Origin of the sequence: Streptomyces similanensis (genome assembly GCF_039543625.1) — a bacterium.
Taxonomy (GTDB): domain Bacteria; phylum Actinomycetota; class Actinomycetes; order Streptomycetales; family Streptomycetaceae; genus Streptomyces; species Streptomyces similanensis.
This window is the reverse complement of the sequence record NZ_BAABKC010000060.1, coordinates 1-50,130: the sequence shown is the minus strand read 5'-3', so window position 1 is coordinate 50,130 and position 50,130 is coordinate 1. Positions and strand designations below refer to the sequence as shown.

At 72.4% G+C, this 50,130-nt stretch carries 44 protein-coding genes and 3 pseudogenes; 35 read left to right on the top strand and 12 right to left on the bottom strand.

Annotation, left to right across the window (positions count from 1 at the left end):
• Positions 1-75: 75 nt before the first annotated feature.
• A complete protein-coding gene (locus ABEB07_RS21305; RefSeq protein WP_189510193.1) occupies positions 76-285 on the top strand; it encodes a hypothetical protein in 210 nt (69 codons plus the stop codon).
• On the opposite strand, the gene ABEB07_RS21300 is transcribed toward ABEB07_RS21305, so the two are convergent.
• The 5 genes from ABEB07_RS21300 to ABEB07_RS21280 all read right to left on the bottom strand — a co-directional run bounded on the left by ABEB07_RS21300 (position 271) and on the right by ABEB07_RS21280 (position 3,695).
• Positions 271-1,449 carry a caspase, EACC1-associated type gene (locus ABEB07_RS21300; RefSeq protein ID WP_345669825.1) on the bottom strand — a complete coding sequence of 393 codons (1,179 nt, stop codon included), beginning with the start codon at positions 1,447-1,449 and terminating at the stop codon, positions 271-273. The two genes, ABEB07_RS21305 and ABEB07_RS21300, sit on opposite strands and share 15 nt — an antisense overlap.
• Positions 1,446-1,805 carry an effector-associated constant component EACC1 gene (locus tag ABEB07_RS21295; protein ID WP_345669824.1) on the bottom strand — a complete coding sequence of 120 codons (360 nt, stop codon included), beginning with the start codon at positions 1,803-1,805 and terminating at the stop codon, positions 1,446-1,448. Before ABEB07_RS21295 ends, ABEB07_RS21300 begins: the two co-directional genes overlap by 4 nt.
• 139 nt (positions 1,806-1,944) lie before the next feature.
• Positions 1,945-2,577 (bottom strand): DUF6000 family protein, encoded by a 633-nt coding sequence (locus ABEB07_RS21290; RefSeq protein WP_345669823.1) that lies wholly within the window; start codon positions 2,575-2,577, stop codon positions 1,945-1,947.
• A 3-nt stretch (positions 2,578-2,580) separates the two neighbouring features.
• Positions 2,581-3,312, bottom strand: coding sequence for a HEAT repeat domain-containing protein (locus ABEB07_RS21285; RefSeq protein ID WP_345669822.1), 732 nt, complete (start codon positions 3,310-3,312; stop codon positions 2,581-2,583).
• Positions 3,309-3,695, bottom strand: coding sequence for a CPCC family cysteine-rich protein (locus ABEB07_RS21280; RefSeq protein ID WP_345669820.1), 387 nt, complete (start codon positions 3,693-3,695; stop codon positions 3,309-3,311). Before ABEB07_RS21280 ends, ABEB07_RS21285 begins: the two co-directional genes overlap by 4 nt.
• A 405-nt stretch (positions 3,696-4,100) precedes the next feature.
• On the opposite strand from ABEB07_RS21280, the gene ABEB07_RS21275 reads away from it, so the two are divergent.
• The 3 genes and pseudogenes from ABEB07_RS21275 to ABEB07_RS21265 all read left to right on the top strand — a co-directional run.
• A complete protein-coding gene (locus ABEB07_RS21275; RefSeq protein ID WP_053623546.1) occupies positions 4,101-4,382 on the top strand; it encodes a type II toxin-antitoxin system Phd/YefM family antitoxin in 282 nt (93 codons plus the stop codon).
• Complete coding sequence (locus ABEB07_RS21270) at positions 4,379-4,633, top strand: Txe/YoeB family addiction module toxin (RefSeq protein ID WP_009321768.1); 255 nt, start codon at positions 4,379-4,381, stop codon at positions 4,631-4,633. Before ABEB07_RS21275 ends, ABEB07_RS21270 begins: the two co-directional genes overlap by 4 nt.
• A 121-nt stretch (positions 4,634-4,754) precedes the next feature.
• Positions 4,755-5,012 (top strand): annotated as a pseudogene (locus ABEB07_RS21265) (ISAzo13 family transposase); the annotation flags it as partial.
• 3 nt (positions 5,013-5,015) lie between these two features.
• Here ABEB07_RS21265 and ABEB07_RS21260 read toward each other — a convergent pair.
• Together ABEB07_RS21260 and ABEB07_RS21255 are read right to left on the bottom strand one after the other, a co-directional pair.
• A complete protein-coding gene (locus ABEB07_RS21260; RefSeq protein ID WP_345669819.1) occupies positions 5,016-5,279 on the bottom strand; it encodes a type II toxin-antitoxin system RelE family toxin in 264 nt (87 codons plus the stop codon).
• Positions 5,272-5,541: a type II toxin-antitoxin system Phd/YefM family antitoxin gene (locus ABEB07_RS21255; protein WP_345669818.1), complete on the bottom strand. Its 270-nt coding sequence runs from the start codon at positions 5,539-5,541 to the stop codon at positions 5,272-5,274. The genes ABEB07_RS21260 and ABEB07_RS21255 overlap by 8 nt, the downstream gene beginning before the upstream one ends.
• Before the next feature lie 305 nt (positions 5,542-5,846).
• Between ABEB07_RS21255 and ABEB07_RS21250 the strand changes: the two genes are divergently transcribed.
• The 3 genes from ABEB07_RS21250 to ABEB07_RS21240 all read left to right on the top strand — a co-directional run bounded on the left by ABEB07_RS21250 (position 5,847) and on the right by ABEB07_RS21240 (position 11,761).
• A complete protein-coding gene (locus ABEB07_RS21250; RefSeq protein WP_425589047.1) occupies positions 5,847-8,042 on the top strand; it encodes a DEAD/DEAH box helicase in 2,196 nt (731 codons plus the stop codon).
• 180 nt (positions 8,043-8,222) lie between these two features.
• Positions 8,223-10,883, top strand: a complete 2,661-nt coding sequence (locus ABEB07_RS21245) for an AfsR/SARP family transcriptional regulator (RefSeq protein WP_345669815.1) — start codon at positions 8,223-8,225, stop codon at positions 10,881-10,883.
• A gap of 116 nt (positions 10,884-10,999) precedes the next feature.
• Positions 11,000-11,761, top strand: coding sequence for a DUF4232 domain-containing protein (locus ABEB07_RS21240; RefSeq protein ID WP_345669813.1), 762 nt, complete (start codon positions 11,000-11,002; stop codon positions 11,759-11,761).
• Positions 11,762-11,920: 159 nt separating this feature from the next.
• Here ABEB07_RS21240 and ABEB07_RS21235 read toward each other — a convergent pair whose 3' ends face one another.
• Positions 11,921-12,832, bottom strand: coding sequence for a LysR family transcriptional regulator (locus ABEB07_RS21235; protein WP_345669812.1), 912 nt, complete (start codon positions 12,830-12,832; stop codon positions 11,921-11,923).
• Between the two features lie 98 nt (positions 12,833-12,930).
• Here ABEB07_RS21235 and ABEB07_RS21230 point away from each other — a divergent pair, with 98 nt between their 5' ends.
• Positions 12,931-13,761: an oxidoreductase gene (locus ABEB07_RS21230; RefSeq protein ID WP_345669811.1), complete on the top strand. Its 831-nt coding sequence runs from the start codon at positions 12,931-12,933 to the stop codon at positions 13,759-13,761.
• A 39-nt stretch (positions 13,762-13,800) separates the two neighbouring features.
• Here ABEB07_RS21230 and ABEB07_RS21225 read toward each other — a convergent pair whose 3' ends face one another.
• Positions 13,801-14,907: a pyridoxal-phosphate dependent enzyme gene (locus ABEB07_RS21225; RefSeq protein WP_345669810.1), complete on the bottom strand. Its 1,107-nt coding sequence runs from the start codon at positions 14,905-14,907 to the stop codon at positions 13,801-13,803.
• A gap of 322 nt (positions 14,908-15,229) precedes the next feature.
• Here ABEB07_RS21225 and ABEB07_RS21220 point away from each other — a divergent pair, with 322 nt between their 5' ends.
• From ABEB07_RS21220 to ABEB07_RS21200, 5 genes are all read left to right on the top strand, one after another.
• Positions 15,230-15,982: a GntR family transcriptional regulator gene (locus tag ABEB07_RS21220; RefSeq protein ID WP_164589487.1), complete on the top strand. Its 753-nt coding sequence runs from the start codon at positions 15,230-15,232 to the stop codon at positions 15,980-15,982.
• A 402-nt stretch (positions 15,983-16,384) separates the two neighbouring features.
• Positions 16,385-16,576, top strand: coding sequence for an SPOR domain-containing protein (locus tag ABEB07_RS21215; RefSeq protein ID WP_176150357.1), 192 nt, complete (start codon positions 16,385-16,387; stop codon positions 16,574-16,576).
• A 90-nt stretch (positions 16,577-16,666) separates the two neighbouring features.
• Entirely contained in the window at positions 16,667-17,095 is a 429-nt protein-coding gene (locus ABEB07_RS21210; RefSeq protein ID WP_345669809.1) for a (deoxy)nucleoside triphosphate pyrophosphohydrolase, read from the top strand.
• Between the two features lie 167 nt (positions 17,096-17,262).
• A complete protein-coding gene (locus ABEB07_RS21205) occupies positions 17,263-17,709 on the top strand; it encodes an ATP-binding protein (RefSeq protein ID WP_176152107.1) in 447 nt (148 codons plus the stop codon).
• A 306-nt stretch (positions 17,710-18,015) separates the two neighbouring features.
• Positions 18,016-20,685 carry a SpoIIE family protein phosphatase gene (locus tag ABEB07_RS21200; RefSeq protein WP_345669808.1) on the top strand — a complete coding sequence of 890 codons (2,670 nt, stop codon included), beginning with the start codon at positions 18,016-18,018 and terminating at the stop codon, positions 20,683-20,685.
• A 526-nt stretch (positions 20,686-21,211) separates the two neighbouring features.
• Here ABEB07_RS21200 and ABEB07_RS21195 read toward each other — a convergent pair.
• On the bottom strand, positions 21,212-22,690 hold the full coding sequence (locus ABEB07_RS21195) for a hypothetical protein (protein WP_345669807.1): 1,479 nt from the start codon (positions 22,688-22,690) through the stop codon (positions 21,212-21,214).
• 527 nt (positions 22,691-23,217) lie between these two features.
• On the opposite strand from ABEB07_RS21195, the gene ABEB07_RS21190 reads away from it, so the two are divergent.
• From ABEB07_RS21190 to ABEB07_RS21180, 3 genes are all read left to right on the top strand, one after another.
• A complete protein-coding gene (locus ABEB07_RS21190; protein ID WP_345669806.1) occupies positions 23,218-24,408 on the top strand; it encodes a glycoside hydrolase family 18 protein in 1,191 nt (396 codons plus the stop codon).
• A gap of 62 nt (positions 24,409-24,470) precedes the next feature.
• A complete protein-coding gene (locus tag ABEB07_RS21185) occupies positions 24,471-24,800 on the top strand; it encodes a hypothetical protein (RefSeq protein WP_345669805.1) in 330 nt (109 codons plus the stop codon).
• A gap of 319 nt (positions 24,801-25,119) precedes the next feature.
• Positions 25,120-27,366: an ABC transporter family substrate-binding protein gene (locus ABEB07_RS21180; protein WP_345669804.1), complete on the top strand. Its 2,247-nt coding sequence runs from the start codon at positions 25,120-25,122 to the stop codon at positions 27,364-27,366.
• Positions 27,367-27,504: 138 nt separating this feature from the next.
• Here ABEB07_RS21180 and typA read toward each other — a convergent pair whose 3' ends face one another.
• Positions 27,505-29,412, bottom strand: coding sequence for a translational GTPase TypA (gene typA, locus ABEB07_RS21175; protein ID WP_164584568.1), 1,908 nt, complete (start codon positions 29,410-29,412; stop codon positions 27,505-27,507).
• Positions 29,413-30,206: 794 nt separating this feature from the next.
• Between typA and ABEB07_RS21170 the strand changes: the two genes are divergently transcribed.
• From ABEB07_RS21170 to ABEB07_RS21120, 11 genes are all read left to right on the top strand, one after another.
• A complete protein-coding gene (locus tag ABEB07_RS21170; protein WP_345669802.1) occupies positions 30,207-31,853 on the top strand; it encodes a peptide ABC transporter substrate-binding protein in 1,647 nt (548 codons plus the stop codon).
• Positions 31,854-32,040: 187 nt separating this feature from the next.
• Entirely contained in the window at positions 32,041-32,967 is a 927-nt protein-coding gene (locus ABEB07_RS21165; RefSeq protein WP_239146397.1) for an ABC transporter permease, read from the top strand.
• A gap of 33 nt (positions 32,968-33,000) precedes the next feature.
• On the top strand, positions 33,001-33,924 hold the full coding sequence (locus ABEB07_RS21160; RefSeq protein ID WP_176150364.1) for an ABC transporter permease: 924 nt from the start codon (positions 33,001-33,003) through the stop codon (positions 33,922-33,924).
• 51 nt (positions 33,925-33,975) lie between these two features.
• Positions 33,976-35,022, top strand: a complete 1,047-nt coding sequence (locus ABEB07_RS21155) for an ABC transporter ATP-binding protein (protein WP_345669801.1) — start codon at positions 33,976-33,978, stop codon at positions 35,020-35,022.
• The gene (locus ABEB07_RS21150; RefSeq protein WP_164584564.1) at positions 35,015-36,175 is read left to right on the top strand and encodes an ABC transporter ATP-binding protein; all 1,161 of its coding nucleotides are present in this window, start codon (positions 35,015-35,017) and stop codon (positions 36,173-36,175) included. Before ABEB07_RS21155 ends, ABEB07_RS21150 begins: the two co-directional genes overlap by 8 nt.
• 88 nt (positions 36,176-36,263) lie before the next feature.
• Complete coding sequence (locus tag ABEB07_RS21145; RefSeq protein ID WP_176150366.1) at positions 36,264-36,677, top strand: VOC family protein; 414 nt, start codon at positions 36,264-36,266, stop codon at positions 36,675-36,677.
• 137 nt (positions 36,678-36,814) lie between these two features.
• Entirely contained in the window at positions 36,815-38,437 is a 1,623-nt protein-coding gene (locus ABEB07_RS21140) for a peptide ABC transporter substrate-binding protein (RefSeq protein ID WP_345669800.1), read from the top strand.
• A 6-nt stretch (positions 38,438-38,443) separates the two neighbouring features.
• The gene (locus ABEB07_RS21135) at positions 38,444-39,367 is read left to right on the top strand and encodes an ABC transporter permease (protein ID WP_164584561.1); all 924 of its coding nucleotides are present in this window, start codon (positions 38,444-38,446) and stop codon (positions 39,365-39,367) included.
• Complete coding sequence (locus ABEB07_RS21130) at positions 39,360-40,346, top strand: ABC transporter permease (protein WP_345669799.1); 987 nt, start codon at positions 39,360-39,362, stop codon at positions 40,344-40,346. Before ABEB07_RS21135 ends, ABEB07_RS21130 begins: the two co-directional genes overlap by 8 nt.
• A 7-nt stretch (positions 40,347-40,353) precedes the next feature.
• Positions 40,354-41,328 (top strand): ABC transporter ATP-binding protein, encoded by a 975-nt coding sequence (locus tag ABEB07_RS21125; protein WP_345669798.1) that lies wholly within the window; start codon positions 40,354-40,356, stop codon positions 41,326-41,328.
• Positions 41,321-42,388 (top strand): ABC transporter ATP-binding protein, encoded by a 1,068-nt coding sequence (locus ABEB07_RS21120; protein ID WP_345669797.1) that lies wholly within the window; start codon positions 41,321-41,323, stop codon positions 42,386-42,388. The genes ABEB07_RS21125 and ABEB07_RS21120 overlap by 8 nt, the downstream gene beginning before the upstream one ends.
• Positions 42,389-42,529: 141 nt before the next feature.
• On the opposite strand, the gene ABEB07_RS21115 is transcribed toward ABEB07_RS21120, so the two are convergent.
• A complete protein-coding gene (locus tag ABEB07_RS21115) occupies positions 42,530-44,668 on the bottom strand; it encodes a S9 family peptidase (RefSeq protein WP_345669796.1) in 2,139 nt (712 codons plus the stop codon).
• Between the two features lie 185 nt (positions 44,669-44,853).
• On the opposite strand from ABEB07_RS21115, the gene ABEB07_RS21110 reads away from it, so the two are divergent.
• The 8 genes and pseudogenes from ABEB07_RS21110 to ABEB07_RS21075 all read left to right on the top strand — a co-directional run.
• On the top strand, positions 44,854-45,048 hold the full coding sequence (locus ABEB07_RS21110; RefSeq protein WP_164584556.1) for a hypothetical protein: 195 nt from the start codon (positions 44,854-44,856) through the stop codon (positions 45,046-45,048).
• A gap of 82 nt (positions 45,049-45,130) precedes the next feature.
• Positions 45,131-45,487: a hypothetical protein gene (locus ABEB07_RS21105; protein WP_345669794.1), complete on the top strand. Its 357-nt coding sequence runs from the start codon at positions 45,131-45,133 to the stop codon at positions 45,485-45,487.
• A 291-nt stretch (positions 45,488-45,778) separates the two neighbouring features.
• Positions 45,779-46,531 (top strand): helix-turn-helix domain-containing protein, encoded by a 753-nt coding sequence (locus tag ABEB07_RS21100; RefSeq protein ID WP_345669793.1) that lies wholly within the window; start codon positions 45,779-45,781, stop codon positions 46,529-46,531.
• A gap of 49 nt (positions 46,532-46,580) precedes the next feature.
• Positions 46,581-47,198 carry a Uma2 family endonuclease gene (locus tag ABEB07_RS21095; protein WP_345669792.1) on the top strand — a complete coding sequence of 206 codons (618 nt, stop codon included), beginning with the start codon at positions 46,581-46,583 and terminating at the stop codon, positions 47,196-47,198.
• Between the two features lie 6 nt (positions 47,199-47,204).
• A pseudogene (locus ABEB07_RS21090) lies at positions 47,205-47,495 on the top strand (hypothetical protein); the annotation flags it as partial.
• 49 nt (positions 47,496-47,544) lie between these two features.
• Positions 47,545-48,477: an N-acetyl-1-D-myo-inositol-2-amino-2-deoxy-alpha-D-glucopyranoside deacetylase gene (gene mshB / locus ABEB07_RS21085; RefSeq protein ID WP_345669791.1), complete on the top strand. Its 933-nt coding sequence runs from the start codon at positions 47,545-47,547 to the stop codon at positions 48,475-48,477.
• Positions 48,474-48,869, top strand: coding sequence for a DUF6113 family protein (locus tag ABEB07_RS21080; protein ID WP_164584551.1), 396 nt, complete (start codon positions 48,474-48,476; stop codon positions 48,867-48,869). The genes mshB and ABEB07_RS21080 overlap by 4 nt, the downstream gene beginning before the upstream one ends.
• A gap of 193 nt (positions 48,870-49,062) precedes the next feature.
• Positions 49,063-50,130: pseudogene (locus ABEB07_RS21075) on the top strand (hypothetical protein); the annotation flags it as partial.

The following is a 50,130-nucleotide window of genomic DNA, read 5'->3' as shown; positions in this document are numbered from 1 at the left end:
GGGCAACAGTCATGCCGGGCCCGGAGGCCAGCGGCCCCATTGCGGAACCGCGGAAAACATAACGGGGGGAGCGCGGTGGCGCAGAAGAGCGACAAGCCCTACTACCGGGCAGGGCACTGGGTGCGGCCGCCGGCCGCCAAGCAGGTGAAGAAGCCTGCGACGGGCCTTGTGATTGCGGCGGCGTTGCTGGCTATTGCTGCCTGGAACACGGTCTTCGGTGATGACAGCGAGGCACCTGTTCCGGCTCCGCAGCAGGCGTCTCCGACTGCCTCAGCTACTCCCTGAACGGTGATCTCGACTGCGACCGTTTCGCCGAGACAGTCTTCCGGTCAACCGCTGCAACGTAGTGGGCTTCTGGTGCTGGCGCGGGTGCGGGACGGTGTGCGGTGCGGCGTCGGTCGTCGTATCCGTTAGCAACCGCGTCCAGACGGCATACCACTCAGCGACCTGCTGATCCGGCACGCCACAGGCGGACAGAAACGCCGCTGTGGTGTGCCAGGTCTTGGGAAGGCTCTCGCGGTTCAAAAGCCGGCTGACGGTACCGGGTGAGATGCGTCCACCGGAACGTTGGCTAACCATCTGATGGGTGAGACCGCTCGTCACACGAACATCGGCCAACGACTTGAAGAAACCCCTGACAGTGCGGATTCCCGAGGGACTCGGCCAGGAGCGCGCTGTGGCTGGCTCCCCGTCGGCAGAAGGGGTGGTCGCGGTTGTGGGCAGGCAGGCCAGGTTGCGGCCGAGAGCGAGTCGGGCCCCGGTGTTCCTGTCTCTCGCCTGTGGGTCGGGGCGCCCCTTAGCCGCCAGCCTGATCCGCAAGTGCCGGTACAGCGCTCCAAAGTCGATCAGCTCAGGCCCATTGGGGATGCCCGTCTGAAGCGTGTCGAGGAGCTCGCCGGTGAACGCGGTGCAGGTCTCGTCCGGCGGGGCGAGAGCTTGGCGTGTTTCTGCAGCAGCGGCCAGCAGGAATGTTCCCTCCACGGCCGCCTGATCGGCCAGATCTGATGGGCCGCCCATCGTCCCGAGGGCCAGACCGCTGTAGCAGCAGTCGAGGACAACGACACATCGATCGGCCCGGCCGTTCAAGAGGGCCTGCCGTATCCACCGATAGGGCAGGCCGGTCTCTACGCGTCGCTGCTTGGACTGCGGCATGGCCAGATAGAGGTCCCCTTCGGGGTCGACCAGCCCATGACCGGCGAAGTAGATCAGCACGGTGTCGCGCGCTTGCTCGGCTGCGGCTCGCACTGCGGCCATCGTCATCTCTGCGGTCGTGGGGTTGGAGAGGATCGTGCAGTGCTCCTGCGGCAGGGTCCAAGAGGTGGGTCCGGTCAGCGCCTCGGCCAGAGCGGTCAGGTTGTTGGACACAGCCGGCAGCGACTCCAGGTGGTCGTAGTGGCTGGTGCCGATCAGCACGGCTCGGGTCGCGCCGGGGTCGGGCAACACGCTCATGTCCCAGGTGCCTCATCCTCGGTCGAGGTCTCAAGGGCACGAATGACACGTGCGATCTCGGCATCGCTGCCCTGGGTAAGAACGATCACGGTGTCACCCCGCCTGATCTCGATCCGCGGGTCCTGGGGCCTGGTTCGCTTCCAGGCGGCCAGTGCCACCACGAAGGAGGCAGCACTCCATCCGTTGTCAGTCACCAGTTGGATGACGTCCAGCAAACCGCCCATGTGCCCTGGCTCGGGAGGCTGCTCCTGGAGTGTCAAGGAGGACGACCTGCGGATCTCTCTGTCTGCCCCCAGCCACTGGTGCAGTGAACGCAGCTCGTCTGCCTCGGCCCCTACCCGCACGTCGATGCGCATGGTTCCCCCTGTCTCCGCGTGTCGGCGGTCTTCCGCATTGCCATCGTCGGGCAGAACCGGCTTTCTGGTGTGCGTTTGGCTTGTTCACGCCCTTACCTGGTGGGAACTAGGGGCCTGGATCGTGTGATTACGCCGCGACCTACAGGCGTCGCCAGCCGTTGGCGAACTCGCACTGGAGGTCTGTCGAGCGGCGCCGCTCGACGGGGGTGTATGCGGGGTGGTCGCGGAGGTGGGCCAGGGCATTGACCCACTGGTCCCAGAGACCGTCAGGCTGGGTGAAGCGGTCCGCATGGTGGGTGCCGAGGTGGGCGTCGAGGCGGAGGAGGGCGCCGAGGGCTGCGGGCTGGTCGTAGCGGAGGTCGGCGCGGGGGAGGTAATGGTCGAGGTAGGCGGTGAGGATCTCGGCGTCCGCGTGGGTGCCGAAGCGGGCCAGGGCGAAGCAGTAGGCGCTGCCGGAGAAACAGAACTCGCTGGCCAGGAGCAGGTCGCCGATGCGTTCGCGGAACGTGGCGCGTCGGCCTACGCCTATCAGCCAGGCGGCGGTAAGGCGTGAGCGCCACTCGTAGCCGAGGAGGGCTTCCAGCTCGGCATCGGTGATCGTGGCCGAGTCGTCGATGAGGTGATGGGCGAAACGTTCGGCGTGAGGCCACTCGGGCCGCAGGAACCGACCACTTTTCAGGACGAGGTAGCGCGCGTGGCCTGAGTCCTTCCTTGTCGCGTAGCGCTCGATGACGTAGCCGTAGCCGATCTCCTCGGGGTGCTGGGACGGCATCGGTCACCTCTCCGGGTACAGGTCGGTACGGTCGATCCAGGTGGGGGCGACGAAGATGTTGTCGCCGGCGGGGGCTTCGGAGGCTTCCAGTAGGGACCAGGTGCGGGATTCTTCGACCAGGTGCTGCCAGGGCGCGGTCCAGTCGAGTTCCCAGTCCAGGCCAGTGCCGGAGATGCCGTACGTGCCGCCGGCGTCCACGCGCCAGAACTGGGAGTAGAGGATCACCTGGGCATGGTCGGCGAGGTCGTTGATGATCTCGGTGAAGTGGGTTGAGGGCCAGCCAGGGGCGTCGTCCGCGGTGGCGGCTCGTAGGCGTGCGGTGAGCGGTGGGACGACGGGCGTGCGTGCGCCGAGTTCGGTCAGCGCCCAGCGGATGCCGACGGACTCGGTCCAGTCCGGTGGGGTCGCCCGTTCCAGGCAGGCGCGGTAGGCGCGGCGCAGGGGCTCGATGGCGCCGTCGATCTCCAGGCTCGCCAGGGCCATGGCCGCCCATTCGCGGACGGTCGGGTTGTCGCTGTCCAGCAGGCCGATGAGAGCGGGGCCGCAACAGGGATCGCCCACCTCCTCGAAGACCTCGATGGCGGTCAGCTGACCGAAGCCGCCGAGGGAAGGCAGGCCGTTGATGACGGCGGGTATGGCGTCGGCGCCGATCCAGATCAGCTCCGCACGGGCGTCGTAGGACTCGTCGGCCTTGCCGTCGAGCCGCTGGACGAGTGCCTCGATGTGGGAGGTCATGACGCGGAGTGGTCCCGGCGCCAGAAAGTGGGGAGCCACCAGCAGAGCGCCGAGTAGTCGTCGGGCCACGGGGCGCGGTCCTCGGCTGTCCAGTCCTCGAAGGAGTCGCGCGTCAGGTCGATGGGGCGCCAGGCGGGGTCGAGCGGCTCGTCCTCGGCCGGAGGGCGGACGTACCGCCGGCCGTGCTGGTCGCAGGCTCCGAACTCCCGGTAGTTCCGCTGGGCCTCGATCAGGGAGACCTTGTTCGCCCCTCCGGCCATGGTCGGCCAGCGGAACTGGACCCCGTCGTCCTCCCAGAAGCAGATGGGGCAGATCTCGTACGAGCCGGGCATCGCGCCCAGCACGCGGTGCCCGCAGCACGGGCAGGGGTAGGAGTCGCTCACCCGTGCAGTCTCGTTGCAGGTCCCGCCGGGGTGCCATGGGTTTCTCTGCCTCCGGGGTACCCGGGCAGTCCGCAGCCAGTCCGCAGGACACCCGTAAACGGCCGTCGGGAGCCAACGCATGCCAACCGGGAAATCCCAGGTCAGAGCCCTAGAGGGGGCTCCGCCGCAGGTCAGGATCAGGCCGCAGATATTCCGGTTCAACGTCTGAGCGGATGAAATAACACCACGTCGTTGACGTGGCAAACAGGCAGGTCAGATGGGGCCCACTTCTCCGGAGGTGGGCCCTTGGCCTTTCCTCGTGCTGGATGGGTGCTGGATCAGCTGAGGCACCATCAGTCGGTTCCTCTCTCAGATGACACGAAGAGTGGTACGTTATTGAGTACCACTTGATGGGAGGTTGCGGTCATGTCCATCACTGCGAGTGAAGCGCGCAAGGAACTGTTTCCGTTGATCAAAAAGGTCAACGAGAATCATGAGGCCATCGAGATCGTCTCCAAGCACGGTAACGCGGTGCTTGTCTCGGCCGAGGACTACATGGCGCTGCGCGAGGGCTCCTACCTGCTGCGCTCGCCGGCGAACGCCCGGCGGTTGCTCAAGGCGTACGAGAACGCCCTGTCGCACATCAACGTGTCGGAGCGTGAGCTGATCGATCCCGAGTCACCGGACGCAGGTGCGGGTGCCGCGTGAGGCTGGTCTTCGAGGATCAGGGCTGGGAGGACTACACGTCCTGGCTCAAGAACGACCGGAAGATGCTCGCTCGGATCAACAAGCTCATCGAGGACGTCAAGCGTGACCCCTTCACGGGGATCGGCAAGCCCGAGCCGCTGAAGTACCACTTGCCCGGGGCATGGTCGCGGCGGATCGACGATGAGCACCGCCTCGTCTACCTGGTCACGGACAAGGAAATCGTCATTCTCGCGGCTCGTTATCACTACTGACGTCCGGGACGTTTTCTTGTGGGACGCGGCCCGTGCAATGCAGGCCGGCGACGGAAGGCGCTGCTAAGGGCTTGCAGATCATCAAGGTGTTGCTTCCCGTCCCGTGGCTCGTTGGTGTGGTATGCGCATCCCGGACGAGATCCGTACCCAACTCGCTGTGAAGTTCGCGGTGTTGTTCCCGCATCTGGATGAGCGGCAGCGACGGCTGCTGATGGCCGCGGAGGCCCGTGTCCTGGGACATGGTGGTGTTCGGGCCGTCGCGCGGGCGGCCTCGGTGAGTGAGACCACGGTTCGCAAGGGCGTGTTCGAGTTGGAGGCCGGTGAGGAGCCTCTTGGGCGGGTGAGGCGGCCAGGCGGAGGCCGCAAGAGGGTCGCAGAATGGTCAGGTGTCGTAAACGGTGGACCGGTGCCCCACGTGAACGACCCAGACCACCAGTTCTCCGTCGTCGATCGTGTAGACGACGCGGTAGTCGCCAACCCGCAGGCGTCGGCGATCTGGCTGGGACACGAGTGCGGTGGTGTTGAAGCCGAGCGGATCGCTTTCCAGCTCGGTCAGCTTGGCCAGGACGCGCAGCGCCATCTCGCGCGGGATCTTCCGAAGCTCGGCCTGCGCCTCGGGGCGGAAGACGGTTCGGTACTCACTCACCGCGCGCCAGCGTCTCCCTCATGATGTCCTCGATCGGGATGCCGGGTGCGGGGTTGGCCATGCGCTCGTCGATGATCCGATTGATCTCGCGCTCTTCCCACTCCTGGTACTTGCGCAGTACCTCGATGGAGACGACGGCGGCGACTTCCTTGCCGCGGCGTGTGATCACGGTGGGTACGTCATCGCGGTCGGCGCGCTCCACGACCTCCGCCAGATGCGCGCGCACGTCGCGGATGGTCTCTCTGGGCGGCGGCTGTGTCATGCGCTCAAGCGTACCGAGTGTCCCATGTGTACACAACGCTGGATGAGTTTCTACGGTGCTGGATCGGTACTGGACACGACCCTGCGGAACCTCGTTTCCGCAGGCCGCAGCCCTGTACTACATGTTCCGCCTCAAGGTGTCTCAAGGTGTGGAGTGGAGAGGATGGCGTCGCGTCGCTGATTCGGTGTGCGCAGGCAGGTCCAGTGGGGTCCGCTCTTCGGAGTCGGGCCCTTGGCTTTTTCCGGGCCGGGGTGGTGCTGGAATGTGGTTGGGCTGTCGGGGCCGGGAGTGCGGGTGGGAGGGAGTTGAAGGCCGTGGGGCGGGGCGGGTGGGAGTGGGTGGGGCGGGCGGGGCGGCTTGGGGAGGGTGCGGGTGGGGTGGTCGGGGATCATGAGCGGGCCGTCGGGGCGGTGCGCGCCGCGCTGGAGCCGTTGCGGGACGCCGTGGTGCGGCGGGAGCTGGACGCGCTGCCGGTCGGGCGGCTGAGTGAGGTCACCGAGGGGCGGCTGCGGCTCGGGAGCGTGGAGAAGAGCGGGCTGCGCACGGTCGGGCAGGTGCTCGACGCCGGCCCCTACCGGCTGCGGCAGATTCCCGGGGTCGGGCAGCGCACCGCCGACCAGCTGCTCGCCGCCGCCCGGCGGCTCGCTGAGGCCGTGCACGAGACCGCGGCCGTCCACATCGACCCGGACCGGCCGGAACCGCGCACCACCGCCCTGGTCAGGGCCCTGCACGTGCTCGTGGAGGCCGGACCCGACGCGCAGCGCGCGGTCGCCGCGGCCGCCGCCCTGACGCAGCGGCTCGGTCCGCTGCTGGCCGACGCCGGGCCCGCCGCCGGACGGTTCCGGCTGCTGCTGGCCGGACGGGAGAAGAAGGCGCGTGCCCTGGCGGCGGTCGCCGCGCTCCGCTCGCTCGTGGCGGAGGCGGAACGGGCCCAACTGCCCGAGCTGTTCGCCCAGACATCGGTGGACCTGCTGCGCGCCGTACCGTCCGACCTCGCGGCCTGGGTGGACTTCGAACTGCGCTCCGCCGAGTACTACGGGCTGCTCGCCGAGATCGCCGGGCGCCCGCCCGACACCGCCGCCGCCGAAGGCTTCCTGCCCGAGGAGATCGCCGAACGGGTCCGGGACCAGCGCCTGGACGACACGCACCGGCGGGTCTCCCTGCGCGGCTACCAGGCCTTCGGCGCGCGGTTCGTCCTCGCCCGGCGCAAGGTGATCCTCGGTGACGAGATGGGCCTCGGCAAGACCGTTCAGGCCATCGCCGTGCTCGCGCACCTGGCCGCCGAGGGGCACACCCGCTTCCTGGTCGTCTGCCCGGCGAGCGTCCTCGTCAACTGGACCCGCGAGGTCGGGACCCGCAGCGCGCTGCGCGTCGTAGTGCTGCACGGGCCCGGCCGGCACGAGGCGTACGCCGACTGGAAGGAGCGCGGCGGGGTCGCGGTGACCACGTTCGACGCGCTGCGCGGATTCCCGGCGCCCGAGGACGGGGAGGTCGGCATGCTCGTCGTCGACGAGGCGCACTGCGTGAAGAACCCCGCCGCCAAGCGGTCCCAGGCCGTCGCCCTGTGGGCACGGCGGTGCGAGCGCGGCCTGTTCCTGACCGGGACCCCCATGGAGAACCGGGTCGCCGAGTTCCGCAACCTGGTCCGGATGCTCGACGCGGCGCTCGCGGACGCGCTCGGCGAGGGGGACGCGGTCGTGGGTTCCGTCGCCTTCCGCGCGGCCGTCGCGCCGGTGTACCTGCGGCGCAACCAGCAGGACGTGCTCACCGAACTCCCGAGCCTCCAGCACACCGACGAGTGGGAGGAGCCGAGCGCCTCGGACGAGGACGCCTACCGGGCGGCCGTGCGCGCCGGCAACTTCATGGCGATGCGGCGGGCGGCGTACGCGCGGCCGGAGAAGTCGGCCAAGCTGGAGCGGCTGCGCGAGATCGTCCGGGAAGCCGGTGAGAACGGGCAGAAGACGGTGGTCTTCTCCCACTTCAAGGACGTGCTGGGCGTGGTGGGGGAGGCGCTTGCCCCGGCTCCCGGCGACCCCGTGCCCGTGTTCGGCCCCTTGACCGGCGCCGTGCCGGCCGCGCGCCGGCAGCGGATCGTCGACGACTTCGCCGGCGTCCGCGGCCCCGCGGTGCTCCTGGCGCAGATCCAGGCGGCCGGGGTGGGGCTCAACCTCCAGGCCGCCTCCGTCGTCGTCCTGTGCGAGCCGCAGGTCAAGCCGACCGCCGAACACCAGGCGGTCGCCCGCGCCCACCGCATGGGCCAGGTCCGGCCGGTCCGCGTGCACCGCCTCCTCGCCACCGGGGGCGTGGACGAGCGCCTGGTGCGGATGCTGGAGCGCAAGACCCGCCTCTTCGACGCCTACGCCCGCCGCAGCGCCGTCGCCGAGGCCACGCCGGACGCAATCGACGTGTCGGACCTCGAACTGGCCCGCCGCATCGTCGAGGAGGAACAGGAACGCCTGGGCATGACGGACGCCCCCGCCGCGCTCACGCCCAATGAGTGAGCCCCGCTCCTTCCACCTTCACGCGACCGAGTGAGCCCCGCCGCTTCCGCCCTCACGCCGACTGAGTGAGCCCCGCCCCCGCCGCCGCACCGCCGCCGCCCCGCCGCACCCCCGCCACAGGCCGCGATTACTCCGCGTATCCTCAGCTCGGGACTGGGGCGCTCATCGGGGAGGCAGGACGTGGAGTTCCGGTTGCTCGGGTCCGTGGCGGTGGTCACGGAGAGCGGGGACGTGCCGCTCGGTCCCGTCAAGCGGGCGACGCTGCTGGCCGTGCTGCTGCTGCGGCCCAACACCCCGGTGAGCGTCGACCGGCTCACCGAGGCCCTGTGGGAGCACGAGCCGCCGCTCCACTTCAAGACGGTGGTCCAGGGCCACGTCTCCCGGCTGCGCGCCCTGCTCGCCGAGCACGGTGCGCGGGAGTACGGCGTCGAGCTGGCCACCCACGGGGCGGCGTACGAACTCCAGATGCCCGAGTCGCTGGCGGACGCGCACCGCTTCGAGGAGCTGGTCGGCCTCGCCCGGGTGCAGCGCCGGCCCGCCGACACCGTGCGGATGCTGCGCGAGGCGCTGGCCTGCTGGCAGGGGCCCGCGCTCACCGGGACCGTGCGCAGCGGTCCGCTGGAGGCGGCGGCGGCCGGTCTGGAGGACCTGCGGCTGTCCGCCGTGGAGGCGCTGGCACAGGCGTACGGGCAGCTCGGCGAGCACGGCCGGGCCGCCGCCGTCCTGCGCACCGAGGCCGTGGCGCACCCGCTGCGCGAGTCGCTGGCCGCCGCGCTGATGCTGGCGCTGGGCCGGTCCGGGCGGCAGTCGGACGCCCTCAACTGGTACCACCGCACCCGCCGGCTGCTCAGCGAGGAACTCGGCGTCGACCCCGGCGACGCCCTGACCGACGCCTACGCCACCCTGCTCAAGGCCGCCGAGCCCGCCGAGTCCGCCGTGACGCCCGCCCCGCAGGCCCCGCCGGCCGCCGAGACGTCCGTACCCGAGCTGCTGCCCCGCCCGCCGCGCGGCTTCACCGGGCGGCGGGCCGAACTGGCCGCGCTCACGGCGGCCGTGGACGGCGCCGACGCGCCGGTCTGCCTGGTCACCGGGCCGGCCGGGGTCGGCAAGACGGCGTTCGCCCTGCACTGGGCCTACCAGCGGCGCGCCGACTTCCCCGACGGCCGTCTCTTCGCCGATCTGCGCGGCTTCAGCGACACCCCGGCGCCCGACGCCGGGACCGTGCTGCGGGAGTTCCTGCTCGCCCTCGGCGTGCCCGCGCCGCGCGTCCCGGAGACCGCCGCCGCGCGCGGGGCGCTGTTCCGGTCGCTGACCGAGGGCCGCAGGCTGCTCGTCGTCCTCGACAACGCCCGCTCCTCCGAACAGGTCCGCCCGCTGCTGCCCGGCGGCGACCACTGCGCCACGCTGGTCACCAGCCGGGATCGGCTCGGCGGCCTGGTCGCCTCCGACGCGGCCCGCCCGGTGCCGCTCGGACACCTCCCGGCGGCGGACTCGGCGGCGCTGCTGGCCAGCGTGCTGGGCGAGGACCGCGTCGCCGCCGAACCCGCGGCGGCCGAGCGGCTGGCCGGGCTGTGCGACGGACTGCCGCTCGCCCTGCGGGTGACCGCCGCCCGGCTGGCCGGCCGGCCGCAGTGGACCCTGGCCGCGATGGGGCACGAACTCGCCGACGAGCAGGGCCGGCTGGCGCTGCTGAACGTCGAGGACACCGGCGTCTCCGCGGCTCTGCGCCTGACCGTGCAGCAACTGCCCGAGCCCGCCGCCCGGATGTTCCGCGCGCTCGGCCTGCACACCGGCTCCGACCTGGACCGGTTCGCGGCGAGCGCGCTCGCCGGCACCACCCCCGCGCAGGCCTCCGCCGATCTGGACCGGCTGGCCGCCGCCCATCTGCTCACCGAGTCCGTGCCCGGCCGCTGGACGCCCCACGACCTGGTCCGGCTGTACGCGCGCCACCTCGCCCCGCAGGCCGACCCGGAGGGCCTGCGCCGCCTCCTGGACCACTACCTCTACACGGGCCTGGCCGCCGACGCGGCCGCCGAACCCGGCTCCCAGCCCTGCTACTCGCTGCCCGCCGACGCCCATCGCCCGGCCTCCACACGGGAGTTCGAGGACCGGTCCGCAGCGTTCGCCTGGTACGAGGCGGAGCGCCCCGCGCTGGAGGGTGCGGTCGCCGCGGCCGCGGCCCTGGGCCTGCACGACCGGGCCTGGCGACTGGCGCTGGTGCAGTGGCCGTTGATGCTGTGGCGGATCACCGACGGCTGGACCCCGCTGCTGGAGGCCGGCCTCGCCTCGGCCGAACACGTGGGCGACCTGGACGCGCAGTCGCGCACCTGCGCGCTGCTCGGCTGGATCCTGCACGAGGAGGGCCGCGACACCGAGGCCCTGGTCCACCTGGAGCGGGCGCCCGCGCTGGCGGCCGGCGCCGGTGACGCGATCAGCGAGGCGATCGCCCACGTCAACCTCGGCGCCGTCCTGGGCGGCATGGGGCAGACCGGGCGGGCCGGGGAGCTGATGTCCCGGGCGGTCGCCCTCGCCGACCGCACCGGCCACCCCGCCACCCAGGTCCTGGCCCTCCAGCACCTGGCCCGGCACTGCCTGACCTCCGGCCAGTACGCGGCGGCCCTCGCGCACACCGCGCGCGCCGCCCCACTCGTCTCGCCGCACGCCGCGGTCGGCCGGGCCGAACTCCAGATCCTGCGCGGGGAGGCGCTGGCCGGGCTCGGCCGGGTCGCGGAGGCCGCCGACCAGTTCCGCTCGGCCACCCGGGCCGCCGACGCGGCCGGTTTCACCGAGGGCTCGGAGCGGGCCGCGCAGCTGCTGTCCCGGCTGGCAGCGGGGCGTTAGCGGGACGTAAGCGGGACGCCAGCGGCGGTGCGGAAGCTGGTGGCCGGCATCAGGAAACGGTGCCGGCCACGACCGCTTCACCACCGCCACGGGGGAGAACCACCATGCGCATCACCATGCGAACCACCACGCGCGACCACCGCAAGCACACCGTCCTGGCCGCCGCGGCCGTCGCCGCCCTCTCGCTGGGCCTGACCGCGTGCGGCGGCGGCGACGGGACCGGCACCAAGGACGAGGGCGCCGCCGCGTCGTCGCGGAACGCCACCGCCGTCAAGCCCGACGCCACCTCGAAGAGCGACGGCGGCGCGAAGAGCGACGGCGCCGCCTCCGACGGCTCCGGCACGGCCAAGGGCGGGACCGCCGCGCAGACCGCGGTCAAGAGCAAGGCCGGCGGCAGCGGCACCGCCGCGGGCGGCTCCGACGGCTCCGGCAAGTCCTCCGCGTCCGCCCCCGCCTGCGCCTACGGCGACGTGCGGATCACGGTGCAGAAGGCCGACGAGACGCCCACCGAACACGTGGTGCTGACCGCGAAGAACATCTCCGGCCACTCCTGCCGCCTGCTCCAGTACCCGCTGATCGCCTTCGGCCCGATCCAGACCGCCAAGGACATCCCGGCGGTCGCCAAGAGCAAGCCCGAGGCGCCGGTCGTCCTGGCGCCGGGCGCCCCGGCGTACGCCAACGTCCGGATCGCCAACGGCGGCGTGCACGAGGACAACAAGGTCGTCACCTCCTTCACCGTCAACCTCTTCGCCCCCGACGGCCCGGCCGAGGGCAGCGTCGACGTGAAGGCCCCGGCCGGCGGACTCGCGGTCGACGAGGCGGTCGCCAAGACCGGCTACTGGACGGAAGAACTGCGCAACGGCGCCGACGAGTTCTGACCTCCCCTCGCCCGAGGGTCCGGCTCCCCCAGCCGGTCCTCGGCGCGGGGCGGACAGGAAGGCCCCGCCGGTTCGGCGGGGCCTTCCTGATGCGGTACCAGGACTGCGGTACCAGGACCGAGGCCCTCCGGGGCGGGGGTGCCGGGCCCGGTGGAGCGGTCACCTGCCGTCCGTGGCCAGCCGGCAGGCCTCCGCGTACGCCCGCACCAGCGGCCGCCGGGCGTGCTCGCGGCGCCAGGCCAGCGCGTACCGGCTCGGTCCCAGACCGCGCACCGGCCGGGCGCTCACCCCGCCGAGGCTGATCAGCGGGACGTTGCCGGCCGCGACCAGAACCACGCCGAGCCCCGCCACCAGCGCCTCGTACGTCTCCTCGGTGCTCGCCACCTCGGCGCCGATCACGGGCTCGGCGCCGCCGCGGGCGTCCAGGGCGAGCCAGTGGTCGCGCAGCGGGCCGGCGGTCCGGGGCAGCGCGAGGAACGGCTCGGCGGCCAGGTCGGCGAAGTCGATCTCCGCGCGGGCGGCCAGCGGATGCGTGTCCGCCAGCGCCACCAGCCGCGGTTCCTCGGCGACCACCGTCCAGTCGTAGTCCCCGGCGCCGGGCAGCGGCAGCCACACGAAGGCGACGTCCGCCGTGCCGTCCGCCAGGCCCGCCGTCGGGTCGTCCCAGCTCGCCTGGCGCAACCGCACCGACGCCTCGGGCTCGGCGGCCGTGAACCGGGACCGGATCGCCGGCAGCAGCCCGCCGCGTCCGGGGCTGGTGCTCATCCCCACCACCAGCGTGCCCCGCTGGGCCGCCCTGGCCTCGGCCACCGCAGCCGCGCCGCCGTCCCAGTCGGCCAGCACCCGGCGCGCGTGCGGCAGCAGCGCCGCGCCCGCCTCGGTGAGCGCCGTGCCCCGCGGGGTGCGCCGGAACAGCTCCACGCCCAACTGCCGCTCCAGCGCGCGGATCTGCTTGCTCAGCGCGGGCTGGGACACGTACAGCCGCTGCGCCGCGCGGGTGAAGTGCAGCTCCTCGGCCACCGTGGCGAAGTAGCGCAGCTCCCGTAGGTGCACGTCCGTCGTCATAGCCATCGGTTATCACACCGGGTCTTGGACGGACCACCCCCGCCGGCCGCAGAGTTGAGCCCGACGACGCGACCACGAGAGCACGAGAGCCTCCAGGAGGGGTCATGAACAAGGTGTGGCTGATCACCGGCGCGAGCAGCGGTTTCGGACGGGCGATCACCGAGGCCGCCCTCGCCGCCGGTGACGTGGTGGTGGGCGCCGTCCGGCGCACCGAAGACCTGGACGACCTGGTGGCCGCCCACCCCGACCAGGTGGAGGCGCTGCGCCTGGACGTGACCGACACGGCCGCCGCCGAGACCGCCGTACGGGACGTGCTGGCCCGGCACGGGCGGATCGACGTCCTGGTCAACAACGCGGGCCGCACCCATGTGGGGGCGTTCGAGGAGACCACCGAGCAGGAGCTGCGCGATCTGTTCGACGTGCACGTGTTCGGTCCGGCGGCGCTGACCCGCGCGGTGCTGCCGTCCATGCGCGCGCGGCGCTCGGGGGCGATCGTGCAGATGAGCAGCATGGGCGGGCAGCTGTCCTTCGCGGGCTTCGCGGCCTACAGCGCGACGAAGTTCGCCCTGGAGGGACTGTCGGAGGCGCTCGCGGACGAGGTCGAGGAGTACGGCGTGAAGGTGCTGATCGTGGAGCCGGGGGCCTTCCGCACCTCGCTGTTCGGCACGGGCCGGGCCGGGGTCAGCGCGGACAGCGGCGTGTACGCCAAGGTGGCCGGGACCCGCGCCGCGGTGGCGGGCGGCGACGGCGGCCAGCCGGGCGACCCCGCGAAGGCGGCGGCGCTCGTCCTGGCCGCCCTGGACGCGCCGGACACCCCGCTGCGGCTGCCGCTGGGCGACGACGCGGTCACCGCCGTCCTCGGCCATCTCGACCAGGTGCGCGCCGAGGTCGCCGCCTGGGAGAAGCGCGGCCGCGCCACCGCGTTCGAGGACTGAGCCGCGCGCCCTCCCGAGCCGAACGCGCCCCGGGAGGTGCTACGCGCGGGCGAGGCCCGACTTCAGGCCGGCCCCGCACAGCGGCACCACCGCCGACTTCCCGGCCAGGGCGCCCTCCCGTACGGCGGCCCAGCAGGCCACGCCGGTCGACTCCACGAACAGGCCGCGCGAGGCCAGGTCCAGCTGGGCGTGGCGGATCTGGTCCTCGGTCACCGTCAGGAAGGTGCCGCCCGAGTCGCGTACCGCGCGCAGGATCTGGCGGGCGCGGGGCGGGCGCGGGATGGCGATGCCCTCGGCGAGGGTGGGTGAGACGGCAGTCGTCCCGGTGAGGTCGTCGGCGCCCTGGGCGAACGCCTCGGCCAGCGGCGCGACCGCCGCCGCCTGCACCGCCCACAGCGCCGGGCGCCGGTCCAGCAGCCCGGCCCCGTACAGCTCGGCGATGGCCAGGGCCGCGCCGAGCAGCAGGGTGCCGTTGCCCACCGGCAGGACGAGGACGTCGGGCAGGCGCCCGCCGAGGTCCTCCCACAGCTCGTGGACGTAGGTCTTGGTGCCGTGCAGGAAGTAGGGGTTGTAGACGTGCGAGGCGTAGAAGGTGTCCGGTGCGTCCGCCGCCCGCCGGGCCGCGGCCGCCGCCGCCTCGCGGCCGCCGTCCACCACCTCCACCCGCGCCCCGTGCGCCTCGATCTGCTCCAGCTTCTTCGTGGCTGTACCCAGTGGTACGTACACCGTGCAGGGCAGCCGTCCGCGGGCGCAGTACGCCGCCACCGAGGTGCCCGCGTTGCCGCTGCTGTCGGCGACCACCCGGCGGGGCTCGGCGCGCAGCGCGAGTTCGGCCAGCAGCACCGCGCCCCGGTCCTTGAAGGACAGCGTCGGCATCAGGTAGTCGAGCTTGGCCGAGATCTCGTCCGTCAGCGGCGCCAGCGGGGTGCGGCCCTCGCCGAGCGAGACCGTGGGCGCGGCCAGCGGCAGCGTCTCGGCGTACCGCCACAGGGAGTTGACGCGTCCGGTGAGGGACTTCAGGGGCGCCGGGGTGGGCGCGAAGTCGAGGTCCAGGGGGCCGTGGCAGGAGGGGCAGCACCAGGCCAGCGAGGCGCCGGGGATGCGGACGCCGTCGGTGGGGCAGTAGCGGTCCGGCAGAGGTGTCATGATCGCAGGTTAAGCCCCGGACGGCCGCGCGTCCCCGGTCACCGGACGCGCGGTTCCGGGTGGTGCGGCGGTGCGGAAGGCCGGGTCCGGAGCGGGGGTGGCCGGAAGAGAGCCGGGCTGGAGCCGGGGTGAAGCCGGGATGGGGCCGGGGCGGTGCGGGGCGGCCGAGGTGTGACGGGCGTCATAGCGGGGAGGAACCGCCTGGGTAAGGCCCGCCGTCGGCGGACGTCATCACATCGAGTGATTCTCTGGCCTTTGCTTGCAAGTTACAACCTACGGTTGCCAGGCTGTTGCTGTCTGTAGAACCTGATGGGAGTGGCCAGTGACTTTCGGTGAGCAGCCGGCGTATCTGCGTGTCGCGGGTGACCTCCGCAAAAAGATCGTCGACGGTCAGCTGCCGCCGCACACCCGACTGCCTTCCCAGGCGAGGATCCGGGAGGAGTACGGCGTCTCGGACACCGTCGCCCTGGAGGCGCGCAAGGTGCTGATGGCGGAGGGCCTGGTCGAGGGCCGCTCCGGCTCCGGGACCTACGTGCGCGAGCGGCCCGTGCCGCGCCGGGTGGCCCGCTCCGGATTCCGGCCGGCCGGCGGGGCGACCCCGTTCCGGCAGGAGCAGGCGGCGGTCGAGGCGCGCGGCACCTGGGAGTCCCGGAGCGCGCAGACCGAGGCCGGCGGCGTCATCGCGGAGCGGCTCGGCATCAAGCCCGGCGACCGTGTGATGCGCACGAAGTACGTCTACCGGGACGCGGGCGAGGCGATGATGCTCTCCACCTCCTGGGAGCCGCTCGCCCTCACCGGCCGTACGCCGGTGATGCTGCCCGAGGAGGGGCCGCTGGGCGGCATGGGCGTGGTGGAGCGGATGCGCGCCATCGACGTCGTCGTGGACAACGTCACCGAGGAGGTCGGCGCCCGGCCCGGCCTCGCCGAGGAACTGCACACCCTCGGGGGCGTCCCCGGCCATGTCGTCGTGGTCGTCCAGCGCACCTTCTACGCCTCCGGCCGGGCCGTGGAGACGGCCGACGTGGTGATCCCCGCCGATCGTTACCGGGTGGCCTACCACCTGCCCGTCAAGTAACCGCGCCCCGGCCGCGGGGTCGGACCGCCGGGGCGGCGCGTGCGCTGGTGCGCGCCCCCTCGGGCGGTCACGGCCTGCCCCGCCCGGCTCCCGGGCGCCGGACCGGCGCTGTATTCCGGCCGTTCTCCCAGGTCGACCCCGTCCCGTGCGGTGCGTCCCGTACATCACACACCCACGCCAGATGCGGCGCGTTCAGCTGTGTGCGCCCCTGGGTTACTGGCCGGTTGGCTACCTCTTTGTGAAAAGCCGTGTTCGCTGCGTAAAGGTAGGGCGTAGGCTCGGGCATATGCGAACTGCGGTTTCCCTCGACGTGCGGCGCGCGACGCGGGGGCGGACGCCGATCGCGGGCGCGGGCTCCGGAGCGCGAAGGCGCACCGGGGCGGGAAGGAGCAGTGGGGCGGGATGAACGACAGCACGATCACTCTTCCCTGGCTCGTCGTCCGGCAGGACGACAACGGCAATCGCTACCGCGTGGGCAGGTACGCCACCCGCGCGGAGGCCGAGGAGATCGCCGACAGCCTCGACAGCCGCGGCCACAAGCAGCTGTATTGGGTGGAGTGTCTGGAGGACGGCGGGACGGCCGGCGGCGGCTGACCCCGACGTTCCGCTTTTCCGCGGGTGAGCGGTGCCGCTCCGAGCTGGCCGCGGCGCCGAGCCGGGGCGTGCTCCCGTAGGCTCCGGCGCATGAGTGAACGGATCGTGGTGGTGGGGGCCGCCCTGGTGGACGGCGGGCGGCTGCTCGCCGCGCGCCGCAGCGCCCCGCCCGAGCTGGCCGGCCGGTGGGAGCTGCCCGGCGGGAAGGTCGAGCCCGGCGAGCGCCCCGAGGCCGCCCTCGTCCGCGAACTGCGCGAGGAACTCGGCGTCGACGCCGAGGTCGCCGAGCGGGTTCCGGGCAGCTGGCCGCTGCGGCCGCCCTACGAACTGCGGGTGTGGACCGCGCGCCTGTGCCCCGGCTCCGCCGCCCCGAAAGCCCTTCAGGACCACGACGAACTGCGCTGGCTGGCGCCGGCCGAGGTCTGGTCCGTCCCCTGGCTCGACCAGGACGTCCCCGCGGTGCGCGCCGCCCTCGCCCGTCTCCCGGCAGCCCCGCCGCCCGCGGCCGGGGACGCCTGACCCCGCGCCCGGCTGAAGCCGCCGGGCCGCCGCGTCCCCTCGGTCCAGCCCCTCCTGTGCGCCGTTCGCAGCACAGGGAGGCGCCGCAGGCGTTAGGGGACGGCGCCGGACGGTACTGCGGGCGGGATACCGGGTAGGGGGCAGTTAATCGTATGAAATGGGACGTGATGGGCTCCCTGTCCTGGGAAGTGATCGGCGTGATCGACACCGAAGGCGACTGCGCCGAGTGGACGTTCCCCGCGGACCCCGGCGCGGTGCGCACGGCGCGCGCCGCCGTCCGCGGCCAGTTGCGCACCTGGGAACTGGACAGCGTCGGCGACACCGCCGTCCTGCTGGTGAGCGAACTGGTCACCAACTCCCTGCGGCACGCCACCGGACCGATCGGCCTGCGCCTGGTGCGTCCGGCCGGACTGCCGGACGTGCTGCTGGTCGAGGTCTCCGACCCGCTGCCCGACCCGCCCCGCGAACGCGCCGCCCGCCCCGACGACGAGAGCGGACGCGGCCTGCAGCTGGTGGCGTCCTCCTCCCGCCGCTGGGGCACCCGCCCCGCCGAGGCCGGCAAGACCGTCTGGTTCGAACTGGCGGTGCCCGACGGGCACGAGGGCCGTACGTGACGGACCGTGATGATCGTCGCCGACCGCCGGACGGCCGTCCCCGACCGGAGTGCGGCGATTCCCGCCCGTACGGGCCGTCCGGGACCGCCGCCGGTGACGGTCGGCGATGACGATTGACCGCCACGGGGTTCGACGGGCTGTCGCCTGGTTAGAAGACTGGTGTGTTGTCGCAGGCCGGACCGAAACGCATCGGGATGGTCCTGTGATCGTGAACACCGTGTCGCGCGGCGCCGTAGTGCTGGATACTGCGGGCAGCCGCCTCCGGTGACCGGTGCCGGATGCGGTGAGCTGGAGGGGACGGTTCGCGTGAGCGAGATACCAGCGAAGGCCACGGAGTCCGAGGACCCGTCGGACGGCGCGATGAAGAGGTCCACGGGCGAGGGCTCCCACGAAGGGGCGCCGCCCGTGGACGCGATGTGGCAGAGCAACCCGCCCGGCTCCATCTACGACTACATCAAGGTCGCCTCGTTCTCCATCGGCCCCGACGGTCATGTGGACCAGTGGAGCCTGCGCGCCGAGCAGTTGTTCGGGATCCCGGCCGAGCGTGCCGTCGGCATGGACCCCATCGACGCGTTCATCGACTCCGATCTGCGCGAACAGGGCCAGCGCAAGATGGCCGAGATCCTCGACGGACGGGAATGGACCGGTGTGGTCCCCTTCCGCCTGCCGGTCCCGGCCGGCCGCGCGCCCGGCGACGGCGCGGCGGGCGACGACCTCGGCGGCCCCGTCCGCGGCCCCGGGCCGCGCGTGGTGCGCGGGCTCGCCGAGGTGTACGTCATGCCGACCCGCACCGCGGAGGGCGACAAGGCCGCCGTCTGCATCGTCGTCGACGTCCGCACCCTGCGCAGCATCGAGACCGACCTCGCCGCCTCGCAGGCGATTTTCGGCCAATCGCCGTTCGGTTTCCTGCTGCTGGACCCCGACCTCCGGATCCGCCGCGCCAACCAGCGGTTCGCCTCCATCTTCGGCGGCCGCCCCGACGACCACCGCGGCAAGGGCGTCCCCGACTACCTGCCGCGCGCCGAGGGCGAACGGGTCACGGCCATCCTGCGCCGGGTCCTGGAGACCGGCGACTCCATCACCGACATGCACGTCACCGGGTTCGTGCCCGGCTCCGACGAGCGGCGCCACTGGTCCATCAACCTCTACCGCGTGCACAGCGGCACCGGCCGCCCCATCGGCATCGCCTGGCTCGGCACCGACATCACCGCCCGCCGCGCCGCCGCCCGCGAGGCCGCCGCCGCCCGGCGCAACCTCGCCCTGCTCAACGAGGCCGGCGCCCGCATCGGCAACTCCCTGGACCTGGAGACCACCGCCCGCGAACTGCTCGACGTCGTGGTCCCCGGCTTCTGCGACCTGGCCACCGTCGACCTCTACCAGGGCCTGCTGGCCGGCGACGAGGCGCCGCCCGGACTCGCCGACGGCAGCGCCGAACTGCGCCGCGTCGCCTTCGCCAGCGCCGTCTCCGGGGCGCCCTTCCCCGGCTCCGGCGCGTACGTGGAGGTCGGCGCCGTCCACCACTTCGCCTTCAACTCCCGCTGCGCCGACGCCCTGCGCACCGCCCGCCCGCAACTCGTGCCCGGCGAGGAGGGCGGCCTGGTGCAGTCCACGCTCGCCGTCCCGATGGTCGCCCACGACACCGTCGTCGGGCTGGCGCAGTTCGCGCGGACCAAGGGCAGCGAACCGTTCGGCGACCGGGACCGCGACCTCGCCGTGGAACTCGCCGCCCGCGCCGCCGTCTGCATCGACAACGCCCGCCTCTACCGGCGCGAGCACGAGCGGGCGCTGATCCTCCAGCGGTCCCTGCTCCCGCCCGGCGACCCGGAGGCGTCCGGGCTCGACATCGCCTGCCGCTACCTGCCCGGCAACGCGGCCACCGGCCGGCCCAGCGAGGTCGGCGGCGACTGGTTCGACGTCATCGAACTGCCGGGACACCGCACCGCGCTGGTCGTCGGCGACGTCATGGGCCGCGGCCTGCGCGCCGCCGTCGCGATGGGCGAACTGCGCACCGCCGTGCGCACCCTCGCCCTGCTCGACCTCGAACCCGCCGAAGTGCTCTCCCAGTTGGACGAGATCGCCCGCGGCCTCGGCGCGCCCGGAGGTATCCAGCAGGCCACCCGGGCGGCCCGCCGCCCCCGCGAGGCCGACCTCTCCGAGGTCTACCTCGCCACCTGCGTCTACGCCGTCTACGACTCCGTCACCCGCAGGTGCACCTTCGCCAACGCCGGCCACCTGCCGCCGGTCCTGGTCGAACCCGGCGAGAGCGCGCTGATGCTGGACGTGCCGCCCGGGCTGCCGCTCGGCGTCGGCGGCGAGCCCTTCGAGGAGGTCGAGGTCGAACTCCCCGAGGGCGCGCTGCTCGCCCTCTACACCGACGGCCTGGTCGAGTCCCGCGACCACCCGCTGGACGAGGGTCTCCAGGCGTTCGTCGGGGCGCTCACCGACCAGAACCGGCCACTGGAGGACGTCTGCGACCACGTCCTCAACACCCTCGGCAGCCACCACGGCGAGGACGACATCGCGCTGCTGATGGCCCGGGTGCAGGGGCTGCCCGCCGAGTCCGTCGGCGACTGGACCCTGCCGCGCGAGCCCCGCAGCGTCGGCCGCGCCCGTGAGTACGCCCGCTCCCAGCTGCTCGCCTGGGACCTGGAACCGCTGGTCGACACCGCCGAACTCCTGGTCAGCGAACTGGTCACCAACGCCCTGCGCTACGGCGAGGGCGAGATCAGGCTCCGGCTGCTGCTGGACCGCACACTGGTGTGCGAGGTGTGGGACTCCGGGCTGGTGCAGCCGCGCCGCCGCCGCGCCCGCGACACCGACGAGGGCGGCCGCGGCCTCCAGCTGGTCGGCCTGCTCAGCGCCGCCTGGGGCTCACGGCGCACCCCGCGCGGCAAGACGGTGTGGTTCGAACTCCCGCTGCCCGACGGCGAGAACGGCCTGATGGACCCGGCGGAGGCCCTGCTGAGCCTGTTCTGACCCACCCGCCCCGCGCTACTGCCCACCTGCGCCGCGACCTGCCTACGCTGCTGGCCGCCTGCGCTGCTGCACGCCTGCGCGGCTGGCCGCCCACGTTGCGACCCGCCCGCCCCGTGTCACTGCCTGCCCGCGCCGCGACCTGCCTGCGCTGCTGGCCGCCCGTGTCACTGCCCGCCCGGCCGCGCTGCTGCCCGTCCGTGCCGCGACCTGCCTGCGCTGCTGGCCGCCTGCCTGCGCTGTTAGCCCCACGGCCCGTGTTACTGCCCGCCCGCGCTGCGACCTGCCTGCGCTGCCGCGCGCCTGCGTCGCGACCCGCTTGCGCTGCTGGCCGCACGCGTCGCGACCCGCGCCCCGTGTCACTGCCCGCCCGCGCTGCGGCCCGCCTGCGCTGCTGGCCGCCCGTGTCGCTGCCCGGCCGCCCGTGTCGCTGCCCGGCCGCCCGCGCCGCCGCCCGGCCGCGCCGGGCCACGACCCGCTCGCGCTGCCGCCCGGCCGCGTCGCCGCCCGCTCGCGTCGTCGGTCGGTCTCAGGCAGCGGACGCGGTGCGCCGGGTCCGGGTCGCGGGGCCGCCGAAGGCCGGGGGGACGCCGGTGGGCAGGCCGACGGGGAGCAGGATGCCGCCGAGGACCGCTCCGGCGGTGCCGCTCACCCGGGTGTCTGCCTCGGCGTACGGGTTGCCGTGGGCGCGGACGGCCTGCTCGGCCGCCGCCAGGGCCTCGCGGGCCAGCTCGTCGGCGCGCAGGTGGTCGGCGGGGGCCGGGGAGGCGAGGAGGCGCCGCGCCTCGGCGAGCAGGGTGCGGGGCGCGGCGCCCACCGCGCCCCGGTGGGTGGTGACGAAGCCGGCCGCGGCGTCGGTGGCGCAGCGGGCGGTGAGCAGGGCGGCGGCGGACAGCACACCGGTGCGGCCCAGGGCGAGCGGCGCGGCCGCCCGGACGATCCGGCGCAGCAGGTCCACCGGTTCGTACGGCCGCCCGGTGGCCGCATCCCCCGGCCCGGGGGCCAACTCGCCTCGTACGGAGGCCAGTACCGCGTCGGCGTGCAGCAGGCGGGCGCGCACCTCGCCGGGCGGTACGTCCGGGAGCCGGTCGGCCGCCCCGGCCCGTTCCGCCTCCGCTCCGGTGAGCGCGGCGGGGACGAGCGCGGCGGCCTCGTCCAGTACGGCGGCGAGGCGGTCGACGCCGTCCAGGAACACGGCCGCCTGCGCCACCGCGCCCTCGGCGGCGCGCAGATGGGCGACGGCGGCGGAGACGCGGCCCGAATCGCTCGCCTGGCGACCCTGGTTGAGGCGGAGGGCGGCGAACACGAGCCGGTCCTTGGCCTGTTCCACGTGGCCTGCGGTGTGCTCGGTCGCGGTGGGGGCGTAGCGCGCGGCGAGCGCGGCCAGCCGCGCCTGCGTCGTCGGCGTCCGGGCCGCCAGTTCGCGGAACCGCGCCTCCACCGGTTCCAGCGCCGCGCCCAGCGCGTCCGCCCCGCGGTCCAGGCCGCGCAGCTCGTCGAACCCGTCGGCCACGGCGTCCAGCAGCCGGCCCGCCTCCTCACATCGTCCGACCATGCCGGCCAGCGCCTGCCGCCGGGCCGCCGGGTCCGCGGGGACGCCGTGGTCGTAGCGGCGGCGCAGCGCGAAGGCGGCGGCGAGTTCGGTCTCGGCCTGCCGTACGGCGCGCGCGTACGGCTCGACGGCCTCGGCGTCGAACTCGGCCGCCGCGAAGGCGAGTTCCTCGCGGGAGGTCCGCACGCAGTCGTCGGCCGCCACGAGGCGGTCCCGGGCCTGCCTGTCGAGCCCGGCTCGCGGCGCCGGTCCGTACGACGGCGGGGCGGGGCCGCCGGCCGGGGCGGTACGGGCCCGGGCGCGGCGGGCGCGCCGCAGGCAGCCGTACCCGGTGAGGACGCCCGCCGCGCCGAGCGCCACGAGCGGCAGGACCAGGGCGGTGTCCGACGTCTCGTCCTGCGGGCCGGCCCGGGGCACCGCGGCGGCTGCAACCGCGGTGCCGGTGTTGATCGTCATCACCGGAAGCGTCGGCCCCACCAGCAACACGGCGCACGTCACCCGCGCCGGCCAGCGCGGAGCGGCGCGCCGCTGCCGGGGCGCCGGGGGCGGGGAGGACGTCACATTCGGGAGCGTATGACCGCCCGGGCGGCCCCGCGACCGGTGACGGCGCGGACGGTCCAGGCCGACACGGGAGGAAGGCGACGGGAATGAAACCCCCACCGAACGGAACACCGGACCCGCCCCCGCGGACACCGCCCACGACGCCGCCTCCGGAACCGGCCGAGGCGTCGCCCCCGGCCCCGGAGCCGGAGCGCCGCACAACCCCGACCCCTCCTGCGGACTCGGGTACGGCTCCGGGACCCGGCGCGGACCCGGGCCCCTCCCCGCGGCGACACGGCCCGGTCCCGGCCGCCGACCCCGTCGAGGAGCCGAACGCGACTCCGCCCCCCGGCCCGGCCGCGGAGCCGGGCACGGCTCCAGCCTCCGGTCCGGCCGCGGAGCCGGGCACGGCTCCAGCCTCCGGTCCGGCCGCGGAGCCGGGCGTGGCTCCAGCCTCCGGTCCGGCTGCGGCTCCGGCCGCCGGCCCGGCTGTGGCTCCGGACGCCGGCCCGGTCACCACCCCCGCCCCCGCCCCCGACGGAGACCCGGATGCCGGCCCAGGGCAGGAGGCGCCGCCAGGTGGAGGCGGGCGGCAGAGGGCCGGGGGTGCGGCCGGTGGGCGTAGGCGGTGGGGCCGGTGGGTGCGGCGGGGGGTGTTCGCGCTGGTGCTGGTGCTGGTCGTGCCGTTGCTCGTCGCCGAGGCCGCGCTGCGGGTGAACTACACGGGGGACCCCGCCGACGGGACGTACACCAGGGGGCAGGACGCGATCTGGCTCGGGCACGCCTGGGTGGACGGGCGCAAGTCCGCCGCCGACGTGGCGGCCCTGGCCGAGCGGCTGCGCCCGACCGGCATCCACGACCTGTACGTGCACACGGGCCCGCTGGAGCACGACGGAACGCTGCCCAAGGCGGTGTACCCGAAGGCGAGCTGGTTCATAGCCGCCGTGCACCGGGAGCTGCCCGGCGTGCGGGTGCAGGCCTGGCTCGGCGACGTGCTGGCCACCGAGTCCCCGGACGGGCTCCGGCTGGAGCGGGAACGGACGCGGACCGCCGTCGTGGCCTCCACCCGCGAGGTCCTGGCCGCCGGTTTCCAGGGCGCCCACTTCGACCTGGAGCCGCTGCACTCCGGCGACCGCGACTACCTCGCCCTCCTCGACGACCTGCGCGCCGTCACCCGCGCGCACGGCGCCCTGCTGTCCGTCGCCGCCCACCAGATCGACCCGCTGCCGTCCTTCCACTCGGTGTGGAAGACCCTCACCAACCACCCCAAGTGGTGGTCGCAGGCGTACTTCGGCGAGGTCGCCCGTCGCGTCGACCAGATCGCCGTGATGTCGTACGACACCATGCAGCCGCTTCAGAGCCTGTACGGCGGCTACGTCGCGCAGCAGACCTCGCTCGCCCTGGAGGTCACCCCGCCGGGCACCCAGCTGCTGATGGGCCTGCCCTTCTACCACGAGAACCGGTTCGGCCACTGGGCGCACGCGGAGACCGTGCCGGCCGCCGTCCGGGGCGTTCGCCTCGGCCTGTCCCGCACCGACGCCGGCCGCGCCCGCTTCGGGGTCGCCCTGTACGTCGACTTCGCGGCCACGGAGGCCGACTGGACCGCGTACCGCGAGGACTGGGTGCACCGCTAGGTCCCGCGCCGAGGGGTGCACCGGTGGTTCCCGGCGGGAGCGCGGGTGCCATCCTGACGGTCATGCACACGATCCTCGTGGTCCTCGCGGTGCTGGCCGTCGGCATGATGGTGGTGGCCGGCATCGCAGCCGTCACGACCGGCTGGATGCCGCCGCCGGCCCGGCGGCGCGTCCTGCGGCCGAAGCTGTGGGGGTACGCCCAGCTGATGGGCGCGGTCGGCGCCGTCCTGTGGCTGTTCCTGGGCGCGTTCCGCGGCAGACTGGGCCCGTGGCCGATCATCGGCTGGTGCCTCTTCATGGGCAGCCTGGGCGTCCAGACCCTGGCCCGCCGCCCCGGCCGCACCCCCGCTGGCACCCCCGATCACCCGTCCCCGACCCACCCCGCCGCCTGACCTCCGGGACCTCCTCACCTACGGGCCTCCCCGAGCCCGCGCCTACGGCTCTCCCGGCGCCCGCGCCTCCCGCTCCCCGCGCCCGCGCCCACGGCTCTCCTTGCCGCCCGCGCCTCCCGCTCCCCGCCCCCAGGTCGCCCCCTGCTCCGCCCGAGTGACCTTCGGCGGTCCCTCCGCCGTGTCGTCCCCGCCAGGCGAACCCTTTCCTCTTCAGTGGGCCGTAGATCCGCGTAGATCTGATCAACACCAAATACCGCCAATCGTGAACGGACCCCACCCAAGTCCACCGGCGGGGGAGCGGGCCTCGGAGGTAGCAGGGATGTCGTACGACGGTGTCGGACCACGGGCGGTCATGCGCTCGGTCGCCTTCCTGGCCGCGGGCGCTCTCGCCGTGCCCCTGCTGGCCGGCTGCGGCTCCGACGACGAGGGCAGCAAGCCGCTCGCCGGGCAGGACATCGGCGCCGCCCAGCGGACGGACATCGGCGACGGCGGCACCCTGCGCTGGGCCGTGGACGCGATGCCGCAGACGCTGAACACCTTCCAGGCGGACGCCGACGCGGGCACCACCCGGATCGCCCAGGCCGTCCTGCCCGCCATGTTCCGCATCGACGCCGCCGGCCGGCCGCAGCGCGACGCCGACTACCTCGACTCCGCCCGCGTGGTGGAGACCGAGCCCAAGCAGGTCGTCGTCTACCGGCTCAACCAGCAGGCCGTCTGGAGCGACGGCCGCGAGATCGGCGCCGCCGACTTCGCCGCCCAGTGGCGCGCCCTGTCCGGCAAGGACTCCGCGTACTGGACCGCGCGCAACGCCGGCTACGACCGCATCGAGAAGGTCGAGCGCGGCGCCAACGACCTGGAGGTCCGCGTCACCTTCGCCCGCCCCTACGCGGACTGGAGGTCGCTGTTCTCCCCGCTGTACCCCAAGGACGTCACCGGCAGCGCCAACTCCTTCAACGACGGCGCGCGCAAGAAGCTCAAGGTCAGCGCCGGGCCGTTCGCCGTGCAGAAGATCGACACCAAGGACAAGGACGTCGTCCTCGCCCGCAACCCCCGCTGGTGGGGCCACCCCGCCAAGCTCTCCGGGATCGTGCTGCACGAGGTGCCCCGCGACAAGCGGGCCGCGGCCCTGGCCGACGGCACGGTGGACGTGGCCGACGTCGACCCCGCCGACGCCGACCGCGTCGCCCGGGCGGCGGGCAGCCAGGGCAGCTCGCCGGTCACGGGCTCGGGCGGCCGCACCGCCGCCAAGGCGCTGCGCTCCTGGGCGCTGCTGCACGGCTCCGACGAGGAGGCCGCCGACCGTGAGCGCGGCGCCCTGGCGAAGGGCCGCGGCACGCTCGGCGCCTACCTCAGGCAGCAGGACGGACTGCGGCGGATCAAGGTCCGCAAGTCGCTGGAGCCCGCCTACACCCAGCTCGCCCTCAACGGCGCCGGCGGCCCGCTCGCCGACGAACGCGTCCGGCACGCCGTGGCGCACGCCCTGAACCGCCAGGAGATCGCCGACCTCGTCCTCAAGCCGCTCGGTCTGCCCGCCGTCCCGGTCGGCAGCCACCTCGCCCTGTCCGGCCAGGACGCCTACGCCGACAGCAGCGACGCGCTCGGCGGCCAGGACGCGGCCCAGGCGCAGGCGCTGCTCACCGACGCCGGCTGGGTGCACGGAGCGGTCAAGGACCAGAAGAAGGGCGACAAGGCGGCGGGCGCCGAACGCGACAAGGGCGGGGACGGCCCGGACGCCGCCGCCGGCGACGGCACCTACATCGTCGGCGTCGACGACGACGTGGAGCACAACGGCGACGGCAAGGGCCGCGCCGCGAGCGACGAGCACGGCCGCCAGGCCGGCCGGGAGAGCACCGAGGACCGCGCGGGGCAGCACGCCGGGGACGGCAGCGGCGCCCAGCAGCTCGCCCAGGACGGCCGGCAGTACGCCAGGGAGCACCTCACCCAGGGCGGCGCGCCCGGCGCCTACGCCCCCAAGGGCACCGCCGCGCCGGCCGGCGCCGTGGCCGGACCGCTGGCCAAGGACGGCAAGCCCCTCACGCTCCGCTTCGTGCTGCCCTCGGGCCCCGGCTCGGACACGCTGCGCAAGGTCGCCGACCGGATCACGGCCATGCTGAAAAAGGTCGGCATCACCACGGAGATCACCAAGGTCTCCGAGGACAGCTACTTCCGCGACCACATCGCCTCGGGGCAGTTCGACCTGGCCCTGTACTCCTGGCCGTCCTCCGCCTACCCGGCCACCGACGCCCGCCCCGTCTACGCCAAGCCGGTCCCGGCCGCCGACGGCTCCCTCAACGTCCAGCAGAACTACACCCGGGTCGGCACCGACCAGGTCGACCAGCTCTTCGACCAGGCCATCGCCACCCTGGACGAGGACGAGGAGCGCAGCCTGATCCGCAAGGCCGACTCCCGCATCTGGGCCGCGGCCGGTTCCATCCCGCTCTACCAGCGCCCCCAGCTCGTCGCCGCCCGCGCCGACCTGGCCAACGTGGGCGCCTTCGGCTTCCAGACGCCGGTCTACGAGGACATGGGCTTCCTGCGCAAGGGCGCGAAACCGGCGACGAAGTGAGCCCCCCACCCCTCCGTGAGCGCCCCGCCCCCGTGAGCCCCCCACCCCCATAAGCACCCCCGGACACGGCGAACGCCGCCCGCAGAGACTCGGAAGTCTCCCCGGGCGGCGTTCGCGTCACGCGGGAACGGCCGTGCGTCAGCCGTGCTTGGCACGGCTCGCGGCGCGGGCGCGCTCGCGGGCGTCCAGGTTGACCTTGCGGATGCGGACCGCCTCCGGGGTCACCTCCACGCACTCGTCGTCGCGGCAGAACTCCAGGGACTGCTCCAGGGAGAGCTTGCGCGGCGGGACGATCGCCTCGAACGAGTCGGCCGAGGACGACCGCATGTTGGTGAGCTTCTTCTCCTTGGTGATGTTGACGTCCATGTCGTCGGCGCGGGAGTTCTCGCCGACGATCATGCCCTCGTACACCTCGGTGCCCGGCTCCACGAAGAGCACGCCGCGCTCCTGGAGGTTCGTCATCGCGAAGGCGGTGACGGCGCCGGAGCGGTCGGCGACCAGGGAGCCGTTGTTGCGGGTCGTCAGGCTGCCGAACCAGGGCTCGAAGCCCTCGTGGATGGAGTGGCCGATGCCCGTGCCGCGGGTCTGGGTCAGGAACTCGGTACGGAAGCCGATCAGACCGCGCGAGGGGACGACGAACTCCATGCGCACCCAGCCCGAGCCGTGGTTGGACATGTTGTCCATCCGGCCCTTGCGCACGCCCATGAGCTGCGTGACCGCGCCCATGTGCTCCTCGGGCACGTCGATCGTCATGCGCTCGACCGGCTCGTGGACCTTGCCGTCGACGTCCTTGGTGACGACCTGCGGCTTGCCGACGGTCAGCTCGTAGCCCTCGCGCCGCATCTGCTCGACCAGGATGGCGAGCGCCAGCTCACCGCGGCCCTGCACCTCCCAGGCGTCGGGACGCTCGGTGTCCAGGACGCGCAGGGAGACGTTGCCGATCAGCTCGCGGTCGAGGCGGTCCTTGACCTGGCGGGCGGTGACCTTGCGGTCCTTGACGGCCGCCTTCGCGTCGGCGCCCTTGCCGGTGCCGCCGCGGCCGACCAGCGGGGAGGTGTTGGTGCCGATGGTCATGGAGATCGCGGGCTCGTCCACCGTGATCAGCGGCAGCGCGACCGGGTTCTCCGGGTCGGCCAGCGTCTCGCCGATCATGATGTCGGGGATGCCGGCGACGGCGCAGATGTCGCCCGGGCCGGCCTTCTCGGCGGGCTTGCGGGTGAGCGCCTCGGTCATCATCAGCTCGGAGATGCGCACGTTGCTGATCGAGCCGTCGCGCTTGATCCACGCGACCGTCTGGCCCTTGCGCAGCTCGCCCTGCTCCACGCGCAGCAGCGCGATACGGCCGAGGAAGTTGTCCGCGTCGAGGTTGGTGACGTGGGCCTGGAGCGGCAGCGCCTCGTCGTAGGTGGGGGCCGGGATGTGCTCCAGGATGGTGGAGAAGAACGGCTCCAGGCTGTCGCTGTCGGCCGGGACCGTGCCGTTGTCCGGCTTGGTCAGCGAGGCGATGCCGTCACGGCCGCAGGCGTAGACGATCGGGAACTCGATCTGCTCCTCGTCGGCGTCCAGGTCGAGGAAGAGGTCGTAGGTCTCGTTGACGACCTCGTCGATGCGCGAGTCCGGACGGTCCGTCTTGTTGATGCACAGGATGACGGGCAGTCGCTGCTGGAGGGCCTTGCGCAGCACGAAGCGGGTCTGCGGCAGCGGGCCCTCGGAGGCGTCGACGAGCAGCACGACGCCGTCCACCATCGACAGACCGCGCTCGACCTCGCCGCCGAAGTCGGCGTGGCCGGGGGTGTCGATGATGTTGATCGTGATGGGGTCCCCGCCGTCCTTGGGGTGATACTTCACCGCCGTGTTCTTGGCGAGGATCGTGATGCCCTTCTCACGCTCCAGGTCGTTCGAGTCCATCATGCGGTCGTCGACCGAGTCGAGCTGGTGCGCGGCGAAGGCGCCGGCCTGCTTCAGCATCCCGTCGACGATGGTCGTCTTGCCGTGGTCGACGTGGGCGACGATGGCTACGTTTCGAATGTCGTGGCGCGTGGCCATAGTGAGGCGTACTCCCGGAGTGTGCGGACGGCTGCGCGTACGTCCTCGGTACACGCGCCCTGCCGGGCAAACACGCCACGGCCTCACCCCATGGTACGGGGTGCCCCGCACGTGCCGCCTGCGCACGCCCCCCGGCCCGCTCCCGCCCCTGCCGGAGTCCCTTTCCCCGGTTCTCCGGGGGAGTGATCGCGGCCGCCTTCCTGGAGTGAGCGCGGCCTCCCTCTTATATGGCGCGATCACGACCGCCTTATGGACCCGTCGCCTCCGCGATGAGCGCCGGCCGGGGCGGAGACAGGGGCATAGAGGGTTTTCCCTAGGGAACAGGTGTGAGCCCCATGTATGGGCGCGCACGCGACATCGCGGCGGTACGGTTGGCCGGATATGGGCGACCTGAGGCAGTCATCTGCCCCGGTTTGCCCGGCTCACGCCGTCGAGGAAGCACTCTCCGTCGCCGAGCGCAACTGATATCACTTCAGCGTGTCCGCTATTCGGACACCGGACTCCGATACTTGTGTAACAAGTCCGTTTCGCAGGCATCTTTCGCGAAACCGTTTGTCCGGATTTTGGAAGAAGTAGACGTCAGGTGTGATCGAAACGAGACCAAATGACTGTGGTCTGTCAGTGAGGCGATGGCAGATAGTTAGGCGCGTAGAGCTCGGGTCGACGAGTCACGCGCCGCAGGAGGCGCCGACTCACGAGCGTTGCGGGTGCACTTGACCTTCCCCGTTCTTCGTGGCCGTGGGATGTCGTGTGTTCCCTCTTGTGGTGAACATAAGGACTCAGAGGAGGAACCCATGCGTGGTGCCAGCAGCGCCAAGTGGGTCGCGGGTGCGATCGTCATAGCTCTGGCGGCGACCGCCTGCGGAGGCGGCGACGACGATGGCGGCAGCAAGGGATCCGGCAAGGCCGGTGGCACCTTCCGGATGGGCATCACGGAGCCGGTGGCCATCGACCCGTACAACGCCCAGGAGTCCGAGGGCACCCTGGTCACGGACAACCTCTTCACGGGGCTGTACGAGCCGACCGCCGACGGCAAGGTCGACGCGGCGCTCGCCACGTCGAAGAAGGTCAGCAAGGACGGCAAGACCTGGACCTTCACCATCAAGAAGGGCACCAAGTTCTCCAACGGCGAGGCCGTTGACGCCGAGTCCTTCATCCGTGGCTGGAACCGCGTCGCGGTCAAGACGGCGGCGTCCGACGTGGCGTACCACATGGCCGGCATCGCGGGCTTCGCCGACGCGCAGTCCGGCAAGGCGACGACCATGTCCGGTCTGAGCGCCCCGGACCCGTACACCCTTCAGGTGAAGCTGTCCGCCCCGGACTTCGAGTTCTACATCAAGACCACGCACACGGTCTTCAGCCCCGTCCCGAAGGTCGCGGGCGACGCGAAGAACAAGGCGTACAACGAAGCCCCCATCGGCAACGGCCCGTTCAAGATGCAGGGCAAGTGGGAGCACAACAAGTCGATCACGCTCGTCCGCAACGACGACTACGGCCTGACCAAGGCCCACCTGGACAAGGTGCAGATCGACATCCTGAACTCCGCCAACGGCGTCACGCTGGAGTACCAGGGCTTCGAGTCGGGCCAGTACGACTGGGCCCGTATGCCCACCCCGCAGCTGCCGGCCGCCAAGGCCAAGTACGACCCGCAGGGCGAGTGGATCCAGCAGGACATGAGCGGCATGAACTACCTCATGCCGATCACCGACAACGGTCCGCTCAAGAACGTCAAGGCCCGTGAGGCGGTCTCCTACGCGATCGACCGCGACGCCATCATCAAGGGCGTCTTCCAGGGCATGTACACCAAGTCGACGACGATCCTGCCGCCCTCCTTCACGGACGTGTACCAGAAGGACCTGTGCACCTCCTGCATCAAGCAGGACAAGGCCAAGGCCAAGCAGCTCGCCGCCGAGGGCGGTCTGAAGCCGGGCACCACCATCGAGATCGCGTACAACACGGGCGCCGGTCACGAGGAGTGGGTCCAGGCCGTCAAGCAGCAGGTCGAGGACGTCCTCGGCGTCAAGGTGAAGTCGACCGGCAAGCCGTTCGCCGAGCTGCTCGCCGACCAGCAGAAGCCGGGCGCGACGGGCATGTACCGCTTCGCCTGGGGCGCCGACTACCCGACGCCGGACAACTTCCTGTACCCGCTGCTGGACACCGCGTCCATCAACAAGGACGCCAACGGCAAGGTCACCGGCGACAACCGGGCCCGCTACAGCAACAAGAAGTTCGACGACCTGCTCAGCCAGGCGCGCGGCACCGAGGACCAGGCCGGCCGCAACGCGATCTACAAGCAGGCCGAGAAGGTCGCCCTGGACGACATGGCCCTGATCCCGCTGTGGAACCGCACCCAGCTGCGTCTCGCCAACACCAAGAAGTACGCCGGTCTGAAGATGGACTTCCACGAGGACCCGAACCTCGCTGAGATCAGCATGAAGTAACGGGTTCGCCGCGCTCCGCGCGGAATCCGGCAACCGGGGGTCGTGGGGTCCGAGCAGCCTGTTCGGACGCCACGACCCTCGACGACCGTCGGGAGCGGTGTGATCCGCCGTTCCCGCCCCCACCCCACCCCCACATTCCGGGGCGAGGGAGCTGCTGAGGAAGAGGCAGCGAGGCAGAGAGGCAGTCATGGGAAGGTATGTGGTCCGCAGGCTGGGCCAGTTGGTCGTCGTCGTGCTCGGCGCGACGATGATTCTGTTCGCCTGCCTGTTCGTGCTCCCGGGCGACCCGGTGGGTCAGATCGCGGGCAGCGACAAGGCGCGCGACCCGGCGGTCATCGAGCAGCTGCACAAGCAGTACGGGCTCGACAAGCCGCTGGTGGTCCAGTACGGCACCTACGTCGGCAAGCTGGTCACCGGTGACCTCGGCACGGACTACACGCAGAGCCGTCCGGTCACCGAGATCCTCGGCCCGAAGCTGGAGAACACCGCCAAGCTGGCGGTCGCGGCGATCATCATCGACATCGTCATCGGCATCTCGGTCGGTGTCCTGGCCGCCATGCGCAGATACTCGATCTGGGACGTGTCGGCGACCTTCATCACGACCCTGGCCATCGGTGTGCCCTCGATCGTGCTCGGCATGATCATGCAGCGCGTGTTCGTGATCGAGCTGGACTGGTTCCCGCTCATCGCGGGCGACAGCTTCGAGGGCATCATCCTGCCGGCCTTCACCCTCGCCATCATCGACGCGGCGCTCGTCGCCCAGCTCGCCCGCAGCACGATGCTGGAGGTGCTGCGCGCCGACTACGTCAAGACGGCGGTCGCCAAGGGCCTCCCGCGCCGTACGGTCCTGACCCGGCACATCCTGCGGAACTCGGTCATCCCGGTGATCACCTACCTGGGCATCTCCTTCGGTGGTCTGCTCGGCGGCGCGATCATCACTGAGACGATCTTCAACTGGAACGGCATCGGTCTCGCGCTCATCCAGGCGATCCAGCAGAACAACAACCCCATCATCGTGGGTGTGGTGACGATCGGCGTGGCGGTCTTCGTCGTGCTGAACCTGGTCGTCGACCTGCTGTACGCCGCCCTCGACCCGCGTATCCGCCTTGCCTGACCCGCAGGGTCGTTCCCCTCTAGGAGTCACACAATGACCGAACTCGTCTCGGGCACGGGCGAGCCGACGGCGGCCGGTCCCGTCCCGGCGGCCCCGGGCGCTGAACCCAGCGTCGCCAGGGTCAGCCAGTGGACCGACATCCGGCACCGCTTCTTCGCCAACAAGCTGGCCGTGGTGGGTCTGGCGATCATCACGGTGCTGATCCTCGTGGCGATCTTCGCCCCGCTGCTCGCGCCGCACGACCCGCTCAAGCAGGACCTCACCCAGACCCTCCAGTCGCCGGGCGGCGCCCACTGGCTGGGCACCGACGCCCTCGGCCGCGACCAGCTCTCCCGCCTCATCTACGGCAGCCGCATCGCGGTGATCGTGGGTATGGCCTCGATCCTGGTCGCCCTGGTCATCGGCGTCACCCTCGGCGCCCTGGCCGGCTACTACGGCCGCTGGGTCGACACCGTGATCATGCGTGTCGCGGACGTCTTCTTCGCCTTCCCGCTGCTGATCGGCGCCATCGTCATCATCCTGCTGATGGGCCGCGGCGTGCTGCCCGTCGTGCTCTCGCTGGGCATCTTCACCTGGGCGACCTTCGCCCGACTGCTGCGCAGCCAGGTCCTGTCGGTGCGCGAGATGGACTTCGTGCACGCCGCCAAGGCGCTGGGCGCCGGCCAGGGCCGGATCATCCGCAAGCACATCCTGCCCAACTCGCTGACCTCGGTGCTGGTGTACGGCACGAGCAACGTCGGCATCGCGATCGTGGCCGAGGCGTCGCTGTCCTACCTGGGCGTCGGCGTCGACCCGGAGGTCGCCGAGTGGGGCAACATGATCTCCGCGGGCCGCAACTTCATGGGCGTCAAGGACTTCATGTGGACCTACCCGAGCCTCGCGATCGTCATCACCGCGCTCGGCTTCATCCTGCTGGGCAACGGTCTGCGCGACGCGCTCGACCCGAAGATGCGGTGAGGCGCCGCCATGAGTCGTACCCCAGTGACCAAGCATGATGAAGGTGACGGCATGACCAGCCTGGAGATGGCTCCCACTGACGCCGGGGCGGACGGGGCCGCACCGCTCCTCGAAGTCCGCGACCTGCACGTCGAGTTCGCGGTCCGCGACTCCGTGACCAAGGCGGTCAACGGCGTCAACTACAGCGTCAGCGCGGGCGAGACGCTCGCCGTGCTCGGTGAGTCGGGCTCCGGCAAGTCCGTCACGGCGCAGGCGATCATGGGCATCCTCGACAGCCCGCCCGGACGGATCGCCAAGGGCGAGATCTTCTTCCAGGGCCAGGACATCCTGCGCCTGCCGGAGAGCGAGCGGCGCAAGCTGCGCGGCGCCAAGATGGCGATGATCTTCCAGGACGCGCTGTCCTCGCTCAACCCGGTGCTCTCGGTGGGCTTCCAGCTCGGCGAGATGTTCCGCGTCCACCAGGGCATGTCCCGCAAGGACTCCAAGGCCAAGGCGATCGAGCTGATGGACCGGGTGCGCATCCCGGCCGCGGCCCAGCGGGTGGGCGACTATCCGCACCAGTTCTCCGGCGGCATGCGCCAGCGCATCATGATCGCCATGGCGCTGGCCCTGGAACCGGACCTGATCATCGCCGACGAGCCGACCACGGCCCTCGACGTGACGGTCCAGGCCCAGGTCATGGACCTGCTCGCGGAGTTGCAGCGCGAGTACAACATGGGCCTGATCCTGATCACGCACGACCTCGGCGTCGTCGCCGACGTCGCCGACAAGATCGCGGTCATGTACGCCGGCCGGATCGTCGAGACGGCCCCCGTGCACGAGCTGTACAAGCGGCCCGCGCACCCCTACACCAAGGGCCTGCTGGAGTCGATCCCGCGCCTGGACCACAAGGGCCAGGAGCTGTACGCGATCAAGGGCCTGCCGCCCAACCTCCAGGCGATCCCGCCGGGCTGCGCCTTCAACCCGCGCTGCGCCATGGCGCAGGACGTCTGCCGCACCGACGTACCGCCGCTGGTGCCGGTGACCGAGCTGGACGGCACGGAGCTGCCCGGCCGTCACTCCGCCTGCCACTTCTGGAAGGAGACGATCCATGGCTGAGCCCACCAAGCTCGCGAAGGACGAAGAGCCCAAGGACGACGCCACGCCGAACGTCTCCAAGGTGGAAGCCGTCGAGGTGGCCTCCGAGACGGAGGCGGTCGAGGTGCTCGAAGCCCCGGCCCAGCGCGGTGAGCCGATCCTTCAGGTGCGCAACCTGGTCAAGCACTTCCCGCTGACCCAGGGCATCCTGTTCAAGAAGCAGATCGGCGCGGTCAAGGCCGTCGACGGCATCTCCTTCGACCTGTACCAGGGCGAGACCCTGGGCATCGTGGGCGAGTCCGGCTGCGGCAAGTCCACGGTGGCCAAGCTCCTGATGAACCTGGAGCAGGCGACCGCCGGCGAGATCTTCTACAAGGGCCAGGACATCACCCGGCTGTCCGGGCGCGCCCTGAAGGCCGTGCGCCGCAACATCCAGATGGTGTTCCAGGACCCGTACACCTCGCTCAACCCGCGCATGACGGTGGGCGACATCATCGGCGAGCCCTTCGACATCCACCCCGAGGTGGCCCCCAAGGGCGACCGGCGCCGCAAGGTGCAGGAGCTGCTGGACGTCGTCGGCCTCAACCCGGAGTACATCAACCGCTACCCGCACCAGTTCTCCGGCGGTCAGCGCCAGCGCATCGGCATCGCCCGCGGTCTCGCGCTCAACCCCGAGATCATCATCTGCGACGAGCCGGTCTCGGCGCTGGACGTGTCGGTGCAGGCGCAGGTCATCAACCTGATGGAGCGGTTGCAGAACGAGTTCAACCTGTCCTACCTCTTCATCGCGCACGACCTGTCGATCGTCCGGCACATCTCCGACCGGGTCGGCGTGATGTACCTCGGCAAGATGGCCGAGATCGGCACCGACCAGCAGATCTACGACCACCCGACGCACCCCTACACCCAGGCGCTGCTGTCGGCGGTCCCGGTGCCGGACCCGGAGGCCCGCGCGCACCGCGAGCGGATCATCCTCACCGGCGACGTGCCCTCCCCGGCCAACCCGCCCTCGGGCTGCCGCTTCCGCACCCGCTGCTGGAAGGCCGAGGACAAGTGCGCCAAGGAGGTCCCCCTCCTGGCGGTGCCCGAGCGCTTCAAGGGCGTGGACACCCCGGCGGCCCACGAGTCGGCCTGCCACTTCGCCGAGGAGAAGGACGTCGTCGGCGCGGCGTGATCTCCTGGTTTCCTCGTTCCGGTTCCCGGCGTCTTCACCAAGGCGCCGGGAACCGGCGTTTTCCGGCGGCCGCGAGAAGGGCGAGCGGATGCTGCACCACGTCGAACTCTGGGTCCCCGACCTGCCCCGGGCGGCCCGCTCCTGGGGCTGGCTGCTGGGCCGCCTGGGCCATGTGCCGTACCAGGAGTGGGAGCACGGCCGCAGCTGGCGGCACGGCGTCACCTACCTGGTCCTCGAACAGTCGCCCGCGCTCAGCGCGGGCGGCCACGACCGGACCCGGCCCGGCCTGAACCACCTGGCCTTCCACGCGGGCGCCCGCGCCGACGTGGACGCGCTGATGCGCGACGCGCCCGCGCACGGCTGGTCGCCCCTGTTCGCCGACCGCTACCCGCACGCCGGCGGACCGCGGCACTACGCGGGCTACCTCACCGACGCGGACGGCTACGAGGTCGAGCTGGTGGCCGCCGAACAGCCCGACGGGACGGCGGCCGGAGGCGGCTGAAGGCGGCTGAACGATCGCTGCGCCGTACGGCTCAAGCGGCGGCCCGCAACGGTGCGGCACGCGTGCGACATGCGGCTTGTCTGTTGATATGAGGACAGGTCTGTCACCGCACCCCAGGAGCACCCCAGGAGGCGCCCATGCGTGGCCGTACGCGCGTGCGTCGGGCCCTGGGCGCTGCGGCGGCCGCCCTGCTGCCGCTCGCCGCCTGCACGAGCGGCACGGGCGCCGCCGGGGGCCGCGTCCTCAGCTCCTCCTGGGGCGACCCGCAGAACCCGCTGGAGCCGTCCAACACCAACGAGGTGCAGGGCGGCAAGGTCCTCGACATGATCTTCCGCGGCCTCAAGCGCTACGACCCGCGCACCGGCCACGCCGAGAACATGCTCGCCGAGCGCATCGACACCGCCGACTCGCGCACCTACACCGTCACCGTCAAGGACGGCTGGCGGTTCAGCGACGGCGAACCGGTCACCGCCCGCTCCTTCGTGGACGCCTGGAACTACGGCGCGAGCCTGAGGAACAACCAGAAGAACGCGTACTTCTTCGGCTACATCGAGGGCTACGACAAGGTCCACCCCGACAGCGGCGCCCAGCGGGCCGACACCCTCTCCGGCCTGAAGGTCACCGGCCCGCGCACCTTCACGATCACCCTGGGCCAGAAGTTCTCCACCTTCCCCGACACCCTCGGCTACGCCGCCTTCGCCCCGCTGCCCCGCGCCTTCTTCACCCACCACAGGGCCTGGCTGGACAAGCCGGTCGGCAACGGCCCCTACACGGTGGAGTCCTACACCAAGGGCGCCCAGATGTACCTGAAGAAGTGGGACGGCTACCCGGGCCCCGACAAGGCCCGCAACGACGGCGTCACCCTCATGGTCTACACCGACAGCAACACCGCCTACACCGACGTGCTGGCCGGCAACCTCGACCTCGCCGACGACATCCCGGCCGGCCAGCTCAAGAACGTCGCCTCCGACCTCGACGGCCGCTACATCAACACCCCCGCCGGCATCCTCCAGACCCTCGCCTTCCCGTACTACGACAAGGCGTGGAACACCGACGGCGCGCGCAAGGTCCGCACCGGCCTGTCCATGGCGATCAACCGCGCCCAGATCACCAGGACCCTCTTCCGGGGCACCCGCACCCCGGCCACCGACTGGACCTCGCCCGTGCTCGGCGCCGACGGCGGCTACCAGGCAGGCCTGTGCGGCGCCGCCTGCCAGTACCGGCCCGCCGAGGCCAGGAAGCTGGTCCAGGAGGGCGGCGGACTGCCCGGCGGCCAGGTGCGGATCACCTACAACGCGGACACCGGGTCGCACAAGGAGTGGGTGGACGCCGTGTGCAACTCCATCAACAACGCGCTGGGCGATGACCGGGCCTGCGTCGGCAACCCGGTCGGCACCTTCGCCGACTTCCGCAACCAGATCTCCCAGCACAGGATGCCCGGACCGTTCCGGGCCGGCTGGCAGATGGACTACCCGCTCATCCAGAACTTCCTCCAGCCGCTGTACTACACCGACGCCTCCTCCAACGACGGCACGTGGTCCGACAAGCGGTTCGACACGCTGGTCGACCGGGCCAACGCGGAGACCGGCCAGAAGGCCGCGATCGGACTGTTCCAGCAGGCCGAGAAGGTGGTGCGGGACGCCATGGCCGCCATCCCGCTCTGGTACCAGAACGGCAGCGCCGGCTACTCCGACCGGCTGCGCCACGTGGCACTCAACCCGTTCAGCGTCCCCGTCTACAACGAGATCGAGGTGGGCTGAGCCGCCATGGCACGCTACCTCGTCCGCCGACTCCTCCAGATGATCCCGGTGTTCGTCGGCGCCACCCTGCTGATCTTCCTGATGGTCAACGTGATGGGCGACCCCGTCGCCGGGCTCTGCGGCGAACGCGCCTGCGACTCGGCCACCGCCGCCCAGCTCAAGCGGGAGTTCGGCCTCGACAAGCCGGTCTGGCAGCAGTACGCGACCTACATGGGCAACGTCTTCACCGGCGACTTCGGCACCGCCTTCAACGGCCAGCCCGTCACCGAGCTGATGGCCACCGCCTTCCCCGTCACCATCCGCCTGACCCTGGTCGCGATCGTCTTCGAGATCGTCATCGGCATCACCCTCGGCGTCGTCACCGGACTGCGCCGCGGCCGCCCCGTCGACACCGCCGTCCTGCTCGCCACCCTCGTCGTCATCTCGGTGCCCACCTTCGTCACCGGCCTGCTGCTGCAACTGCTGCTCGGCGTGAAGTGGGGCTGGGTCCGGCCCTCGGTCTCCCCGCTCGCCCCCCTGGACGAGCTGATCCTGCCCGGTCTCGTCCTCGCCTCCGTCTCCCTCGCCTACGTCACCCGCCTCACCCGCACCTCCATCGCCGAGAACCGGCGCGCCGACTACGTCCGCACCGCCGTCGCCAAGGGCCTGCCGCGCCGCCGCGTCGTCGTGCGGCACCTGCTGCGCAACTCGCTCATCCCCGTGGTCACCTTCATCGGCACCGACATCGGGGCGCTGATGGGCGGCGCCATCGTCACCGAGCGGATCTTCAACATCCACGGCGTCGGCTACCAGCTCTACCAGGGCATCCTGCGCCAGAACACCCAGACCGTCGTCGGCTTCGTGACCGTCCTCGTGCTGGTCTTCCTGGTCGCCAACCTGCTCGTGGACCTCCTGTACGCCGTACTCGACCCGAGGATCCGCTATGCCTGACCCGCGGGAGCCCCACGAGCCCGGACACGCCGTCGCGGGCACCGGCATGGGCGGCGGCATGGACCTGGCGGCGAGCGAGGCCGCCACCCTGGAGCGGGAACCGGACCGGCCCGACGGCGCCGGACCCGAGGACCGGCCCCGCTCGCTGTGGTCGGACGCCTGGCGCGACCTGCGCCGCAACCCCGTCTTCCTGCTCTCCGCGCTGGTCATCTGCTTCCTCGTCCTGATCGCGGTCTGGCCCTCCCTCATCGCCCCCGGCAACCCCCTCACCTGCGACCTGGCCCGGGCGCAGGACGGGCCGAGCCCCGGCCACCCGTTCGGCTTCGACGGACAGGGCTGCGACGTCTACACCCGCACCGTCCACGGCGCCCGCGCCTCCGTCACCGTCGGCGTCTGCGCCACCCTCGGCGTCGCCCTCCTCGGCTCCGTCCTCGGCGCGCTCGCCGGGTTCTTCGGCGGCGGCTGGGACGCCGTGCTCTCCCGGGTCACCGACGTCTTCTTCGCCATCCCGGTCGTCCTCGGCGGCCTGGTCCTGCTGTCCGTGGTCACCAGCAACACCGTCTGGCCGGTGGTCGGGTTCATCGTGCTGCTGGGCTGGCCGCAGATCTACCGCATCGCCCGCGGCTCGGTCATCACCGCCAAGCAGCACGACTACGTCCAGGCCGCCCGCGCCCTCGGCGCCTCCGACACCCGCATCCTGCTGCGCCACATCGCGCCCAACGCCGTCGCCCCGGTCATCGTCGTCGCCACCATCGCGCTCGGCACCTACATCTCCCTGGAGGCGACCCTGTCCTACCTCGGCGTCGGACTGAAGCCGCCGAGCGTGTCGTGGGGCATCGAGATCTCCGCCGCCTCGCCCTACGTCCGCAACGCCCCGCACGCCCTGCTGTGGCCCGCCGGGGCCCTCGCGGTGACCGTGCTGGCGTTCATCATGCTCGGCGACGCGGTGCGCGACGCCCTCGACCCGAAGCTGAGGTGACGGCGCCGTGCTGCTCGAAGTCCGCGATCTGCACGTGGAGTTCCGCACCCGCGACGGCGCCGCCCACGCCGTCAACGGGGTCAGCTACGCGGTCGACGCCGGCGAGACGCTCGCCGTGCTCGGCGAGTCCGGCTCCGGCAAGTCCGTCACCGCGCAGGCGGTCATGGGCATCCTCGACACGCCGCCAGGCCGCGTCACCGGCGGCGAGATCCGCTTCCGGGACCAGGACCTGCTCACGCTGAAGGAGGAGGAACGCCGCCGGATCCGGGGCGCCGGGATGGCGATGATCTTCCAGGACGCGCTGTCGGCCCTGAACCCCGTGCTCACCGTGGGCGACCAGCTCGGCGAGATGTTCCGGGCGCACCGCGGGACGTCCCGCAAGGACTCCAGGGCCAAGGCGGTCGAGCTGATGGACCGGGTGCGCATCCCGGCCGCGGCCCAGCGGGTGGGCGACTACCCGCACCAGTTCTCCGGCGGCATGCGCCAGCGCATCATGATCGCCATGGCGCTGGCCCTGGAGCCCGACCTGATCATCGCCGACGAGCCGACCACGGCCCTCGACGTGACGGTCCAGGCCCAGGTCATGGACCTGCTCGCGGAGCTGCGGCGCGAGTACGACATGGGCCTGATCCTGATCACGCACGACCTCGGCGTCGTCGCCGACGTCGCCGACAAGATCGCGGTCATGTACGCCGGCCGGATCGTCGAGACGGCACCCGTCCACGACCTCTACAAGAGCCCCGCGCACCCCTACACCCGGGGCCTGCTGGACTCCATCCCGCGCCTGGACCACAAGGGCCGCGAGCTGTACGCGATCAAGGGCCTGCCGCCCAGCCTTCAGGCGATCCCGCCCGGCTGCGCCTTCCACCCGCGCTGCCCGATGGCCCGGGACGTGTGCCGCACGGACGTGCCGCCGCTGTACGAGGTGTCCGGTGAGCGGGGGAGCGCCTGCCACTTCTGGAGGGAGTGCCTCGATGGCTGAGCCGGCCCGACCCGCCGCGCCCGCCGAACCCGCGGGACCCGCCGAACCCGTCCTGGAGGTCACCGGGCTGGTCAAGCACTATCCGCTCACCCAGGGCATCCTGTTCAAGCGGCAGATCGGCGCCGTCCGGGCGGTCGACGGGGTGGACTTCGTCCTCGGCCGCGGCGAGACGCTCGGCGTCGTCGGCGAGTCCGGCTGCGGCAAGTCGACGGTCGCCAAGCTGCTGTGCCACCTGGAGCGGCCGACGGCGGGCACGATCCGCTACCGCGGCGAGGACGTCACCCGGCTGTCCGGGCGCGCCCTCAAGGCGGTCCGGCGCAACATCCAGATGGTGTTCCAGGACCCGTACACCTCGCTCAACCCGCGGATGACGGTGGGCGACATCATCGGCGAGCCCTACGAGATCCATCCCGAGGCGGCCCCCAAGGGCGACCGGCGGCGCAAGGTGCGGGAACTGCTGGACGTCGTCGGCCTCAACCCGGAGTACGTCAACCGCTACCCGCACCAGTTCTCCGGCGGCCAGCGCCAGCGCATCGGGATCGCCCGGGGGCTGGCGCTGCGCCCGGAGGTCATCGTCGCCGACGAGCCGGTCTCCGCGCTGGACGTCTCCGTGCAGGCCCAGGTGATCAACCTGCTGGAGCGGCTGCAACGGGAGTTCGAGCTGTCGTACGTCTTCATCGCGCACGACCTGTCGATCGTGCGGCACATCTCCGACCGGGTGGCGGTGATGTACCTCGGCCGGATCGTGGAGACCGGCACCGACACCGAGATCTACGACCACCCCACGCACCCGTACACCCAGGCGCTGCTGTCCGCCGTGCCGGCGCCCGATCCCGAGGCCCGCGCGCACCGCGACCGGATCATCCTGACCGGCGACGTGCCCTCCCCTGCCGCCGTCCCCTCCGGCTGCCGCTTCCGCACCCGCTGCTTCAAGGCCCGCGAGCGGTGCGCCCTGGAGGTGCCGGAGCTGGCGGTGCCCGCGGAGTTCCGGTACGCCGAGGGACCGGTGGCCCACGACTCGGCGTGCCTGTTCGCCGCGGAGCGGCAGAACGTGCGTTAACGCACGGGCAACGTCGCCGAAGCGGCACCGATATACGGACGCGTCAGTCTGTGGAAGGTACGGCCGTGCGGGTGCCGTGGACGGGCCGGGAGTGCATGCGCTCCCGGCCCGTTGGCGTGTGCGCGGCGGGTGCGGCGGGGCTCAGCCGAGGCCGAGCGAGCGCTTGAGGAAGTCGACCTGGAGCAGCAGCAGGTTCTCCGCGACCTGTTCCTGCGGCGTCATGTGGGTGACCCCGGACAGCGGCAGCACCTCGTGCGGCCGGCCGGCGGCGAGCAGCGCGGAGGACAGCCGCAGCGCGTGGGCGACCACCACGTTGTCGTCGGCGAGGCCGTGCACGATCATCAGCGGCCGATGCGGCTCGGCGGCCTCGGCCAGACCGTCGTCGGTGACAAGTGAACTCCTCGTGTACGCCGCCGCGTCCGCCTCCGGGTCGCCCAAGTACCGCTCGGTGTAGTGGGTGTCGTACAGGCGCCAGTCGGTGACCGGGGCGCCGGCGATGCCCGCGTGGAAGACGTCCGGGCGGCGCAGCACGGCCAGCGCGGAGAGGTAACCGCCGTAGGACCAGCCGCGGATGGCGACCCGGCTGAGGTCGAGCGGGTGGCGTTCGGCGAGGTCGTGCAGGGCCTCGATCTGGTCGTCCAGGGTGACCGTGAAGTCGTGGTGGACGGCCTTCTCCCAGGCGGGGGAGCGGCCCGGGGTGCCGCGGCCGTCGGCGACGACCACCGCGAAGCCCTGGTCGGCGAACCACTGGGAGGTCAGGTGCGCGTTGTGCGCGGCGACCACGCGGGGGCCGTGCGGGCCGCCGTAGGGGTCGAGCAGGACCGGCAGCAAGGGCCGTTCGGCCCCGTTGTCCGTGTCACGCGGGTAGTCCGTAGGGATAAGCACGGCGCACGGGATTTTCCGTGCGCCCCCCTCGGTGAGGGTCACGCGCGGGGTGAGACCGGGGTCCACCGCGTGCGAGGCGACCGTCGCCACGTGCTTGCCGTCCCGCAGCACCCGCACCCGGGCGCCCGGCCGATCGAGGGCGGCGGTGACCAGGACGGTCACGCCCCCGGCGCGCACCGCCGCGTGCACGCCCGCCTCCTGGCTCACCCGCTCCCAGCCCAGTTCGCTGACCCGGTAGACGTGCACCTCGCCGGTCTCCGGGGCGGCGGCTTCCGCACCGGCCGAGGCGGAGACCAGCACGTCGTCGGCGCCGACGTCCAGAACCGCCCGGACGTGCAGCTGCGCGCCGGTCAGCGGCCGGTCGCCGACCGCCAGGACCCGTGCGCCCCCCTCGTCCGCGATCCGCACCAGCCGTCCCGAGGGACTCCAGCACGGCGAACCGGGGAAAAGATCAAGCCAAGTTGGGTCCTCGTCCGCGTGCACCATCCGGGTCCGGCCGGAGTCCGGGTCCACCGCCAGATACAGCTGACTGCGCTGGTCCCGCGCCTGGACGAGCAGCAGCGGCGCACCCGCCGCTGACCAGTGCACTCGTGCCAGGTACGGGTAGCGGTCCCGGTCCCAGTCCACTTCCGTCCGTGTCCCGTTCAGACCGATGACGAACAGCCGTACCTCGGCGTTCGCGGTGCCCGCCGCCGGGTAACGCACCTGGCCGGGCGCCTGGTCGGGCCGCGCCGGATCGGCGATCCACCAGCGCCGCACCGGCGAGTCGTCCACCCGCGCCACCAGCAGCCGGTCCGACTCCGGCGCCCACCAGAAGCCGCGGGTGCGGTCCATCTCCTCGGCCGCGATGAACTCCGCGAGCCCGTAGGAGACCGTCTCCGCCTCCGGCGCGGCCAGCGCCCGGTCGCCGTCCCCCTCGGCGCCCACCACGCGCAGCGCCCCGCCGGCGACGTACGCGACGTACCGGCCGTCCGGCGACGGGCGCGGGTCGATCACCGGTCCGGTGACCGACAGTTCGCGAGTGGTCGCGGCCCGCAACTCGGCGGTGAAGAGCCGCCCTGACAAGGCGAAAGCCGCCAACTCCACGGCTGTGTCGGTGGCATATCCCACGATGCCCGCGCCGCCCTCCCGGGTGCGCTCGCGGCGCGCCCGCTCCTCCGGCGACAGGTCCTCGCCCGACCCGCCGAGCAAGGAGCGCGGATCGGCGGCGACCCGCTCCTGGAGATCGGCCAGATCGAGGACCCACAGCGAATTCGCCCGGTCCGTACCGGAGTCGGAGCGCAGGAACACCACGCGGGAGGTGTCGGGCGCGACCGTGAACGCGCGCGGCGCGCCCAGGGTGAAACGCAGGGTGCGGGCGTGCCGTCGGGGGAAGGAGACAGGCTCTGTCGTCATGCCCTGACCATATTGGCCATGCGCCCCCTTGTACGACTGTGCGCGGGCTGGTGCGCGCGTGCGGATAGTTATGATCAATAGCGCAGAGTGGGTATGAACGTGGTGCCCGTTGTGTGGAGTTACTGGCCCCCATAGTCCGACCCCCGACACCCCCCGCGTCCTGGGATCTTTGGAGGTGAGCCGCCGTGGCACTCTCGATTTCGGCGGTGGTGCTGCTGGCGATCATCGTCTTCTTGTTGATCAAGAAGTCCGGATTGAGAGCCGGTCACGCCATCGTGTGCATGCTGCTCGGCTTCTATCTGGCCTCATCGACGATCGCACCGACGATCAGCGATCTCACGACCAACATCGCGGGCATGATCGGCAGCATCAAGTTCTAGCGGCCCTGGGGTCCGCCCGACGGCCGGCGCGGCCCGGTCGGGCAGAATCTCCCTCCGGAGGCGACGACGGAAGGACTCCCCGGTGGACCCCAGGACGTACGCGCGGCTGTACGGCCCTCGGGTGCCGGCACGGCCCCGCGCGCGCCCGCTCGTCGTGGTCCTGGCCGCCGTGCTGTGGGCCGTCACGCTGGTGCCGTTCGCCTTCCTGGCGTTCCTCGTCAGCCTGGCGACCCTGTGGGGCACGGCGGGCGGCGGCTCCGGCCTCTTCTTCCCCTGCTCCTGCCTCGTCGTGGTCGCCACCGCGGCCCTGCTGATCCTCCTCGCCCACGCCCCCGGCGTCCGCGACCTGGCGATGGACAGCCGCATGCTCCTGCTGGGAGCGACGGCCGGCCCGCTCCTCACGGTGCTCGCCGGGGGCGTGTGGGTCCTCGTGACGTGAGGCGGGGTCACGCCTCCGAGGCGTACGCGACGCCACCGGAACCCGATTCCCCGCGCTCCGGTGCCGTCGGCGACTGAAAGACCAAGAACGACGGGGCAAGCACCCTGCCAAACCCCACCCCTCCCGCCCGTGGCCCGCGCTCACTCGGGTGGGTGAACATCCGGCTCTGGCGGTTTCGGCGGCCCCCGGCGGCTCTAGGCTCAGCGGCACAACCGCAGACATGAGACGGCCCCCGCCGGGACGGCAATCCCAGTGCGAGGGCCTGACCACCGAGGAAGAGAGACCTTCCCGATGGGTACCCAGAACCCTAGCGCGTCCCCGCACGCCGAGGCCCGTACTACGGGCGACAAGCCCCCGAACCAGGACCACCGCACCGGCGGGCTCATCCACCGCAACACCCGCCACACCGCCCGCTTCACGGTGATCGGCAACCACCTCGCCCAGCACCGGGAGTTGTCGTTGCTGGCGATCGGGCTCGGCGTGCACCTCCAGTCACTTCCGGCGGGTGCCCGCGTGGACATCAAGAGCCTCACCGCACGGTTCCCCGAGGGAGCGACCCGGATCGCGGCGGCGCTGCGGGAGCTGGAGGCGCACGGCTGTCTGCGCCGCCGGCGCGAACGCGTCCCCGACGGCCGTATCGTCACCCGCACGATCTCCTGCAACCAGCCGGCCGCGGCCCACCACGAGCCCCACCCGCCGCGCGAGCGGCGCGGGACGCACCCGCAGCGGGAGAAGGGCGAGAGCCGGGAGGGGCGTACGCCCCCCAGGCCGCTGCCCGCCGTACCGCGCCCCGCGCACCCCGCCCCCGCGCTCCTCCAGGCGGCTGCCGAGCTCCTCGCGGACCTGCCGCCCGAGGGACTGCGCCGCCCGGCCGCGCTGCTGGCCCACCGCCTCACCGCCCAGCTGCCGCCGCCGCCCCCGTTCCGCGCCCCGCCGCCCGTACGCCACCCGTTCCAGACCTGCGACCACTACGACCGCGCTTTCCGCGCACCACACCCGGGCCACTGCCGCGACTGCCGAACCGAAGACCTGGAGGCCGCCTAGCATGAACGTGACGATCCTTGCCCCTGGGCACAGACGAGGAGCGAGCAGCATGACCACCGCCTCCGGCCGCGCGCCGCACACTCCCTCCCACGTCTACCGGGCGATGCGGGATGCCGTTCAGTCGATGAACGACACCCTCCCCGGCAAGTTCGAGATCACCGCGAAAGGGATCGTCCACGACATGATGGCGCCCGTCGGTCCGCACGAGCTGACCACCCTCCACCTGCGGAAACGCCTTGAGAGGGTGATGCCGGAGGACATCGTCGCGCACACCGGGGAACCGGATGTGGAGGACGCCGTCGCGGGCATTATGCGACGCCCCGACGTGATGGTGATCTCCTGGGCGGACATGGACGTGCCGGGGACGTTCGATCCGCGCACCCTGGTCGCCGCCATCGAGGTGGTCTCCCGCTCCAACCCGGAGAACGACTGGGTGGCGAAGACGCGCGACTACCCGCTCATCGGCGTCCCCGTCTACGCGATCTTCGACCCCCGTACCGGCGTCGGCGCCGTCTTCACCGACATCCACGCCACACCGGAGGGCCCCCGGTACGCCATCCGCAAGGACTTCGTCTACGGCGAGGACGTCACCATCGCCGACTGGACGATCCCGACGGACGGCCTGCCGCGCTACCCGGACGACAGCACCGAGGAAACCAGGACCTGAGGACGGGCCGCGGAACTCTGGAGGAACCTGGTGGCCGTGGACCTCTCCTTCTACAAGTCGTACCTGTCGGAAGAGCTCCGTGACGAGGGCCGTACCGAGGGCCGCGCCGAGGGGCGCACTCAGCGGGGTGCCGAGGACGTCCTGCTCGTGCTGGAGACGCGTGGCATCGACGTCCCCGAGGACCTCCGCGGGCGGATCACCGCGTGCGACGACCCGGAGCTGCTGCGGCGCTGGCTCGCCCGCGCCGTCACCGCGCCCTCCGCCCAGGAGATCTTCGCCCAGGAGGGCGACGGCTGAGCGCCGCTCCCGTACTCGGGGGTGGGGCCGGTCCTCGTAGGGTGGAGCCATGACGGAACTGCCCTCCCGGCGTCTGCTGCTGGTGCACGCACACCCGGACGACGAGTCGATCAACAACGGCGTGACCATGGCCCGGTACGCGGCCGAGGGCGCGCTGGTGACCCTGGTGACCTGCACCCTGGGAGAGCTGGGCGAGGTGATCCCGCCCGAGCTGCGGCACCTGACCGGGGCGGCGCTCGGCGCCCACCGGCGCACCGAACTCGACGCCGCGATGCGGGAGCTGGGCGTCGTCGACCACCGGCTGCTCGGCGGCGCCGGCCGGTACCGGGACTCCGGGATGATGGGCCTGGCCGACAACGACGACCCGGAGTGCTTCTGGCAGGCCGACCTGGACGAGGCCGCCGGACACCTGGTCGCCGTGATCCGCGAGGTGCGCCCGCAGGTCCTCGTCACCTACGACGACAACGGCGGCTACGGCCACCCCGACCACATCCAGGCCCACCGCGTCGCCATGCGCGCCCTGGACCTGGCCGCCGACCCCGCCGTACGGCCCGACCTGGGCGAGCCCTGGCGGATCTCCCGGGTGTACTGGAACCGGATGCCGCGCTCCGTCGTGGAGGCGGCCTTCGAGCGGCTGCACGACGCGCTGCCCGGCCTGCCGTTCGAGAAGTGCGCCGCCGTGGACGACCTGCCCGGCGTCGTCGCCGACGACCGGATCGCCGCCCGGATCGAGGGCGACGCCGCGCGGGCCGCGGCCAAGACCGCCGCGATGCGCGTGCACGCCACCCAGATCGAGCCGGCCGACGCCTGCTTCGCGCTCTCCAACGGACTGGCCCAACCGCTGTTCACCACCGAGTACTACGAGCTGGTGCGTGGGGACGATCACACCGGCGCCGTGCTGACCGACCTCTTCGACGGCGTCGAGGCCGGAGCCCGGACCGGGGAAGCCGTCGCGGCCGGGGCCGAGGAGACGGCGTCGTGAGCCCGTCGCGTCGCGAGAGCGCCGAGGGCCCGCTGCTGGCGCAGCCCCTCAGGCCGCCGTCCGCCGGGCGGGCCGCCGCCTACCTGGGGCTGTTCGTGCTGGGCGCGGTCGTCGGGCTCGCCGGCGCGCTGCTCCAGGCGGCCTGGTTCCCGGGCGGGCTGCTGCTCGCCCTCGCGGGCTCGGCGGGGCTGTTCCTGGGCGGTGCGCGGGCCGTCGGCGGCCGGGGCGGCGCGGTGGCGGGCGCGGCCGGCTGGCTGATCGCCGTCATGCTGCTGACCGCCAGTCGCCCGGAAGGGGACTTCCTGTTCGCGGCGGGCGGAGGCTCCTATCTCTTCCTGCTCGGCGGCATGGCATTGGCTGTGATCTGTGCCACTTTGGGGCGTGGACGGTAACCGCGGCCGCCGTGACGTCCGACTTGGTGAATGACGTACCACTTCTTCCCGTCGCTCCCGTGCGGGTCCGGTGTGGTTTTCCACAGCGGTCCCGGGATAGGTGCGGGGAGCGGCCAGTATGGTGGTGCGCGCCGCCGAGCTGCCCGCAGAGTGAGGTCGTGACGGGCGGCGGAGCCAACCGGGAGAACCTGCCTTGAGTCGTGAAACTGACACTCCGTCCTCCGGGCCCAACGGGCGCGGCGGAGCCGCCTACCCCTCGGGTACCCCGCCGTACGGCGTTCCGGCGGGGTCCGACGACGGTGCGGACGCGGGCCGTTCGGCCACGCAGCCGGAGGAACGCAAGACCGAGACCACGCTGACGACCCGGATCCGGATCAACATCCCCGGTTCCCGGCCGATTCCGCCCGTGGTCGTGCGCAAGACCGTCGGCGAGAACGGCGCCGCGACCGAGGCCGAGGGCGACGCCGCCCCGGGCCCGGGCGGCGCCAAGCGCGCCAACGGCGCGGGCGGCGCTCGGGGTTCGCGCGGGCCCAAGGGCTCCGGCGCGCCCCAGGCCGTCGGTGACGGCATCCAGGGTGTCCAAGGCGTCCACGGCGTCCAGGGCGTCCACGGCGTCCAGGGTGTCCAGGGCGCTCGCGGCGAGCAGCCCGCGCCGGGCGGGGCCCCGGTGCCCGGCGGCGCCGGTGAGCCGGGCGGCGACGCCGAGGCCGCCGCGCCCGCCGGCGAGAAGCCGACCAGCGACTGGTTCGCGCCCCGCAAGCCCCAGTCGGGCAAGGGCGGTCAGGGCGGCGGCGGCACCAACGGCGCCGGACTGCCCGGCGCCACGGGCGCGGCCGTCGACGGCGCCGGGGCGGGCTTCGCCGGCCCCGGACCCGCCGCCCCCGCGGCCCCGGCGGGCGGTCCGGCCGCACCGGGCGCGTCCGGCGGGCGTCCCGGCGGCGTGGTCGGCTCGATGAGCATGCCCGGCGGCGCCCGTAACGGCTCCACCAACGGCGCCGGACTGCCCGGCGCCACCGGCGGTCCCGTGGCCCCCGGCCACGGTGGCGGCACCGGCTCCTTCGACGTGACCGAGGCGCTGGCCGCGGGCCCGCTCTCCGGCGGCTCCCGCCCCGGCGGCGAGCCGCGCCGCGACGACCTGCCCTTCTTCACGGAGAACGGCCAAGGCGGCGGCCCGGCCGACCAGGGCGGTTACGACGCCCCCGGCGGCCCCGCAGCGGGCGTGCCCGGCGGCACCAACGGCGCGGGCGTGCCCGGCGGCCCC

What these genes read in the sequence shown, in the direction of transcription:
- ABEB07_RS21300 (WP_345669825.1), bottom strand. Translation starts at nt 1,449, where the DNA reads ATGAGCGTGTTGCCCGACCCCGGCGCGACCCGAGCCGTGCTGATCGGC.
- ABEB07_RS21295 (WP_345669824.1), bottom strand. Translation starts at nt 1,805, where the DNA reads ATGCGCATCGACGTGCGGGTAGGGGCCGAGGCAGACGAGCTGCGTTCA.
- ABEB07_RS21290 (WP_345669823.1), bottom strand. Translation starts at nt 2,577, where the DNA reads ATGCCGTCCCAGCACCCCGAGGAGATCGGCTACGGCTACGTCATCGAG.
- ABEB07_RS21285 (WP_345669822.1), bottom strand. Translation starts at nt 3,312, where the DNA reads ATGACCTCCCACATCGAGGCACTCGTCCAGCGGCTCGACGGCAAGGCC.
- ABEB07_RS21275 (WP_053623546.1), top strand. Translation starts at nt 4,101, where the DNA reads ATGTCCATCACTGCGAGTGAAGCGCGCAAGGAACTGTTTCCGTTGATC.
- ABEB07_RS21255 (WP_345669818.1), bottom strand. Translation starts at nt 5,541, where the DNA reads ATGACACAGCCGCCGCCCAGAGAGACCATCCGCGACGTGCGCGCGCAT.
- ABEB07_RS21240 (WP_345669813.1), top strand. Translation starts at nt 11,000, where the DNA reads ATGCGAACCACCACGCGCGACCACCGCAAGCACACCGTCCTGGCCGCC.
- ABEB07_RS21235 (WP_345669812.1), bottom strand. Translation starts at nt 12,832, where the DNA reads ATGGCTATGACGACGGACGTGCACCTACGGGAGCTGCGCTACTTCGCC.
- ABEB07_RS21230 (WP_345669811.1), top strand. Translation starts at nt 12,931, where the DNA reads ATGAACAAGGTGTGGCTGATCACCGGCGCGAGCAGCGGTTTCGGACGG.
- ABEB07_RS21225 (WP_345669810.1), bottom strand. Translation starts at nt 14,907, where the DNA reads ATGACACCTCTGCCGGACCGCTACTGCCCCACCGACGGCGTCCGCATC.
- ABEB07_RS21215 (WP_176150357.1), top strand. Translation starts at nt 16,385, where the DNA reads ATGAACGACAGCACGATCACTCTTCCCTGGCTCGTCGTCCGGCAGGAC.
- ABEB07_RS21210 (WP_345669809.1), top strand. Translation starts at nt 16,667, where the DNA reads ATGAGTGAACGGATCGTGGTGGTGGGGGCCGCCCTGGTGGACGGCGGG.
- ABEB07_RS21205 (WP_176152107.1), top strand. Translation starts at nt 17,263, where the DNA reads ATGGGCTCCCTGTCCTGGGAAGTGATCGGCGTGATCGACACCGAAGGC.
- ABEB07_RS21195 (WP_345669807.1), bottom strand. Translation starts at nt 22,690, where the DNA reads ATGACGATCAACACCGGCACCGCGGTTGCAGCCGCCGCGGTGCCCCGG.
- ABEB07_RS21185 (WP_345669805.1), top strand. Translation starts at nt 24,471, where the DNA reads ATGCACACGATCCTCGTGGTCCTCGCGGTGCTGGCCGTCGGCATGATG.
- ABEB07_RS21180 (WP_345669804.1), top strand. Translation starts at nt 25,120, where the DNA reads ATGTCGTACGACGGTGTCGGACCACGGGCGGTCATGCGCTCGGTCGCC.
- typA (WP_164584568.1), bottom strand. Translation starts at nt 29,412, where the DNA reads ATGGCCACGCGCCACGACATTCGAAACGTAGCCATCGTCGCCCACGTC.
- ABEB07_RS21170 (WP_345669802.1), top strand. Translation starts at nt 30,207, where the DNA reads ATGCGTGGTGCCAGCAGCGCCAAGTGGGTCGCGGGTGCGATCGTCATA.
- ABEB07_RS21165 (WP_239146397.1), top strand. Translation starts at nt 32,041, where the DNA reads ATGGGAAGGTATGTGGTCCGCAGGCTGGGCCAGTTGGTCGTCGTCGTG.
- ABEB07_RS21160 (WP_176150364.1), top strand. Translation starts at nt 33,001, where the DNA reads ATGACCGAACTCGTCTCGGGCACGGGCGAGCCGACGGCGGCCGGTCCC.
- ABEB07_RS21155 (WP_345669801.1), top strand. Translation starts at nt 33,976, where the DNA reads ATGACCAGCCTGGAGATGGCTCCCACTGACGCCGGGGCGGACGGGGCC.
- ABEB07_RS21150 (WP_164584564.1), top strand. Translation starts at nt 35,015, where the DNA reads ATGGCTGAGCCCACCAAGCTCGCGAAGGACGAAGAGCCCAAGGACGAC.
- ABEB07_RS21145 (WP_176150366.1), top strand. Translation starts at nt 36,264, where the DNA reads ATGCTGCACCACGTCGAACTCTGGGTCCCCGACCTGCCCCGGGCGGCC.
- ABEB07_RS21140 (WP_345669800.1), top strand. Translation starts at nt 36,815, where the DNA reads ATGCGTGGCCGTACGCGCGTGCGTCGGGCCCTGGGCGCTGCGGCGGCC.
- ABEB07_RS21135 (WP_164584561.1), top strand. Translation starts at nt 38,444, where the DNA reads ATGGCACGCTACCTCGTCCGCCGACTCCTCCAGATGATCCCGGTGTTC.
- ABEB07_RS21130 (WP_345669799.1), top strand. Translation starts at nt 39,360, where the DNA reads ATGCCTGACCCGCGGGAGCCCCACGAGCCCGGACACGCCGTCGCGGGC.
- ABEB07_RS21120 (WP_345669797.1), top strand. Translation starts at nt 41,321, where the DNA reads ATGGCTGAGCCGGCCCGACCCGCCGCGCCCGCCGAACCCGCGGGACCC.
- ABEB07_RS21115 (WP_345669796.1), bottom strand. Translation starts at nt 44,668, where the DNA reads ATGACGACAGAGCCTGTCTCCTTCCCCCGACGGCACGCCCGCACCCTG.
- ABEB07_RS21100 (WP_345669793.1), top strand. Translation starts at nt 45,779, where the DNA reads ATGGGTACCCAGAACCCTAGCGCGTCCCCGCACGCCGAGGCCCGTACT.
- ABEB07_RS21095 (WP_345669792.1), top strand. Translation starts at nt 46,581, where the DNA reads ATGACCACCGCCTCCGGCCGCGCGCCGCACACTCCCTCCCACGTCTAC.
- mshB (WP_345669791.1), top strand. Translation starts at nt 47,545, where the DNA reads ATGACGGAACTGCCCTCCCGGCGTCTGCTGCTGGTGCACGCACACCCG.